Source organism: Cyanothece sp. BG0011 (assembly GCF_003013815.1).
In the GTDB taxonomy this organism is placed as follows: Bacteria; Cyanobacteriota; Cyanobacteriia; order Cyanobacteriales; family Microcystaceae; genus Crocosphaera.
The window spans coordinates 1-57,671 of sequence record NZ_PRLH01000143.1 but is presented as its reverse complement, the minus strand read 5'-3'; the positions used below and the strand labels follow the sequence as shown (position 1 = coordinate 57,671).

Annotated in this window: 51 protein-coding genes and 4 pseudogenes (1 of these 55 running past the window's edge); 30 read left to right on the top strand and 25 right to left on the bottom strand. The window is 39.4% G+C overall.

The window, feature by feature from the left end; translation table 11 throughout:
• On the top strand, positions 1–945 hold the 3' portion of the coding sequence (locus C4E06_RS18555; protein WP_107669552.1) for a glucose-1-phosphate adenylyltransferase. The gene continues 345 nt to the left of window position 1, outside the view; 945 of the gene's 1,290 nt are visible here — the last part of the coding sequence; its start codon lies beyond the left edge, outside the window; the stop codon is at positions 943–945.
• A 46-nt stretch (positions 946–991) separates the two neighbouring features.
• Positions 992–2,908, top strand: a complete 1,917-nt coding sequence (locus C4E06_RS18550; protein WP_107669545.1) for a transketolase C-terminal domain-containing protein — start codon at positions 992–994, stop codon at positions 2,906–2,908.
• Positions 2,909–2,978: 70 nt separating this feature from the next.
• Here C4E06_RS18550 and C4E06_RS18545 read toward each other — a convergent pair.
• Positions 2,979–3,218, bottom strand: a pseudogene (locus C4E06_RS18545) (DUF29 family protein); the annotation flags it as partial.
• Between the two features lie 375 nt (positions 3,219–3,593).
• Here C4E06_RS18545 and C4E06_RS18540 point away from each other — a divergent pair.
• The gene (locus tag C4E06_RS18540) at positions 3,594–4,133 is read left to right on the top strand and encodes a DUF2267 domain-containing protein (RefSeq protein ID WP_107669542.1); all 540 of its coding nucleotides are present in this window, start codon (positions 3,594–3,596) and stop codon (positions 4,131–4,133) included.
• 198 nt (positions 4,134–4,331) lie between these two features.
• Here the strand turns inward: C4E06_RS18540 and C4E06_RS18535 are convergent, their stop codons facing one another.
• Genes C4E06_RS18535 through C4E06_RS18525 form a run of 3 tightly spaced genes read right to left on the bottom strand, consistent with a single transcriptional unit; the run spans position 4,332 to position 6,334 of the window.
• Entirely contained in the window at positions 4,332–4,778 is a 447-nt protein-coding gene (locus C4E06_RS18535) for a DUF29 domain-containing protein (RefSeq protein ID WP_107669540.1), read from the bottom strand.
• A 16-nt stretch (positions 4,779–4,794) separates the two neighbouring features.
• Positions 4,795–5,388 (bottom strand): hormogonium polysaccharide biosynthesis acetyltransferase HpsU, encoded by a 594-nt coding sequence (gene hpsU, locus C4E06_RS18530; protein ID WP_107669538.1) that lies wholly within the window; start codon positions 5,386–5,388, stop codon positions 4,795–4,797.
• Positions 5,389–5,392: 4 nt separating this feature from the next.
• Positions 5,393–6,334 carry a glycosyltransferase family 2 protein gene (locus tag C4E06_RS18525; protein ID WP_107669566.1) on the bottom strand — a complete coding sequence of 314 codons (942 nt, stop codon included), beginning with the start codon at positions 6,332–6,334 and terminating at the stop codon, positions 5,393–5,395.
• A gap of 225 nt (positions 6,335–6,559) precedes the next feature.
• On the opposite strand from C4E06_RS18525, the gene C4E06_RS18520 reads away from it, so the two are divergent.
• The gene (locus C4E06_RS18520) at positions 6,560–8,032 is read left to right on the top strand and encodes an efflux RND transporter periplasmic adaptor subunit (protein WP_198648802.1); all 1,473 of its coding nucleotides are present in this window, start codon (positions 6,560–6,562) and stop codon (positions 8,030–8,032) included.
• 55 nt (positions 8,033–8,087) lie between these two features.
• Positions 8,088–11,212 (top strand): annotated as a pseudogene (locus C4E06_RS29630) (efflux RND transporter permease subunit).
• A 149-nt stretch (positions 11,213–11,361) separates the two neighbouring features.
• On the opposite strand, the gene C4E06_RS18510 reads toward C4E06_RS29630, so the two are convergent.
• From C4E06_RS18510 to C4E06_RS18480, 7 genes and pseudogenes are all read right to left on the bottom strand, one after another.
• Complete coding sequence (locus C4E06_RS18510) at positions 11,362–11,652, bottom strand: nucleotidyltransferase family protein (protein ID WP_107669534.1); 291 nt, start codon at positions 11,650–11,652, stop codon at positions 11,362–11,364.
• A 173-nt stretch (positions 11,653–11,825) separates the two neighbouring features.
• The gene (gene menD / locus C4E06_RS18505) at positions 11,826–13,586 is read right to left on the bottom strand and encodes a 2-succinyl-5-enolpyruvyl-6-hydroxy-3-cyclohexene-1-carboxylic-acid synthase (protein ID WP_107669532.1); all 1,761 of its coding nucleotides are present in this window, start codon (positions 13,584–13,586) and stop codon (positions 11,826–11,828) included.
• Between the two features lie 41 nt (positions 13,587–13,627).
• Positions 13,628–14,404, bottom strand: a complete 777-nt coding sequence (locus C4E06_RS18500) for a polyprenol monophosphomannose synthase (protein WP_107669530.1) — start codon at positions 14,402–14,404, stop codon at positions 13,628–13,630.
• A gap of 81 nt (positions 14,405–14,485) precedes the next feature.
• Entirely contained in the window at positions 14,486–16,030 is a 1,545-nt protein-coding gene (locus C4E06_RS18495; protein WP_232826296.1) for a GAF domain-containing sensor histidine kinase, read from the bottom strand.
• Positions 16,031–16,503: 473 nt separating this feature from the next.
• A complete protein-coding gene (locus C4E06_RS18490; protein ID WP_107669526.1) occupies positions 16,504–17,535 on the bottom strand; it encodes a DUF1611 domain-containing protein in 1,032 nt (343 codons plus the stop codon).
• Between the two features lie 247 nt (positions 17,536–17,782).
• Positions 17,783–17,917: pseudogene (locus C4E06_RS18485) on the bottom strand (HU family DNA-binding protein); the annotation flags it as partial.
• A gap of 56 nt (positions 17,918–17,973) precedes the next feature.
• Positions 17,974–19,494 (bottom strand): reverse transcriptase N-terminal domain-containing protein, encoded by a 1,521-nt coding sequence (locus C4E06_RS18480; protein ID WP_198648800.1) that lies wholly within the window; start codon positions 19,492–19,494, stop codon positions 17,974–17,976.
• Positions 19,495–19,532: 38 nt separating this feature from the next.
• Here C4E06_RS18480 and C4E06_RS27385 point away from each other — a divergent pair, with 38 nt between their 5' ends.
• Complete coding sequence (locus C4E06_RS27385) at positions 19,533–19,679, top strand: hypothetical protein (RefSeq protein ID WP_157951182.1); 147 nt, start codon at positions 19,533–19,535, stop codon at positions 19,677–19,679.
• 560 nt (positions 19,680–20,239) lie between these two features.
• Here the strand turns inward: C4E06_RS27385 and C4E06_RS18475 are convergent.
• A pseudogene (locus C4E06_RS18475) lies at positions 20,240–20,407 on the bottom strand (HU family DNA-binding protein); the annotation flags it as partial.
• Positions 20,408–20,513: 106 nt separating this feature from the next.
• A complete protein-coding gene (locus C4E06_RS18470; RefSeq protein WP_107669524.1) occupies positions 20,514–21,779 on the bottom strand; it encodes a DUF481 domain-containing protein in 1,266 nt (421 codons plus the stop codon).
• A 21-nt stretch (positions 21,780–21,800) separates the two neighbouring features.
• Between C4E06_RS18470 and C4E06_RS28160 the strand changes: the two genes are divergently transcribed.
• From C4E06_RS28160 to C4E06_RS28155, 7 genes are all read left to right on the top strand, one after another.
• Positions 21,801–22,391 (top strand): transporter substrate-binding domain-containing protein, encoded by a 591-nt coding sequence (locus C4E06_RS28160; protein WP_198648798.1) that lies wholly within the window; start codon positions 21,801–21,803, stop codon positions 22,389–22,391.
• 259 nt (positions 22,392–22,650) lie between these two features.
• Positions 22,651–23,856, top strand: coding sequence for a bifunctional 2-polyprenyl-6-hydroxyphenol methylase/3-demethylubiquinol 3-O-methyltransferase UbiG (locus tag C4E06_RS18460; protein WP_107669522.1), 1,206 nt, complete (start codon positions 22,651–22,653; stop codon positions 23,854–23,856).
• A 147-nt stretch (positions 23,857–24,003) separates the two neighbouring features.
• A complete protein-coding gene (locus C4E06_RS18455; RefSeq protein WP_107669520.1) occupies positions 24,004–25,293 on the top strand; it encodes a glucose-1-phosphate adenylyltransferase in 1,290 nt (429 codons plus the stop codon).
• A 173-nt stretch (positions 25,294–25,466) separates the two neighbouring features.
• Positions 25,467–26,282: a Cof-type HAD-IIB family hydrolase gene (locus C4E06_RS18450; RefSeq protein WP_107669518.1), complete on the top strand. Its 816-nt coding sequence runs from the start codon at positions 25,467–25,469 to the stop codon at positions 26,280–26,282.
• A 746-nt stretch (positions 26,283–27,028) separates the two neighbouring features.
• Positions 27,029–29,275 carry a photosystem I core protein PsaA gene (psaA, locus tag C4E06_RS18445; RefSeq protein ID WP_107669517.1) on the top strand — a complete coding sequence of 749 codons (2,247 nt, stop codon included), beginning with the start codon at positions 27,029–27,031 and terminating at the stop codon, positions 29,273–29,275.
• Between the two features lie 181 nt (positions 29,276–29,456).
• Positions 29,457–31,670: a photosystem I core protein PsaB gene (psaB, locus tag C4E06_RS18440; RefSeq protein ID WP_107669515.1), complete on the top strand. Its 2,214-nt coding sequence runs from the start codon at positions 29,457–29,459 to the stop codon at positions 31,668–31,670.
• 94 nt (positions 31,671–31,764) lie between these two features.
• The gene (locus tag C4E06_RS28155; RefSeq protein ID WP_198648797.1) at positions 31,765–31,911 is read left to right on the top strand and encodes a hypothetical protein; all 147 of its coding nucleotides are present in this window, start codon (positions 31,765–31,767) and stop codon (positions 31,909–31,911) included.
• Between the two features lie 228 nt (positions 31,912–32,139).
• Here the strand turns inward: C4E06_RS28155 and C4E06_RS18430 are convergent, their stop codons facing one another.
• Positions 32,140–33,138, bottom strand: a complete 999-nt coding sequence (locus C4E06_RS18430; RefSeq protein ID WP_107669512.1) for a phosphoribulokinase — start codon at positions 33,136–33,138, stop codon at positions 32,140–32,142.
• A gap of 459 nt (positions 33,139–33,597) precedes the next feature.
• Here C4E06_RS18430 and petH point away from each other — a divergent pair, with 459 nt between their 5' ends.
• Positions 33,598–34,818: a ferredoxin--NADP reductase gene (petH, locus tag C4E06_RS18420; RefSeq protein WP_107669508.1), complete on the top strand. Its 1,221-nt coding sequence runs from the start codon at positions 33,598–33,600 to the stop codon at positions 34,816–34,818.
• Between the two features lie 236 nt (positions 34,819–35,054).
• Here the strand turns inward: petH and C4E06_RS18415 are convergent, their stop codons facing one another.
• The 7 genes from C4E06_RS18415 to coaD all read right to left on the bottom strand — a co-directional run bounded on the left by C4E06_RS18415 (position 35,055) and on the right by coaD (position 40,820).
• Positions 35,055–36,314, bottom strand: a complete 1,260-nt coding sequence (locus C4E06_RS18415) for a hypothetical protein (protein WP_107669506.1) — start codon at positions 36,312–36,314, stop codon at positions 35,055–35,057.
• A 146-nt stretch (positions 36,315–36,460) separates the two neighbouring features.
• Complete coding sequence (locus C4E06_RS18410; protein ID WP_107669504.1) at positions 36,461–36,970, bottom strand: hypothetical protein; 510 nt, start codon at positions 36,968–36,970, stop codon at positions 36,461–36,463.
• Positions 36,971–37,099: 129 nt separating this feature from the next.
• Positions 37,100–38,056 (bottom strand): ABC transporter permease, encoded by a 957-nt coding sequence (locus C4E06_RS18405; protein ID WP_107669502.1) that lies wholly within the window; start codon positions 38,054–38,056, stop codon positions 37,100–37,102.
• A gap of 184 nt (positions 38,057–38,240) precedes the next feature.
• Positions 38,241–38,585, bottom strand: coding sequence for a hypothetical protein (locus C4E06_RS18400; protein ID WP_107669500.1), 345 nt, complete (start codon positions 38,583–38,585; stop codon positions 38,241–38,243).
• 672 nt (positions 38,586–39,257) lie between these two features.
• Entirely contained in the window at positions 39,258–39,401 is a 144-nt protein-coding gene (locus C4E06_RS18390; RefSeq protein ID WP_107669496.1) for a high light inducible protein, read from the bottom strand.
• 121 nt (positions 39,402–39,522) lie between these two features.
• Positions 39,523–40,152 carry a tetratricopeptide repeat protein gene (locus C4E06_RS18385; protein ID WP_107669490.1) on the bottom strand — a complete coding sequence of 210 codons (630 nt, stop codon included), beginning with the start codon at positions 40,150–40,152 and terminating at the stop codon, positions 39,523–39,525.
• A 170-nt stretch (positions 40,153–40,322) separates the two neighbouring features.
• Positions 40,323–40,820, bottom strand: a complete 498-nt coding sequence (gene coaD / locus C4E06_RS18380; protein WP_107669488.1) for a pantetheine-phosphate adenylyltransferase — start codon at positions 40,818–40,820, stop codon at positions 40,323–40,325.
• 86 nt (positions 40,821–40,906) lie between these two features.
• On the opposite strand from coaD, the gene crtE reads away from it, so the two are divergent.
• The 3 genes from crtE (at position 40,907) to rpoD (ending at position 44,200) form a co-directional block, all read left to right on the top strand.
• A complete protein-coding gene (gene crtE, locus C4E06_RS18375; protein ID WP_107669486.1) occupies positions 40,907–41,836 on the top strand; it encodes a geranylgeranyl diphosphate synthase CrtE in 930 nt (309 codons plus the stop codon).
• A gap of 18 nt (positions 41,837–41,854) precedes the next feature.
• The gene (locus C4E06_RS18370) at positions 41,855–42,313 is read left to right on the top strand and encodes a divergent PAP2 family protein (RefSeq protein ID WP_107669484.1); all 459 of its coding nucleotides are present in this window, start codon (positions 41,855–41,857) and stop codon (positions 42,311–42,313) included.
• A gap of 597 nt (positions 42,314–42,910) precedes the next feature.
• Positions 42,911–44,200 carry an RNA polymerase sigma factor RpoD gene (gene rpoD / locus C4E06_RS18365; RefSeq protein ID WP_255412165.1) on the top strand — a complete coding sequence of 430 codons (1,290 nt, stop codon included), beginning with the start codon at positions 42,911–42,913 and terminating at the stop codon, positions 44,198–44,200.
• A 111-nt stretch (positions 44,201–44,311) separates the two neighbouring features.
• Here the strand turns inward: rpoD and C4E06_RS18360 are convergent, their stop codons facing one another.
• Complete coding sequence (locus C4E06_RS18360; protein ID WP_107669477.1) at positions 44,312–44,968, bottom strand: DUF4079 domain-containing protein; 657 nt, start codon at positions 44,966–44,968, stop codon at positions 44,312–44,314.
• Between the two features lie 242 nt (positions 44,969–45,210).
• Entirely contained in the window at positions 45,211–45,543 is a 333-nt protein-coding gene (locus C4E06_RS18355) for a hypothetical protein (RefSeq protein WP_107669476.1), read from the bottom strand.
• Positions 45,544–45,807: 264 nt separating this feature from the next.
• Here C4E06_RS18355 and C4E06_RS18350 point away from each other — a divergent pair, with 264 nt between their 5' ends.
• Both C4E06_RS18350 and C4E06_RS18345 read left to right on the top strand, forming a co-directional pair.
• A complete protein-coding gene (locus tag C4E06_RS18350) occupies positions 45,808–46,587 on the top strand; it encodes a D-alanyl-D-alanine carboxypeptidase family protein (RefSeq protein ID WP_107669474.1) in 780 nt (259 codons plus the stop codon).
• A gap of 16 nt (positions 46,588–46,603) precedes the next feature.
• On the top strand, positions 46,604–47,464 hold the full coding sequence (locus C4E06_RS18345) for an SWIM zinc finger family protein (protein WP_107669472.1): 861 nt from the start codon (positions 46,604–46,606) through the stop codon (positions 47,462–47,464).
• On the opposite strand, the gene C4E06_RS18340 is transcribed toward C4E06_RS18345, so the two are convergent.
• Together C4E06_RS18340 and C4E06_RS18335 are read right to left on the bottom strand one after the other, a co-directional pair.
• The gene (locus C4E06_RS18340) at positions 47,465–48,031 is read right to left on the bottom strand and encodes a hypothetical protein (RefSeq protein ID WP_107669471.1); all 567 of its coding nucleotides are present in this window, start codon (positions 48,029–48,031) and stop codon (positions 47,465–47,467) included.
• Positions 48,032–48,454: 423 nt separating this feature from the next.
• Positions 48,455–49,219: an RNA methyltransferase gene (locus tag C4E06_RS18335; protein WP_107669469.1), complete on the bottom strand. Its 765-nt coding sequence runs from the start codon at positions 49,217–49,219 to the stop codon at positions 48,455–48,457.
• A 167-nt stretch (positions 49,220–49,386) separates the two neighbouring features.
• On the opposite strand from C4E06_RS18335, the gene C4E06_RS18330 reads away from it, so the two are divergent.
• From C4E06_RS18330 to C4E06_RS18285, 11 genes are all read left to right on the top strand, one after another.
• Positions 49,387–50,568: a sensor histidine kinase gene (locus tag C4E06_RS18330; protein WP_107669467.1), complete on the top strand. Its 1,182-nt coding sequence runs from the start codon at positions 49,387–49,389 to the stop codon at positions 50,566–50,568.
• A 77-nt stretch (positions 50,569–50,645) separates the two neighbouring features.
• The gene (locus tag C4E06_RS18325; RefSeq protein ID WP_107669465.1) at positions 50,646–53,342 is read left to right on the top strand and encodes a cation-transporting P-type ATPase; all 2,697 of its coding nucleotides are present in this window, start codon (positions 50,646–50,648) and stop codon (positions 53,340–53,342) included.
• Between the two features lie 17 nt (positions 53,343–53,359).
• Positions 53,360–53,959, top strand: a complete 600-nt coding sequence (locus C4E06_RS18320) for a DedA family protein (protein WP_107669463.1) — start codon at positions 53,360–53,362, stop codon at positions 53,957–53,959.
• Between the two features lie 41 nt (positions 53,960–54,000).
• Entirely contained in the window at positions 54,001–54,174 is a 174-nt protein-coding gene (locus tag C4E06_RS27380) for a hypothetical protein (RefSeq protein WP_157951181.1), read from the top strand.
• A 125-nt stretch (positions 54,175–54,299) separates the two neighbouring features.
• On the top strand, positions 54,300–54,482 hold the full coding sequence (locus tag C4E06_RS18315) for a hypothetical protein (RefSeq protein ID WP_107669461.1): 183 nt from the start codon (positions 54,300–54,302) through the stop codon (positions 54,480–54,482).
• Positions 54,466–54,810: a helicase-related protein gene (locus C4E06_RS18310; protein ID WP_107669459.1), complete on the top strand. Its 345-nt coding sequence runs from the start codon at positions 54,466–54,468 to the stop codon at positions 54,808–54,810. Before C4E06_RS18315 ends, C4E06_RS18310 begins: the two co-directional genes overlap by 17 nt.
• Positions 54,791–55,018 (top strand): hypothetical protein, encoded by a 228-nt coding sequence (locus tag C4E06_RS18305; protein ID WP_107669457.1) that lies wholly within the window; start codon positions 54,791–54,793, stop codon positions 55,016–55,018. The genes C4E06_RS18310 and C4E06_RS18305 overlap by 20 nt, the downstream gene beginning before the upstream one ends.
• A 70-nt stretch (positions 55,019–55,088) precedes the next feature.
• Positions 55,089–55,583, top strand: a complete 495-nt coding sequence (locus C4E06_RS18300) for a Zn-binding domain-containing protein (RefSeq protein WP_232826293.1) — start codon at positions 55,089–55,091, stop codon at positions 55,581–55,583.
• Positions 55,584–56,107: 524 nt separating this feature from the next.
• Positions 56,108–57,085, top strand: coding sequence for a hypothetical protein (locus tag C4E06_RS18295; RefSeq protein WP_107669562.1), 978 nt, complete (start codon positions 56,108–56,110; stop codon positions 57,083–57,085).
• A gap of 61 nt (positions 57,086–57,146) precedes the next feature.
• A complete protein-coding gene (locus C4E06_RS18290) occupies positions 57,147–57,416 on the top strand; it encodes a hypothetical protein (RefSeq protein ID WP_107669454.1) in 270 nt (89 codons plus the stop codon).
• A gap of 12 nt (positions 57,417–57,428) precedes the next feature.
• Entirely contained in the window at positions 57,429–57,653 is a 225-nt protein-coding gene (locus C4E06_RS18285; protein WP_107669452.1) for a hypothetical protein, read from the top strand.
• The last annotated feature ends 18 nt before the right edge of the window (positions 57,654–57,671 follow it).

Below are 57,671 nucleotides of genomic sequence, written 5' to 3'. Positions count from 1 at the left end.
GCGGACGAATATTTGATTCTCTCAGGAGATCATTTATATCGTATGGACTATCGTGATTTTATCCAACATCATCGCAAAACCAATGCAGATATAACCTTGTCGGTGCTACCTGTGGATGAAAAACAAGCCTCTAGTTTTGGGTTAATGAAGATTGATGATACTGGCCGTATTATTGACTTCCAGGAAAAACCCAAAGGGGATGATCTCAAACGGATGGAAGTAGATACCACAACCCTCGGACTTTCAGCAGAAGAGTCTCAAATTAAGCCCTATATTGCCTCAATGGGGATTTATTTATTTAAGCGAGAAGTCTTAATTGATTTACTCAAACAACAGCCAGACTGTACTGATTTTGGGAAAGAAATCATTCCCAATGCCATCAAAGACTTAAATATACAAGCTTATTTGTTTAATGATTACTGGGAAGATATCGGAACCATCGAAGCCTTTTTTAAGGCTAACTTGGCTCTAGCCAAACAGCCAAATCCTTCTTTTAGTTTTTATGATAAAGCGGCTCCGATTTACACCAGAGCGCGTTATTTACCTCCCACCAAACAACTAAAATGTGAAGTGATTCAGTCAATGGTGAGTGAGGGTTGTGTCTTAAAAGACTGTTATATTGAAAATTCTGTCATCGGTATTCGTTCGAGGATTGATTCAGGTTGCACCATCAAAAATGTCTTACTCATGGGAGCAGATTATTATCAATCTGATTTTGAAAAAGAAGGAGACTGTTCCTTAGAAAACATTCCCATCGGTATCGGCTCAAATACCACCATTGACACAGCTATTATTGATAAAAATGCTCGTATTGGTTGCAATGTCAAGATTATTAACAAAGATAATGTCAGTGAAGCCGAAAAAGAAGATCAAGGCTTTTATATTCGCAGCAACATTATCACCGTTATCAAGGATGCAGTCATTCCCCACGATACGGTCATTTAATTAGCCTGAAAACCCAACCAATTAAACATACATAGAGAACAATAAAATGGCAACTCAAACCTTTCCTATCGATATCAGTGCTTATCAACCCTTAAATTTAGATCCCACTCAACCCAAGTTAAGCCAACAACAAAAAGAAACTTTGCAACATAATATTCAACTGTGTCGAGATGTGATTATTTTCTTCACGGCAACAGGAGCAGCCAAAGGGGTAGGCGGTCACACGGGGGGTCCTTATGACACCGTTCCTGAAGTGATGATTCTTGATGGTTTATTCAGAGGTGCGCCAGATAAATTTGTACCGATTTTCTTCGATGAAGCAGGCCACCGAGTCGCTACTCAATACCTGATTTCAACCCTCCGGGGTCAACTACCGGCCGAGAAACTCCTCCACTACCGAGAAGCTTATTCAAAACTCCCCGGACACCCAGAGTTAGGGTTAACCCCAGGGGTTCAATTTAGTTCCGGACGCTTGGGCCATATGTGGCCCTATGTGAATGGAATAGCAATGGCTAACCCTGATAAAATTGTTTTCTGTTTAGGGTCCGATGGTTCCCAACAAGAAGGAAACGACGCAGAAGCGGCCCGGTTAGCTGTGTCTCAAAATCTCAACGTTAAATTAATCATCGATGATAATGATGTGACCATCGCGGGCCACCCTTCTGAATATCAAAAAGGCTTTGATGTGGCCCGCACCTTAGAAGGCCATGGACTAACTACCTTTACCGGAGAAGGAGAAGACATCGAGAGTCTTTATCACCGCATTTATCAAGCCATTAGTAATGATGGACCGATGGCGGTGATTAATAAGCGTAAAATGTCTGTCGGGGTTGAGGGGATTGAAGGAACCCCCGAAGGCCATGACGTGATTCCCGTCGATGCTGCGATCGCTTATTTAGAAAACCGAGGTCATAAAGAAGCGGTTGACTATCTCAAGAGCATTTCTAAAGCGAAAAATCCCTACACTTATATGGGATCAACGGAAGAAGTGGGATCAAACCGTAATATTTTCGGGGATACGGTGGTTTCTATTTTAGATTCCATGAGCGAGCAAGATCGCAAAGATAAAATTATGTGTATTGATAATGATTTAGAGGGATCTTGCGGTTTAAAACAGATTCGTAAAGCCTATCCTGATATCTTCGTCAGTGGCGGTATTATGGAACGGGGCAACTTCTTGGCGGCCGCTGGTTTTGGCATGGAGGAAGGAAAACAAGGGATTTATGCTACCTTCAGCGCGTTTCTAGAGATGTGTGTTTCTGAGATTACCATGGCCCGACTGAACGGGTCTAATGTACTGTGTCATTTTTCCCACGCAGGGATCGATGATATGGCCGATAATACCTGTCACTTCGGCATTAATAATATGTTCGCTGACAACGGCCTCGAAGAAGGAGACGAAACCCGTCTTTATTTCCCCGGTGATCCCGGACAAATGATCGCTTGTGTTAAAGCGGTGTTTAATGACCCAGGGTTACGGTTTATCTTTTCCACTCGTTCTAAGGTTCCTTATCTTTTAGATAGCAATGGTAATAAACTCTATGGAGATAATTATCAATTTACCCCTGGCAAAGATGAGGTGATACGAGAAGGAAGCGCCGGTTATGTGGTCAGTTTTGGAGAATGTCTCTATCGTGCTTTAGATGCGGTTGAACAGTTGAAACAAGAGGGTTTAGATGTGGGTTTAATTAATAAATCGACTCTAAACGTAGTGGATGAAGAGATGATGGAAAAAATCGGCAACTCTCCTTTAGTAATGGTGGTTGAAGCCTTTAACCGTCGTACCGGACTGGGTAGCCGTTTCGGGACTTGGTTATTAGAACGGGGTTATACCCCTAAATATGCCCATCTCGGAACCTATCAAGAAGGTTGTGGCGGTTTATGGGAACAATACCCCTATCAAGGACTTGATCCCCAGGGTATTATCAGTCATGTTAAGGCTTTATCCAAAGGCATCAATTAATTAATGTTATGGGGGTCAACGCTTTGACGACCCCCAGCGTTGACTCCTAAGAAAATGTGTAGCATAAATATTATTGGTTCCAAAACTTATCATTTAACAATTTTTCTACATGACTGGGAAAAGGATAAATTTCAGGAAAATAAGTATCGGGATAATCTTCTTTCATGGCTTCTAAGGCTTCTTGATAAGACTCTGGGAATATTTCTAACATAAACCTTTTTAAACTAGGAGAATTTTTAAACTCTCTTTTTAATCCTTTGCGAAAATTTCTAATTTCTATTTCCCATCCTCGATAACAGTGATTCAAAATTCTTGAGTAGTTTTACTAAGTTTCAGTAGATCGAAAACTTACTTGTTTGGGCTGCAAGGGAGCAGGGAGTGGGGAGAAGGGGAGATTATTTTAAAGTATTTTAGAGTAAATAAAAGTTCAAAAGGTTATAAATCTCTAAGAATCTCAATCATATTCCCTAATTTTTTATTTTTATTCTATTTTCTTTCTCCTCCGCTCCGGTCTCCCTGCTCCCCCGCAATCCTAACTAGGATCTTTGTGATCTACTTAGTTTAACACTTTGCAGACACGCCCTAGACAAGATATCTCAAACTTCCGAGAGATGCTAAATGTTTCAACCTGTGTAAATTTATCTATATAAACAAAATTGTTCTACATTAGAAAGTACGAAAAAAAATGCCGGATGAAACATTAAAGAAAAATCTGCCCGAAATCGATTCGACGGAGTTAGAAGATTCCAGAACCGTCATCGCTGACGAGAATCGCTCATTTTTGAAAAAAGTCATGGTCAAAGGGGGATTTGCTGAGCCCTATGATGCAAGAGACTTTACTGACGTAGTATTTCGGATCATGCGCGATTTAATGGAGACAGAAACAGCCGATCGCGTCGAAGCAGAACTACACCAAGAGGTTATGTCGACGGATGAGAAAGCACTACAGATGGAAGTAGCTGATCTTTGGAAAGATCGCAATCCACTGGTCGGATTTTTGAGTCGAGTACGTCCGCCTTGGCAAGGTCCAGGGATCTTTAAAATCGACTCTGATCGCTTCCTCTTCCGCGCTGCCAATGAAGGAGGACTACCACCACAGATTGATCGAGAGCAAGCTGTTAAAGCCGTGTTTTCTGCTACTAAAGACGAACTTTCCGCAGAACGGATTGAGGAGATTGCCGGTTGGTTGCCGGACTACGTACAGAAACTTTGGCGAGAGGCTTAAGCTAACAGCAAATTATTTCTACTGCTCTGATTGATAAAAAATCACCTAATTAATCGTAGGGGTTGAGTAAATCAATCCCTATTCAGTCTTGTTTATCTTCATTCCGTTTCTTTCTATCTTTAGTACGAAGTGCTATTTTCTACCCATAAAGTAAAATCTTGCTCATACAGAGTTTTTGTGTTAGTTAAAGTCATAATATTAATCAGTCCAAAATTTACTATTTAATAACGGATCAATCTTTTCAGTAAAAGGATAAATATTAGGAAACTCATTATCATATTCAATTTCCATATTTTCTAACGCTTTTTGATAACAATCAAGTAATATATCTTGTAAAAAATTTCGTAAACTAGGAGAATCATTCAGAATTTGATTTAATTTTTGCTGTGTACGATTAAGGGTAACCTCCCAACCTCGATAACAGTCTGGTAAATTAACATAACGACGTTTTAAAGCGTGTTCAAATAAAGTAATTAAACGACTTTCTAAACTTCTTCTATCTCGTTTACCCAAAGAGTCTACTTCCTCAATTAAGTTCTCTAGATCAACTTGTGAGAAATCCCCTAATTTTAGCTTGTTAACTGTGTCTTTTATCCATAAAGCAAAATCTTGCTCATACAGAGTTTTTGTGTTAGTTAGAGTCATAACTTTTTCTCCGATTTCATGAGTTCATATTTCTAGGATAATGACCTTTACAAGGACTTCCCCAAGCCACCATAGCTACAGTAATATCCTTAAAAACACTGCTTCTAGCTCCGATAACAGCATTAGAACCAATTTTAACCCCAGGGGCAATAAAACAGTCTGTTGCTACCCAAACTCCGTTACCAATAATGATCGGTTTAACCATTAAATTAAAGGTTTGATCTTGAAAATCGTGACTTCCTGTACATAAATAACATTTCTGAGAAATGACACTATGAGAGCCAATTTTGATGGCTTCTAAACTATAGAAAACCACATCATCCCCAACCCAACTATAGTCCCCGATGCTAACCTTCCAAGGATAAGTAAAACGGGCTGTCGGACGAATAATAACCTTTTTGCCAATGGTTGCCCCAAAACGACGCAATAACCAACAACGAAAGCCATTAGCATTGTGTAAACTCAAGGGAAAGGCAACGGATTGTATTAACCACCATAGTAAGACATACCAGCCAGGACGACCGCGATCATACCAAGATTGGTCATATTGACTTAAATTAACCCAGGGTTGATCATCAACAATAGGAGCAGAATTTGACTCTAATTCCATTATTTTATAACTTCACTTTTATCGGTTCCGAGTTTGTTTTTGAATCATTTATTTGAGGATTCGTATTAACATTTAATTGTCCCCCAAATTTTCGTAATTCGTAAAGTTTTACCCCAATTTGATACTCATATTGACTGAGTAAACGCCCATAAATATAGCCGGCACGACCATCTAAAAACCCTAAGCGAATAAAATAAAATAACACAAATCTTAGGAGGGGTTTAAAGGGAAGTCTGACCCATATTTTCTTAAGAAATCGTTTTCTTTGAACGGCATCTCCAAATAAATTGGCTCCAATGGTGCCACTGTCATCTTGACCGGTTAATAAATTATAATAAACCCGTGCTTCCCAATTAGAATAACGGTTGTGTCGTTGTAACCAATGATAAATATCACGGAAGTCGATATGTAGCATATCTTCTTTGAGATAGCCTACATTTCCTTGTAAGATAACGTGTTCATGAACTTCGTTATCTCCTGTGTTGGGAATATCTTCTGTGTTTAAGTTTTCATAACGTCCTGATTTATGGCGAAATAACCGCAAATTCCAGTCGGGATATTTGCCACCGTAACGAATCCATTTTCCTAAGAAAAAGACTTTACGATTGAGATAATAACCATTGAAATCATTGTCTTTAATGGCTTCTTCGATTTCGTCCCATAATTCAGGGGTAATTCGTTCATCACAATCCACAATTAAAACCCATTCATTACGAAAAGGTAAATTTTCTAAAGACCAATTTTTCTTTTTCGGCCAGCGTCCATTAAAATGGAATTGAACCACATTGGCTCCATATTGCTCACTGATCTCGATAGAGCGATCGCTACTTTGAGAGTCAACTACAAAGACTTCATCTGCTCTGGCAACACTTTCTAGGCAAGCCGGTAAATTAAGTTCTTCATTCAAAGCGGGAATGAGAACAGAAACTGGAACTTTAGCCGTCATTTTAGACATTTTTGTTAAGGGTTAATCTTACTTAATATTATAGGTAATAGGAAATCATGGGGAGTCTTTAGCAGTCAACCGCCTATAAGCCTTTTGATCCTTGCTATATTAAGAAATATAAAGACAACAAAGTAAAAAAAAAGACAAAATTGCAATTAAGTATCAATGTTCGACACAGATCAAGTTCCGTCGTCTAGGGAAAAGTCTAACAGGAAAGTGAACAAAATGTCCGAAGAAAAAGAAAATAAGACCCAGATAGGGCGTTTGCCACTGATTTTGGGTATTTTAGTTTTAATAACCGCTACCGGCTCTGGGTTAACTTGGTGGTTTACTCAACAGAGTAACAATCAATCATCATCGGCCTTAGCCCAACAAACCCCCCCCACCTCCGTGAAATTAAACACCCTGAAGCCTGGGGTTGTCAAAACGGTTTCAGATGTCGTGGGAACCCTAGAAGCCCAAGACGCAGTAATCTTAAGACCAGAAATTCAAGGCCGTATTAATGAAATTTTAGTCAGAGATGGCGATCGCGTTAGCAAGGGTCAATTGCTGGTGCAACTGGATAACAATGACTGGCAGGCGGAATTATTAGAAGCTCAGGCACAACTGGCCAGCAGAAAAGCCCGTTTAGCCGAATTAGAAGCCGGAAACCGTGTCGAGGATATACAAGAGGCTAAAGCCCGTTTAAGAGAGGCTAAAGCCCGTTTAAACAATGCTCAGACCGGCGGTAGTCTAGAGGAAATTGCCCAGGCAGAAGCTCAAGTTAACGCGGCCCAAGCGAGTGCGGAGTTGGCCCGGCAACGGGTTGGCCGTTATGAAAACCTCGAACAAGAAGGGGCTATTTCTACTGATGAATATCAAGAATATGTCACAGAGGCTCGCAGTGCTTCGGCGGAGTTAGAACAAGCTCAACGCCGTTTATCCCAACTCAAAAAGAGTCGTCTCACTAACATCGATGAGTTACAAGCGGCCGTCGAAAGGCAAGAACAAAACCTGCGAAGAATACAAACGGGTCCCCGTCAAGAAGTGATCGCCCAAGCAAGGGCCGATGTGGCAGAAGCCATTGCCCAAGTGCGTACCGCCGAAGTTAATGTCAGTAAAACCCGTATTGTTGCCCCCATTTCCGGCATTGTAGGCGACATTCCCGTCGAAGCCGGAGACTATGTGAGTCAAGGGGATACTTTAACCACCCTAACCCAAAATAATCTTTTAGAACTCAATTTATCCATTCCTCTAGAAGATGCGTCCCGTTTACGGTTGGGCTTACCGGTACAAATTCTGGATAATCAAGAAAAAGCGATCGCCACCGGAAACATTAGTTTTATTTCTCCCAATGTTACGGCTGACTCTCAATTAGTGTTAGCAAAAGCCACCTTTGATGGTAATAATCGCTCTCTATTAAACCGTCAATTTATTCAAGCCAGAGTCATCTGGCAACAAGGTCAAGGCTTATTAATTCCCACTACGGCAGTGTCTCGTTTAGGAGGACAAACTTTTGTGTTTGTTGCTCAACCTAATGACTCAAATAAAGAAGATTCTGCCCCCTTTGTTGCAGAGCAAAGACAGGTAGAATTAGGGGAAGTTCAAGGCAATAACTATCAGGTAATTAGTGGGTTACAACCGGGAGAAAAAATTGTCACGGCTGGTATTTTACAGTTACAAGACGGTGCGCCTATTGCAGAATTAAAAAGTCCGTAGGGACTGAATTGTATTCAGCCTTAGAAAAGTGATTGATTGTAATCAGGTTTAGACAATGAATTTTGTTGATTTTTTTATTAAACGCCCAGTTTTTTCTTCTGTTTGCGCCCTCCTTATTTTATTAGTGGGATTAATTAGTTTATTTACGTTGCCTCTAGCTCAATTTCCTGAAATTGCCCCAACTCAGGTTCAAGTTCAATCTACTTATAATGGGGCGAGTGCCGAAGTGGTAGAAAATGCCGTTACTAATATTTTAGAACGACAAATTAATGGAGTTGAAGGACTCAAATATATTAGTTCCAGTAGCAGTAATAGCGGAACCAGTAGTATTACTGTTACCTTTGATTCTTCGGTCAACCCCGATTTAGCTGCTGTTGATGTACAAAATCAAGTGTCTGTGGTGCGATCGCAGTTACCTGATGCAGTACAAAGAACAGGGGTTCAAGTTACCCGAGAATCTAATAGTTTACTGTTAGGAATTGGTTTATATAGTGATAATAATCGTTATGATAATGTCTTTTTAAGTAACTACGCCGATCAATATTTAGTTGATGCTCTCAAACGTCTTGATGGTGTCGGAAATGTCCGCATTTTTGGAGAACGTCGTTATGCCATGCGTCTCTGGTTAGACCCCAATAAATTAGCCAGTCGCGGGTTAACCACTCAAGATGTGGTTACTGCGTTATCCGAACAAAATTTACAAGTGGGAGCCGGAAAAATAGGGGCAGAACCGGCACCAGAAGGTCAACAATTTCAGTTCGATTTACGGGCAATTAGTCAATTAAAAGATCCTCAAGAGTTTGAAAATTTACTCCTAAAAACCGATGAAAATGGCGGTTTAGTTTACTTTAAAGATGTGGGAAGAGCAGAATTAGGAGCGCAAGATTATAGTTCTTTTTTGCGGTTCCGAGGACAAGAAGCGGTCGGGATGGGAATTTACCAAAGAACCGGCTCGAATGCGTTAGAAGTGGCCAAAAAAGTTGAAGCAGAAATGGATCGTCTCTCGGAATTTTTTCCCCCTGATTTAAAATATGTGGTTGCTTTTGATACGACTCAATTTGTAGAGGAATCTTTATCGGAAGTTGTTAAAACTTTAATCATGGCCGTCGGCTTAGTTATTGTTGTTATTTTAATCTTTTTACAAAATTGGAGAACCACTTTAATTCCGGCTTTAACTATTCCTTTGGCTTTGGTTGGAACCTTTGCTTTTATTAAATTATTTGACTTTTCAATTAATAGTTTAACTCTGTTTGGTTTAACCTTAGCAACTGGTATGGTGGTGGACGATGCCATCATTGTCGTTGAACAAATTAACCGCTATATCGAAGATGAAAATATGTCCCCTCAAGCAGCAGCCAGTAAGGCCATGGGGGAATTATCATCAGCCGTTATTGCCACCTCTTTAGTGTTAATGGCGGTGTTTATTCCAGTGGCATTTTTTCCAGGAACCACAGGGGCTTTATATCGACAATTTGCTTTAACTATTGCGTTTTCTATTGTTATTTCTACCTTTTTGGCCTTAACCCTAACTCCTTCTTTATGTGCTTTATTATTAGAAAAGGGACAAAAGTTACCGGGCTTTTTAGGAACCATTTTTAATCAATTTAATCACTTTTTAGACTGGGTCAAGGGACAATACAGGCGATCGCTTCATACCCTCTCTCATCTGCGTCTGGTGGTGGTGGGGGTCTTCGTAGCCTTATTATTGGTCACAGCATGGCTATATAACCAGGTTCCCACCGCTTTCACCCCAGAAGAAGACCAAGGCTATTTCATCACCATTATTCAAGCCCCTCAAGGGGTTTCCTTGCAATATACCAGCGACGTGATGCGACAGGTAGAAAACATCATTTTAGAAGAACCTGACGTTAAAGCAACCTTTGCCGTGGGTGGGTTCGCCTTTGGGGTAGTAGTGCCAACCAAGGGGTGATTTTTAGCCCCCTCAAACCCTTTAAAGAACGTCCGGGGCCTCAACATTCGGCACAAGCGGTTATTGGTAAACTCTGGGGTAAATTTAGTCAAATACCTGAAGCGAATATTTTCCCCGTTAACCCTCCGGCTATCCGAGGTTTAGGAAATTTTGGCGGTTTTGTCTATCAACTACAAGACCAACAGGGAAGCGAAGATATTAACAAGTTAGTGCAGGTGATGGGGCAATTATTGGGGGCTGCCAACCAAAATCCTGCCATTGGTCAAGCATTTAGTCGCTTTTCTGCTAATACCCCTCAATTTATCATTGAAGTCAACCGCAATAAAGCCCAAGCGTTACAAGTTTCTATCGATGATATTTTTAGCACCCTCCAAACCGCGTTAGGCTCTCGCTATGTGAACGATTTTACCCTACAACAGCGTACCTATCGGGTTTATGTGCAAGCGGATAAGGAATTTCGCGCCAACCCTCAAGATATCAATCAATTGTATGTGCGATCGCAAAACGGTCAAATGGTTCCCTTATCTAACTTAGTCACCTTAACACCCACCACTGGGGCCCAAACCATTAGTCATTACAACCTCTATCGTTCCATAGAAATTAATGGCAGTCCAGCACCGGGTGTGGGTTCAGGAACCGCCCTACAAGCCATGGAAACCGTTTCTAAACAGGTTCTTCCGCCGGGGTTTGGTTACGAATGGTCTGGCACTTCCTTAGAAGAACTTGACTCCGCCGGTCTTGCACCCATTATTTTTGGGTTAGGATTGTTATTTGTGTTCTTAGTCTTAGCAGCACAATATGAAAATTATATCGACCCTTTTATTATTATTTTGGCGGTTCCTTTGGCTATTTTAGGGGCATTAACGGCACAATTATTAAGGGGGTTTGCTAATGATGTTTATTGTCAAATTGGGTTAGTGATGTTAATTGGTTTAGCGAGTAAAAATGCTATTCTTATTGTGGAGTTTGCTAACCAATTAAGAGATGAGGGTTTACCTTTAGTGAAAGCAGCCATAGAAGCGGCACAAGAAAGACTTAGACCTATTTTAATGACGGCAGTTTCTACTTTATTAGGTATTTTTCCCTTAGTCGTGGCAACGGGTGCCGGTTCAGGGAGTCGTCAGTCTTTGGGAACGGCGGTTTTTGGCGGAATGTTAGTGGCTTCTTTTTTGAGTTTATTTGTAGTCCCTATTCTCTATATTGTCGTTAAAATGACCACCGAAAAATTCTTACCGAAAAAGTCATCATAATTGTAATGTAGGGGTTTAATAATATTAAACCCTTCTCCTTTATAAATATTGTAGGGGTCAACAGCCGTTGACCCCTACGAAAATGTTGAGCTATTTAATTGAAACCCTCGACGTAAAATCTCCATTCTCTTTTTGGTTTATTTTTATTGCTAGACATAGATTTTTTCTGCGTTGATATAAGGCTTTAATTCGGGACGTAGCGCATTTTCTGTAATTAGGTCAATCTGACACTGAAAAAGGTCTTCAAGATAAAACAATACGCCAAAATATTTTTTTGAGTCGGCTTTTTCGGCAAAAGTAATTAATATATCAATGTCGCTTGTTTGAGTAGCAGTATCTCTTGCAGTAGAACCAAATAGAGCAAATTTTTTAACTCCATATTTTTCCTGAAGTAGAGCTTTATTTTGGGTAAGAAGTTCAAGGGCTTTTTGTTTTTTCATCTCTAATATAATCCATCAGATTCATAGATTTTAGAGCGATCGCCTTTATTATTTCCCCTATTTAGAAGGTTACAAGCGCACACCTTTTCCATTGTGTATATAATATCATGTCAAGTCAAGAAAAAGCAAGCATTTTTAACATTATTTACTTTTTATAATTTTTCTTATTAACCCTATTCAATTTCATGAATAAGAGATAGTTTTTCTAAATTATCTTTTAACCAAAGTGCATCTTTTTTTCTATTTGTTTGTAACTCTAAAACACGGATTCCTATGGAGGGTAGAGGATTTAATAATTGTTTTAATTCTGTCCAATTTTTTATTAAAATATGCTCAATATTATAAGTAGAACATAATTGAGCAAAATCAATATGTTGAGGAGTGGCAAAATAAGATTCAAAGAATGATTCTTCTTTGGCAATGGGTAACATTTCAAAAATTCCTCCCCCATTATTATTAACTAAAATGATGGTTAAATGACCTTGAAAATGTTGACGAATTAACCAGCCATTTGTATCATGTAAAAGAGCTAAATCTCCCGTTATTAACACACTACTTTTTGCTTTATGAGCAACTCCTAAAGCCGTTGATAAAGTTCCCTCAATACCGTTTGCACCTCGATTAAAATAAGGCATCAATTGACGCTTATTCGGCATCCAAAAAAATTCGGCATAGCGAACTGGCATACTATTGGCAATAAAAATAGGTGTTTCTTCTGGTAAAGTTTGAGACAGTAAAAAAGGAAGTTTTGCTTCTATTAAATCCTTAGTTTTATCAAGGTTAGCTTTGATATTGCGGTTGATAATTTTATTGACTTTTTTCCATTGCTTGAGATAGAATAAATCAGGTTTTTGAGGTCTATATTTTTCCTCATATTCCATGTCTAAATGGTGAATATCGGCTCGAATATAATGAGTATTATTATGAAGCGGTTCAAGACTATCCGGTCGACTATCAATTACCCAATGTTGGACTTGATGATTAGTTAACCATTGTCGTAATTCTTTACTGGTAGGGAATTCTCCAATTTGAATAACAACATCAGGAACAAGTTTATCCGCTAGTTCATTATTACGAAGAAGAATATCATAAGTGTTAATGAGATTAGGAAACTTTTCGATATTATTTCTAAAAGGACATAATGCTTCTGCTAAAACTGGATAGTTTAATAAAGTAGATAGGCGAATAATTTGCTTACAGTATAAATAAGTATTCTTAGGATTAGAAACCCCTACAATAATGATGCCTTTGCTATGAGAAAACCAATGGTTTAAATAATTATATAAAAAATCTGTTCTTAAAAGTTCTTTATCCCCTTTATAAATATTGAGAAAAAAATCATCAAAGTTTATATCTGTGAATAAATTAGCCATGTCTGGGTCAACAATAGGGGCTAAAGGTTCACGAAAAGGACAGTTTAAATGAACAATTCCCTGATAAGGAACTAAAGCATGATCCCAAGCAGCGATAATCGTTTGTCTAAGATAAGATAACAGTTGAATCTCTAAGGATGGTAAGGCTAACTCTGTGTACCAATTACAATAATTACCATATAATTTAACTTGATCAATCGTTTGTCCAGCATGACAATTTCTTAATTCTGGGGGACGATCCGCCGTAAAAATTAATAAAGGAACTTGACTTTCTTTCCCTTCAATTACTGCTGGATAAAAATTAGCCCCGGCTGTCCCTGATGTACAAATTAAAGCCACAGGAAGATGAGTGCGTTTAGCGATTCCTAAAGCAAAAAAAGCAGCCGATCGCTCATCTAAAATAGGGATAGTTTCAATATGAGGATGACGAGCAAAAGCAAGGGTTAAAGGAGTCGAACGAGATCCAGGACAAATAACAGCAGTCGTTAACCCCAAACGGGATAATGTTTCTACAATAATAGAAGACCATAGAGTATTAATATTACGAAAATCAAGGTGCATTCTGTATTAATTGGCTAATATTTCCTATGATCAAATCGAGTTTAATTGCTACGATTCAACCAGAGCATAACAATAGTAGAAACATATTTGCGTCCTTTACTCAGATAATCCCAGAGGTTGATCCCTGTTTTACTTTCTCCGGAGGTCCGAGGCACACAAACATAGGGAACTTCTTTCATCTTATAATTTAATCTAGCTGCCCGACATAATAAGTCAATACAATACTCCCCATAGTCTCCTTTTAAGGGGATTTTTTGTAAGACTTCTGCTCGCCCGGCAATAAAGCCACTGGTGTAGTCATGAACCTTACGCCCCAGCAATAACATAGCAAAGTTATTAATAATCCAACTTAAGACCCGTGCCATCAAACCATGAGCCACATCCGTTCCCCCTTCAATCCAACGCGACCCCACGGCTACATCAGCCTCCCCCTGTCGAATGGCTTCAACTAATTTTGGCACATCTTCAGGGGGCATCGACAAATCACAATCCATCCAGGTAATAATCTCGGCATTATAGGTTTGGATGGCTTCATTAATCCCTCGTTGAATAGCAGAGGTTAAGCCCTTTTCTTGAAGGCGACGCACTAACGCAATACCCGACTTGATTTCCTTTTCTTCAGGAGAATAAGGAGCGTGAGCGGCCATGTCTGCTACAATTTTCCAGGTACCATCAGGGGAGTCATCATCAATTACCAAAACTAAGTAAGGAGGAGAGACACTCGCCATCAGACGTTCAATTAAGTCAGTGATATTACCACTTTCGTTAAAGGTAGGTAAAATGGTACAAACCAGAGCATTGTCGTCAACCTTAGACATGGGCGTAATTTTAGAAAAAGATATCTCAACGTCATTAAAGACACAAAGTATTCTAACTTAGAATGGCGACCCGACTATGGGTTAAGAATGTCGATAAGTATGGGGTTCGGTATCCGTACCAATTTTAGGCAACATCAGGACATAACGATAGCCAGAGTCTGAAGAACCTTGAACCATAATTTTGCCCCCATGATTTTCAATGAGATGACAACTTAAGAGTAGACCTAATAACTCGGGAGACGGTTGAGACTGGGGTTTATTGTCTTCTGTTGCATAAATTATTTTTTCTAGGGAAGAAGCCCGCAAGATATAATCATTGGGTCTTGAAACAATCCCTTGTTTGTGTTCAAGAGAATTCAAAGAATGATGGAGTTGAGTTAACTTTTTTTGACTTGAGGAGGGATGGAAATTAACTTGAGGTAAACCGTCTCCTAACCAAGGATGAGAAACCCAAACAGCAATATTAAGGGTTTTAGTGCGACGAGAGATATGAATACGAATTTCTCCTCCCACTTCTCCCGATTCTAGGACACTGACAATCAAGTAATATAGCCCTTGGCGTACAATGTCTTTATCTAAAAGCCAAATTCGTTTGCCAGGTTCAACCGATAGGCGTAAAGTTTGTCGTTTTTGGTTAACCATTTCAGCTAAACTGTTAATGGTATTTTGAGCCAACATTTCGATGTTGACCGGGTTGAGTTGTAGTTCGTTATGAGCATCGTGAGAAATGCCCAAAGTCAAGATTTCCTTGACTAAAGCATTCATTTGTTGGCCACTACTGTGGATGATGTTTAAATATTCCTTTTGTTTCGTTGTTAAGGAACCAAAAACTCCACCCTGTAACACACTCGACATTCCAATCACTGAAGTTAGTGGGGTGCGAAATTCTTCCATTAACTGGCGTAGTAATTCGAGTTTAATGGTATTGATGGATGCCGATACGGAGGAAGTCCTAGGCTCATCACTCTGAGAAGGTATCACGTTTGCTCTCATCAGGTTTAACCATTCATCCTCTTTAGGGGATTGAGTTTTGAGCAAATGATTCCGTTCAAATTCCCGTAAACACCAACGGGCAGTTATGGTTAAAAATTCTACATCTCTAGGGGTAAATTGACGGGGAACTAAATCCATCACGGCTAGGGTTCCTAGACATTGCCCTTCTGCTGTGATTAAAGGAGTCCCTAAAAAGGCTCGAATCCCATAATGTTGCACCAACGAACTCTTAGCAAACGTCGGGTCTTGTAAGGTATCATGAATGGCTAGAGGTTGTTGGCTGTCAATCACATAGGTACTAAAGGCTTCTTGACGAGGAATTTTGCGCTTTGAGGCTAAATCATTCATTAAGCCCAATCTTGACAGTCCTACGGCTGATTTTAACCAAAACTGATCTTGAACCATTATCCCCAATAGACAAATGGGAACGTCTATGAAGCGGGCAGCAGTTTGGGTCGCCTCATCAAATATAGGAATTGTCTCAGTATCTAAAAGGCATAACTGTTTTAAAGTTTTGACTCGTTTTTGTTCTCGGACGGCTGGACTCAACCCATCTAAACGACAAAAAAGACGATTAGTTGAGTTGAACATAGGATTAATATTGACCCCTAAATTGACTGCTTGCACTTGCATCACAAAATCCCACTGACTTGAGGTTTAGAGAAACTACGCAAATATAACCAAAACTTTAGGTAAAGAAATGTCTACCCTTACTGATATCTATGCTGATATCGCTTTTTTTGCTGGTTTATTTGCTAATTTTAAAGTTCCCAAAAATTTCTCTTTCTAAACATAATCATCAAAATTTTCTATAATCTTCTCTTTAACTGGTGATTTCACCCTGCATTCTCTGTGATCAGAGGTATTTTAATAGTTAAATTTACTTAAGAATAGTAAGACCCTCACAGGGTTTTTACCCAGTCTTACGGTTACTGGTGTAATGCTCTGCATACTATAACTATTAACTAAGATTGCAGTTCAAGTAAGTGATACGGGATTTAGTGCTATTCAAACCATGGGCAAGTTTTTTATGATCAGTATTCTTCTATTTTTCATTATTTATGGAATCGTTATTTTTGTTTTATGTTATCAATCAAAAATGCTCATTATAAAAGGTAATCTAATAAAGAATCTCCTCCAAATCTGACCACATCAGTACAGGGAAGTCCCGTCGTTTCTTTAACGGTTTCTATTGCTTTTTGAGCTTCTTTTATGTCTAAATGAAAGGTATTGAGGGCGATCGCTTTTACCTTGACTTGATTGGTCCCACCGCCAACCTGAGCCACCTGTTCATAGAGTTCTATCACTTCTGGTAAGGGAGGGATCGAAACTTGCAGCGCGTTGTGGATCTGAGTTTGTCCCACACGATGGACTAAAATTAAGGCGGTGGGTTGAGAGCCTCTAATCAAGGGCAAGGTAGCGGTTGAACCTGGATGAAGTAACGATCCTTGACCTTCGATCCATAAAATATCGTGATCCTTTCCTGCCTCCATTACCATTTTTTCCACCGCTCCGGCAGCAAAGTCAACCCGAATGGCATCTAGGGCAATACCCTCTCCTGCGATCATGATACCCCCTTGTCCTGTCCCGAGAAATTTTGATTTGATTCCCCGTTTTTGAGCGGACTGATGACATTCTAAACTGGTCGACATTTTCCCCACAGACATATCAGTACCAACGGTTAAAATGCGCTGACAACTCAGAGACTGGGCTTTAGCCAACCCAATACTTAACCCTTTGGGTTCTTGGCGAATATCCCAGATCCATTGTTGGGGTTGTAGGTTATTAAAATAGGGTGACAAAGGAATATGTAAACCATTGACCACTGACAAACCTGCCTTGACTCCCTGTTTCACTTCTTCTAACAATTGATCGGATAAAATACCCCCAGAAGGGGCAATGCCGATTAATAATACATCAGGATTGTAAGCTAAAGCTTCTTGAACATTGGAGACAATGGGAATGTTTTTGGCAATACCAGTAACTTTTTCTAAGGATTGTCCAGCACAGTCTGCATCGATAACAGCAGCGATCGCACTTTTTCCATACCGTAAATAAGCGAGTCCTGTTTTTCCATGAATCCCTTTGATGCCTTCATGGAGTAAAATAGCGACGCGATGATTGGCTGTCAGATGCACGGTCTGTGACTCCTCGTTATTTTAGATAACAATTTTTTCTTTTTAATTCTTTTTTACTGAATTATTTTTATGATTATATTTTTCTTATTTTAAAAATACTCAAAATATTAAGGCTTTTTTTAGCAATTTTTTGGCTTCTCGTTGATTATGCTGATCTAAAAAAAGAATTCCCCAATTTTTTTAACTTGGGGAATTCTCATAACATTAAGTTAAAAACAGCTTTCACAGCCTAGGTCATCAAAGTTGGTCATAAAGACTCGACAACTTTTTCTTTAAAGACTTTTCCGGCTGAGAAGGCAGGAACGGTGGTTGCGGGAATCGTAATCGGTTGTCCGGTTTGGGGATTCATCCCTTTACGTTCTTTTCTGTCTCTGGGTTGTTTGGGTCGAAATGATAGTCACCTATCATCACTCCCTTTCCGAACCGTGCGTGCAACTTTCATTGCACACGGCTCTCGGTAATCAGTCCTTTATTATCGGTGCAGTGATTGGACTTAGGCTTTAGAAAATCTATTTTGGGTCTCACTTTGCCATGAGGGACTAGATAAAGTCCCTCTTTAGTTTGGAAAGTTGTTTGTCCGTTGATACCCTCTCGAAAGTAAAGTGACATTTGTTTTTTTCCCGTAGCCCCGGTTCTGGTTTTTATCCATGCTCTTAATTTGTTTCCTATCATGTGATCGAGTTTTGAGAAAACATCACGAGGAGATACTTTGCCATAGTAACGGCTCCATTGATGAATCATTGGGTTTAATTGACGAATTAATTCCCGTTGAGGAGCGTATTTATATTGATTAATGACTGCACTTAGGGCTTGATAGTGAGCTTTGATTGATTGCTGAGTGGGCTTAATGGAGGTTCGATATTGTAAACCACTGTCTAAGCTATCTTGTCTTCCGTGGTGTTTTCCAGTGGAATACTGTCTGATATTGAAACCCAGGAAGTCAAAACCCGGTCTTTGGAGTTCCCCGTCGATTTCAAGGTCATATAAAGTATGACAGATTCTTGTTGTCTCTGGTTGTAATTGAAGACCGATTTTATCGAGCCATTGTGTCATCAATTTTTGGCATTGTACAACGACTGCTTGATGTTGATGAAACACAAGAAAATCATTGGCATATCTGATGATCATGGGTCTAGCTATCTCTTCTGTTGTTTTCTCTAGACTCACATCATTCGGAAATGAATCCCTTATATCTGTGATCATTCCGTCTAAGGTAATATTGACCAACAAAGGGGATAATATCTCAGTGTGAGCGGTTATTGTTCCCGTGGGATGAAACACGCTATTGTCCATTATTCCTACTTTTAACCATCTTTTGATAGTCGTTTTGAGGGTTTTGGGACAATCTAGTTGAGATAAGAGGTAAGCATGATGACGCTTGTCACAACCCTTAACAATTTTGCCATTTAAAGCATATTTGGGAATTCTTATTATTCCTTGAAATATCTTGTCAATGGCATCATGGATTGACTTGTCAGGTCTAAAACCATAGGATTCCTTTTCAAATTGAGCGTCCCAATGGGGTTCAAGGGCGAATTTCACTAAAATTTGCATGGCTCTATCTCTCACCCCGAAGACTCCCCAAGGTGGTTGTTTAGACCGGGTTGACTTCACAGGTTTGAGTGCCTTAGGTTTGTATCCTTGGACATTAAGGGAACGGGCCAGTCTTATCAGTTGAGCGTTAAAGATAACTTTTTTTTGATGGACTGGGCTGTTTTTAACCTTACTATCTTGGATAACTTTACGTACAGCTAAGAGCTTTGCATAGTGGGACTTTAACAGTAATTTTTGTAGTTTTCTTGCTTTTGCCTTTTGTCCAGCTTGAACTGCTTGAAATATTCTCTTTTGTAACTTCAACACTTTTCTCTGAACTTTTGCCCAGTTGATGCTGAGGGAAGTCGAAGCATCAATCGTGTTCCATGCCTTCTCAGTGTTTAAACTAGCTTTGGCTGTATTCATTACGACTTAAGACCATTTCTTCTGATTGACCATCTGGTATGTCAGCCTATCTACAACGATTACAGTTGAGCATTTGCTTCTTACCGATTCCTACCGCCATGATTCATGCGCTTACGTTTGTCACTGCTCACCGTTTCGACCGATGGGTGAGAGACATCATGGGGTTAATTTGTTCCGTTGCTTAGGGTTTTCTGGTGTTAGGTTCATTAAGGGTTTAATTGCTCTTACCCTGTCTATCCTCCGAACTACTTTCGGGAATCTGCATAGGTAGTCTTTCGATACTCCTATCTTTCGTTGTGTTCATTTTGAACGCAGCATATCAACCAACTTTTGCTACTGTTTGGTGACGAAGGTTAAGACAGTTCGCTGTTCGCTAACCATGACCAGTTGACTAGAGGTGTCTCTCTGTTTGGTTCAGAAATTATCCCCGTTTCTCCCCGCTTCAATCGATGAGTGACTAATTCATAAACTGGGGGAGATGTCGTCACTCTTGGATTAGTTGTTGACTAATCCCTTGATTCCGAGTGCCACAACCTGAAAGTGGACTAAACAACAGTTATTAGGTTTTCTAGGTATCTATACTGTGAAGTATAGGAAATCATTCCTCTGAGTTTTCTATAATTTTTTGTCAGGAATTTTCTCCTAGTTTGAGTCTTTAACTCTTTACCTAACGATGTACACGCTATCCTCAAATCCTCTTTCTCATAGGATTATTAGATTACTTTCTACATCAACAAATCGCACCAAAAGTACCAAAACCAACTAAAACCACTTTATCCCCAGAGGAAACGGTTTCCATAATGGTATCCGTGAGTGCATCTAGGATGTGACTCGTTTCTTTTTTGGTAAGACGAGTCTTAGCAGCGACCATATTGACGAGTTCTTCTTTATTCATTGTTAATTGATAGAGAATTCTGACTGAGGGTGATTATAGCTGAAGAGGAACCATTTAGTCACTAGAAAAGAGACAAAAGTTAGCGTTTTTTTGTTATCCAATGCCTTGATCCCCTATGTATTTCTTAAAATTGATAGTTAACTCCAGTGGTAAATAAAAATTCTAGGTTAGGATTCTCCTCAAAGGAAACTTCATTCCGATAGCGAAGAAATAAACGATTATTCAATGACCATCGGTCACTTATGGGCAGAGAAAGATTAGTATCTAATGTAATCGTATAATTATTAAAGTTATCCAGTGAAGGAATAATAGCAAAGTTCTGATTGAGTCTAGCCTCCTTAAAAGAAAATCCTCTACCAAAAAGAAGAATTCCTAGGGTGGGATCAATTTCATCACGACGCTTTTCAAAGTTAATATAATCATATTCATAACGAGTTCCTAGACCCAATTGTAGATCCAAAAACTGACGAATGGAATTACCTCGCCATAAATTGAATCCTGCCCCTACTAATATATTACTAATAATTGTTAAATCTTCATTATTGTTTCTAGTGGCAAATAAATCTTGGTTGGTACTATTAAAAAAAGCCGTGAAAACGTTCCATTGAGGGTTAAAATGACGACGATAAACTGATTTAATTAAACTATTTGGACGATAATTATTAACGGTACGATTACTATCATAGTTAATTAATAAATTTCCATCAATATAAATATCTTCTTCTGGCCATTGTTGGTAAAAATTTACTCTAAACCCTAGAGCCGCCCTGGTATTTCGGAAAGAAGCAACATTTCCATTTAATCCTAAATTAAGACGACTTCCCGTCTGTTTGAAGGGAAATTCTGCTATAGCTTGGGAAGCTTCTATGATTGCTTTTTCGCTTTGTCCGAGGAGCATTTGTGACTTTTCTTCTTGTCCCATTTCTCCATATTTTAAAGAAATATTTAGTAACAATTGTCCTTGCAAGAATTTATCTTCAATCCTATTCACTAAATTTAGCGTATTTTCTAAAATAGCTAATCCTTGATCTTTTTCGCCAATTTTATAATAAGTATGAGCAATCTCAGTTATCTTGGTGATTCTTAACGTAATATCTTCAAAATCTTTAGTAATTAATAAAGACTGCTCTAAAATATTGTTCGCTGTTTCAAGCTTACCGAATTTTGCATAGGATACAGCTAAATCATTTAAAAGCATGACTTTAACTTCTGAGTCATCCATTTTATTAATCATTTCTAAAGTTTGAGAGAGTCTATCAATTTCCCCCATATCATTAGTTTCATGGGAGGGGTTTAATTCAATTATTTTAGGCTGATTAATGTTTTGATTTGTCGTGATGAAGCTTTCTAGATTCGCTAATAAGAGACCATAACAAAAAAGTTTTAACATTAGTCCATAAGGAGATAAACATTGAATAAAAAAAACAATCAGATTGTTTTAAAGAACCTTTATCTTTTATTAATAAGTTTATTGTTAGTTAACGTTACGTTAACCCCCATTCCCAGTAAAGGGCAATCAACAACCGAACCACCAAATACAGAAGAAACAACCGAAAACATAGGGAAAATATGGCAGGTTGGTATCACAGGAGAACCTCCGGCAGTAATTTTACCAGAAACCCCCTCAAATCTCGGACAAACCTTAACAGGAATCTCTGTTGAAATGACGATTTCTGGTTCTAAAGCGGTTCAATGGGGTCAATATTATCAAGGGAGAATGGTTGAGGTTGATAATTTATCCGATGGGATTAAGCAATTAGAGTCAAATCAAGTGGATGGCGTGCTATATTCTCGCTTAGTTTTAGAATATTATTTATACGAAAATCCCCAAGCACCTGATCAAGTCCTAGATTTCGATATTGGTATTCAAAATTATAGTATTGCCCTAACTCGAGATCATCCGTTAACTGAAAAATTAAATGAGCAACTATTATCCATTGAAATGAAACTTCGATTTCAAGAAGTAACAGAAAATTGGTTTCAATCACAGGGTAATCAGTAAGTTAAATTTCATAAAAACCACCCTAAGGGATCTTTCATTGCTGTTGTATGGCTTCTCGCTCAATCCCTTACTATGACAGTTTATCTCTTAAAATCTCTTGTTAATGCTAATCAGTGAGAAGAAGCGAGTGCTTATCCCTTGCACCCGTAGAAAAAATAATTATCTTAATCTTTTAATTAGATTCTCAGTAGGGTTTAATGAGATAATAGTTAAGTCTGAATTAAGTTTGATAGTTTAATTCGCTTTTTTGCCTAAGTTTATGACTAAGTTTTCTCCTGAAAGTTCGGCCGTTCAACAACTATATAATACCTATCCTTTTCCTCCCGAACCCTTATTAAATGAACCCCCACCCGGATATAATTGGCGATGGAATTGGATCGCTGCTTATAACTTTTGTACAGGCAGAAAACCACAAACAGAAAACATCCGCATTTTAGACGCAGGATGTGGTACAGGAGTGGGAACAGAATACTTAATCTTATTAAATCCTCATGCCGAAATTGTGGGGGTTGATATTAGTGAAAAAGCCCTAGAAATTGCTGAAAAACGCTGTCAACAGTCAGGGGTTGCAGCTAATCATAATTATCCGATTTCTTTTCATCATTTACCCTTAGAAGAAGCTGATAAAATAGAAGGAGAATTTGACTTAATTAACTGTGTGGGAGTATTGCACCATTTACCCGATCCCATCGCGGGAATTAAAGCATTATCTAAAAAATTAGCCCCCGGTGGCATCTTTCATATTTTTGTTTATGCAGAGTTAGGCAGATGGGAAATACAACTGATGCAAAAAGCCATTTCTCTCTTGCAAACTGAAACCAAAGGGGACTACAAAGACGGGGTTTTTGTCGGGCGAAAACTGTTTGAATTACTACCAGAAAATAACCGAATTGTCAAGCGAGAAAAAGAAAGATGGTCATTAGAAAATCATCGAGATGAATCTTTCGCTGATATGTATGTTCATCCCCAAGAAACAGATTATAATATTGACACTTTATTTGAATTAATTGAAGCATCAGAACTCGAATTTATTGGCTTTTCTAACCCTCAATATTGGCAATTAGATCGGTTGATTGGAGAGTCAGAAGAACTGATGAAACGGGGAGAGACATTAAGCGATCGCCAACGATATCGATTGATAGAATTACTTGATCCAGAAAATATAACTCACTATGAATTTTTCTTAGGAAAACCCCCTTTAACTAAGATAGATTGGTCAGAAGATCAAACCTTATTATCTGCTATTCCTGAGACTCATCCTTGTTTACATGGGTGGCCGAGTCAAAGTTTACTAGATTATGATTATCGACCCATAACTTTAAGTGAAGTTGAATATCAATTTATGCAAACTTGTGATGGAAAGTTAACCGTTAAAGACATTTTAGAACAAGTTTCTGTTGATTTAGAAATTGTGCGATCGCTACAACAAAAACAGTTAATTATTTTAACGCCAAATCTTAATTAACTAGATATTTTTTCAAGCAATAATGAATTGTTAATTGTTAATTCTTAATTATTCATTCTTCCGAGAACCCCTTAACTACTTCCCATTTGTCCCCCTCAGTCCTAAACTTTAGTTGAGAGGTGTAACAGGCAATCGCGAGGTTATGTTGTGAAAAAAGTTCTAGCAATCATACTCGGCGGAGGCGCAGGTACGCGCTTATATCCCCTAACCAAGTTACGGGCCAAACCCGCCGTTCCCCTTGCAGGGAAATACCGTTTAATTGACATTCCCGTTAGTAATTGTATTAACGCAGAAATACTCAAAATCTACGTTTTAACTCAATTTAACTCTGCTTCTTTGAATCGACATCTGACCCGCACTTATAACTTTACAGGCTTTCACGATGGCTTTGTAGAGGTTTTAGCAGCGCAACAGACAACGGAAAACCCCAGTTGGTTTCAAGGAACGGCCGATGCTGTCCGTCAGTATGGTTGGTTATTTAATGAATGGGATGTAGATGAATATTTAATCTTGTCTGGTGATCATCTCTATCGTATGGACTATAGTGATTTTGTCAGACGACATCGAGAAACCGGTGCCGATATTACCCTATCAGTAGTTCCCATCGATGAAAAACGAGCATCTAGCTTCGGTTTGATGAAAATTGATGACAATGGCCGTATTGTTGACTTTTCTGAGAAACCCAAAGGGGAAGAATTAAAGCAAATGCAGGTGGATACCTCCATTTTAGGTTTAAACCCAGAACAAGCAAAAGAACAACCTTATATTGCGTCTATGGGGATTTACGTCTTTAATAAGAAGGCGTTGAATGACCTGCTTAAAAATAATCCCGAACAAACGGATTTTGGGAAAGAGATTATCCCTGGTGCAGCTAAAGACTATAATCTTCAAGCTTATTTATTTAAGGGGTACTGGGAGGATATCGGGACGATTGAAGCGTTCTATGAGGCTAATTTGGCTCTTAACCGCCAGCCAAGACCTAGTTTTAGCTTCTATAACGAAAAGGCTCCCATTTACACCCGTGCGCGTAATTTACCCCCCACCAAAGTCCTTAACTGTAATATTACTGAATCCATGATCAGTGAAGGGTGTATGATTAAAGATTGTCGTATTCATAACTCGGTTTTAGGGATTCGTAGTCGCATTGAAACCGATTGTGTGGTGGAAGATTCTCTGCTAATGGGAGCAGATTTTTATGAGTCTTTGGAGACTCGTCAATCTCTGCTCGATCAAGGTAAAATTCCTGTGGGTATTGGCAAAGGTAGCACCATCAGACGAGCAATTGTGGATAAAAATGCCCGTATTGGTCAGAATGTCACCATTGTCAATAAAGAAAATATAGAAGAATCGAATCGTGAAGATGAAGGGTTCTATATTCGCAATGGTATTGTTGTGGTTATCAAAAATGCTGTTATTCCAGACGGAACAGTGATCTAAAAGATATTAAAGAGGCGAAAATTCGCCTCTTTAATCAATGTAAAAGTTAGTTTTATTCAAGCTGATTTAACTCTGGTTAAACTTCTAATAAGCTACCTAATTTCGATCTAATAAAATTTATCAATCACTGGTCAAAATTACGAGTCTCAAACCCTAATTATTTCTTATTAATTATGGATATTCGTCTTTTAGTTCTCGATATTGATGATACTATTGCTGGCAAATCAAATACCATTAGTGATGGAGTTAGGCAAGCCCTTCAATTAGCACAAAGCAAAGGGATTAGGGTAGCTTTAGCAACGGGAAGAATGTATTATTCGGCTAAGCGTTTTCATGATTTGATTGCCTCTGATTTACCGATTGTTGCTTATAATGGTGCTTGGATTCAATGCCCTTTAACAGGGGTTCGTCACCATCATTTTCCTGTTGCGTCGGAGATTGCTTCTCAATTATTTGACTATTTTCAACAACCTGACTGGTTAAATAAACTGGAAATTCATTGTTATATTGATGATCGTTTGTATGTACAAGAAATTACAGCAAAAACTGAGATTTATCGTCAAAGATCAGGGATTGAGCCAGTATTAGTTGAAGATTTACGCTCTATTTTAAAACAAGAAACAACTAAAATTTTGGCCATCGGTGAACCTGAATATATTGGAAAATTATTATCAAATTTGCAGGTAATTTATCCCCGTGAAAAACTTTATTTAACTCAGTCTACCCCTATTTATTTTGAAGCCACTCACCCTCAAGCGAGTAAAGGATTCGGTGTGCGTTTTTTGGCAGAAGAATTATTACAAATCAAGCCTGATCAAGTGATGGCGATTGGGGATAATTTTAATGATTTAGAAATGCTAGAATATGCAGGGCTAGGGATTGCCATGGGAAATGCACCGAACGCTGTCAAACAAGTCAGCCAGTGGGTTGCCCCCGATGTGGAAAAGGACGGAGTAGCGATGGCAATTAATAAGTTTTTGCTCAATTAATGAAAAAGGGAAGTAACCTCTACCAATGAATATCTCTTCCCTATTGGGTAATCATAGCAGATATACCTAAAAAAACACAAGTATGATCCCAGTAAATTTCCTGACATTAATTGGTGAGTCGAGAATTGATTTAAAAGTTATTTTGATTGAGTATCATAAATTTTTAAATCTATAAAATAAAGAATTCCGCTTCACTAAACTTTAATTTAACTCAAACTACTCTCCCTGCTCCCCTGCCCCCTGCTCCTCCGCAACCTTTTACCAATAAGTTTTCGATCTACTTGATATTGCCTGTTGCCTTTTTCGTCTTACCTGAAATTATTGATTAATTTCAATGATAATTAAAGATCAAATAGTAAGTATTTATTTACTATTTGATTAGGCTTGGCAGTGAAAGCTGTTATCTAAAATAGGACAAATGTCAACGTTTTGTTAAAAAAATAATTTTTTATATTACTTTTTGTGAATAAGTCGCAAAAAAACTTGACTTTATGGCTATTTCTATTGTTGCCATAACCAAGTATCCATCAAGAATGAGCCTAATTTTAATTATTGTTAAGCTGGCTCAACAGAAAAGAGGTCTAAGACTTATCATCTATTACTGATGCTTCGCCTGAAACCTAATCAAAGCGAGCATATTAAATGCAATCACAAGAGAAGCAAAATATCCTATTTTTGCTAATCTTCTATTACACTGTCCTCAATAGGAAAACCCTAAAGTTTATTGTCGAGAGAGGAGAACCCTCATGGCAGACGTTACTGAGGCAAAGGCTAAGGTAACAGTCGATAAAGATCCAGTCCCTACCTCGTTCGAGAAGTGGGGAAAACCAGGACACTTCGACCGTACCTTGGCTAGAGGACCCAAAACCACCACTTGGATTTGGAATCTTCACGCCGACGCACACGATTTTGATAGTCAAACCAGTGACTTAGAAGATGTATCGCGAAAAATCTTTAGCGCGCACTTCGGTCATTTAGCCGTTATCTTTGTCTGGCTGAGCGGCATGTATTTTCATGGCGCCAAATTTTCTAATTATGAAGCTTGGTTAAGCGATCCAACCGCAATTAAGCCCAGCGCTCAAGTTGTTTGGCCCATTGTGGGTCAAGGGATTTTAAATGGCGATGTGGGTGGCGGTTTCCACGGCATTCAGATCACCTCTGGTCTGTTTTACCTGTGGAGAGCGTCAGGCTTTACCAATAGCTATCAACTATACTGCACCGCCATCGGTGGGTTAGTGATGGCTGGTCTGATGCTGTTTGCTGGCTGGTTTCATTACCACAAAAGAGCACCTAAGCTAGAGTGGTTCCAAAATGTGGAATCCATGATGAACCACCACCTAGCAGGATTATTGGGATTAGGCTCATTAGGTTGGGCAGGTCACCAAATCCACGTTTCTTTGCCAGTGAACAAGTTATTGGATGCCGGGGTGGCACCACAGGACATTCCTTTGCCCCACGAATTTATACTCGATGTCAGCAAAATGGCCGAGTTGTATCCAAGTTTTGCCAAAGGACTAACCCCCTTCTTCACCTTAAACTGGGGAGTTTATTCAGACTTCTTAACCTTTAAAGGTGGATTAAACCCCGTCACAGGTGGTTTATGGCTCTCTGATACAGCGCACCATCACCTGGCGATCGCAGTTCTCTTCATCATTGCTGGTCATATGTACCGTACCAACTGGGGCATTGGCCACAGCATGAAAGAAATTTTAGAGGCGCACAAAGGTCCGTTCACAGGAGAAGGTCATAAAGGACTCTATGAAATCCTGACCACCTCGTGGCACGCCCAATTAGCCATTAACCTGGCATTATTAGGGTCATTAAGCATCATTGTGGCTCACCATATGTACGCGATGCCTCCCTATCCCTACCAGGCTATCGACTACGGAACCCAGTTATCCTTATTTACTCATCATGTTTGGATCGGTGGTTTCTTAATCGTCGGTGCCGGTGCCCATGGAGCTATCTTCATGGTTCGGGATTACGATCCGGCTAAGAACGTCAATAACCTCTTAGATCGGATGCTGCGTCATCGGGATGCGATTATTTCTCATCTCAACTGGGTCTGTATTTTCCTTGGCTTCCATAGCTTCGGACTTTACGTTCACAATGACACCATGCGGGCTTTTGGTCGTCCTCAAGATATGTTTTCAGATACGGGCATCCAACTCCAGCCCATCTTTGCTCAGTGGGTTCAAAACATTCATACCTTAGCTCCTGGGGCTACTGCGCCCAACGCCCTTTCAACCGCTAGTTATGCTTTTGGGGGTGACACCGTAGCAGTGGCTGGCAAAGTAGCAATGATGCCCATTACCCTAGGAACGGCTGATTTCATGGTTCACCATATCCATGCTTTCACCATCCATGTAACTGTCCTTATTCTTCTCAAAGGCGTTCTTTATGCTCGTAGCTCACGTCTTATCCCTGATAAGAGTGAACTCGGCTTCCGTTTCCCTTGTGATGGTCCTGGACGAGGTGGTACTTGTCAAGTGTCCGGTTGGGATCATGTATTCCTCGGATTATTCTGGATGTACAACTCCTTATCTATTGTAATTTTCCACTTCAGTTGGAAAATGCAGTCTGATGTCTGGGGTAGTGTATCCCCCGATGGAGCAGTGTCTCACGTCACAGGCGGAAACTTTGCTCAAAGTGCCATTACCATTAATGGTTGGCTCCGAGACTTCCTCTGGGCTCAATCTGCTAATGTAATTAACTCCTACGGCTCTGCTTTATCAGCCTATGGCATCATGTTCTTAGCAGGTCACTTTGTCTTTGCCTTTAGTTTAATGTTCCTCTTCAGTGGACGCGGCTACTGGCAAGAACTGATTGAGTCGATCGTTTGGGCTCACAACAAATTAAAAGTTGCACCTGCAATTCAACCCCGTGCATTGAGTATTATTCAAGGTCGGGCAGTGGGTGTGGCTCACTACCTGTTAGGAGGAATTGTCACCACTTGGGCATTCTTCCTGGCAAGAAGTCTATCGATTGGCTAATCTAGGATAAAAGGACACTGAAGCAATACTTGTCTTCTGTCCTTTATCCTCAATGTTTAAGATAGAAACGGACTTTAAAAACCGTTTTCCCCCTCTGTAGTCCCCTGGCTACAAGGATTAATGACATCAGGAAATGAGCATCAGCCTCATTGTTTTAGAGAGGAGAATTTCCTAAAAAGCTATGGCAACTAAATTTCCAAAATTTAGCCAGGATCTCGCTCAAGATCCCACCACTCGTCGGATCTGGTACGGGATTGCCACGGCCCACGATTTTGAAACCCATGATGGGATGACCGAGGAAAATCTATATCAAAAGATTTTTGCCTCCCACTTTGGTCATATCGCCATCATCTTCTTGTGGACCTCCGGCACCCTCTTCCACGTGGCCTGGCAAGGTAACTTCGAGCAGTGGATTACTGATCCCCTCAACATTCGTCCTATCGCCCACGCGATCTGGGACCCTCAATTCGGTCAAGGCGCAGTTGATGCCTTTACCCAAGCAGGTGCTTCTTATCCTGTGGACATCGCTTATTCCGGGGTGTATCACTGGTTCTACACCATCGGCATGAGAACAAATGGTGATCTCTATCAAGGGTCTATTTTCCTCTTGATTTTGTCCTCCCTGTTCTTATTCGCTGGTTGGTTGCACCTACAACCTAAGTTCCGTCCTAATTTAGCTTGGTTCAAAAACGCTGAATCCCGCTTAAACCACCACTTAGCTGGTTTATTTGGAGTTAGCTCCTTAGCTTGGACTGGACACTTAATTCACGTTGCGATTCCCGAATCTCGTGGACAGCACGTCGGTTGGGACAACTTCTTATCCACTCCCCCTCATCCGGCTGGGTTATTACCCTTCTTCACCGGTAACTGGGGTGTGTACGCTGAGAACCCCGACACCGCTAGTCATATTTTCGGAACCGCAGAAGGTGCAGGAACTGCAATTTTGACCTTCTTAGGTGGTTTCCATCCCCAAACCGAGTCCTTATGGCTGACGGATATGGCCCATCACCACTTGGCCATCGCCGTAATCTTCATCATCGCTGGCCATATGTACCGTACCAACTGGGGTATTGGTCACAGCATGAGAGAAATTCTCAACACCCACAAACCCCCCAGTGGTAAGTTGGGTGAAGGTCATCGCAATATGTATGACACTGTGAATAACTCCCTCCACTTCCAACTCGGTTTAGCGTTGGCTTGTTTAGGGGTTATTACCTCCTTGGTAGCACAGCATATGTATTCCTTACCCCCTTACGCTTTCATTGCTAAGGACTACACCACCCAAGCAGCACTCTATACCCATCACCAGTATATTGCTGGCTTCTTGATGGTTGGTGCGTTTGCTCACGGTGCTATCTTCTTCGTTCGTGACTACGATCCCGAAGCGAATAAAGATAACGTTTTAGCGCGGATGCTAGAACACAAAGAGGCCATTATTTCCCACTTAAGTTGGGTATCTCTGTTCCTCGGTTTCCACACCTTAGGGTTATACGTCCATAACGACGTTGTGGTTGCTTTTGGAACCCCTGAAAAGCAAATCTTAATTGAGCCTGTGTTTGCTCAATGGATTCAAGCCGCCCACGGTAAAGCATTATACGGATTTGATGTACTTCTATCTAATCCTGATAGTCTTGCTTCTACCGCTTATCCTAACTACGGCAATGTTTGGTTACCTGGCTGGTTAGATGCGATCAACAGTGGCACGAACTCCTTGTTCTTAACCATTGGACCTGGAGACTTCTTAGTTCACCATGCGATCGCTCTTGGTTTACACACCACCACCTTAATCTTAGTTAAGGGTGCATTAGATGCACGGGGTTCTAAATTAATGCCCGATAAAAAAGACTTCGGTTACTCCTTCCCTTGTGATGGTCCTGGCCGCGGTGGTACTTGTGACATCTCTGCCTGGGATGCTTTCTACCTCGCTATGTTCTGGATGTTGAACACCTTGGGTTGGTTAACTTTCTACTGGCATTGGAAGCATTTAGGGGTTTGGACGGGCAACGTGGCTCAGTTCAACGAAAACTCCACCTACCTCATGGGCTGGTTCCGTGACTATCTCTGGGCGAACTCTGCTCAGTTGATTAATGGTTACAACCCCTACGGTGTTAATAACCTCTCTGTCTGGGCTTGGATGTTCTTATTTGGACACTTAGTTTGGGCAACTGGGTTTATGTTCCTCATCTCTTGGCGTGGATATTGGCAAGAGTTGATCGAAACCATCGTTTGGGCGCACGAACGCACACCATTAGCGAACTTAGTTCGTTGGAAAGATAAGCCTGTGGCTCTTTCTATCGTTCAAGCTCGTTTAGTTGGTTTAGCTCACTTTACCGTGGGTTATGTGCTGACGTACGCAGCGTTCCTCATTGCTTCTACGGCCGGTAAGTTTGGTTAACCAACTTCCGAATTAGCATGAGATAATAAATTAATCCCCTGCCTTTTGGTGGGGGATTTTATAGTCATAATATATGTAATAGGAGTATTTTATAATGTCAACAGTAACAGAAAATGCTCTTAGAGACTTTAAGGAATTAATTAATAGTCGTTTTGACGATTTGAGTAATGAATTAAAAACAGTAGATAAAAAGATAGATGTTTATATGGCTAAAACTGACGAAAAACTTAATTTTATTTAACAAAATCTTAGTGATTTTAAAAAACAGTCAGAAAAGCAAGATAATTGAATTGGTTTGTTCAGATCAGGTTTATTTTTAACTTTATTAGATGCAGTAGCTAAAATTGCTTTTTTCCCAATCTTTAACTTTCTGCTTCTTAGGATTAAAAAAAACAGATTATTTTTAACAAAAAAATCGTGAGAAAAAACAAAGTTTCCTCACGGTTTTGAGATGAATTAAATAGGATAATTAAACTTGAGCAGCAACTGGCTGATCTGCGGTTAATTTTTCGTAAGTTTCTCTCATTTTTAGACCTACTAACACCTGGAATAAACCCGTTCCGTTGGTAGAACCAGGATAATCTTTATGTTGTAGTAACAGTTCGGTCATCTCGCCATAATATTTGGTTCCAGTTTTACTAAGATGACTTTCGATGTAGATCATTTCTTCAAGGTTATCGAATTGACCATCGACTTCTAAGAGAGACACTTCATTACCCATGAAGTTATCAGGACCATAGTACATCTTGATACCAGGATAAGCACAAGTTAACTTACGTCCACAAGGCCGCCAGTCAATGGTGGAACCTTCATCGAATAAGTAAGCCGGTTCAAAGTTAGCAACACCTTCTTTTTGAACCAAACGAACTCTTAATAACTTACTTTCATGATCTTCGATTAACTGAGTGGGTAACACTTGAATAACCACATCAGCGTGTTGTTTTTGGGGTTCGATATAAGCCGTAAAATCAGGTTTTCTAGCATTAATAGAAGCTAACACATCCTCGTAGGAGTGTCCTCTTTCTGCCATATCCCGTTGAATTTTCCAGTTGATTTTAACTTCATCACTAATATCGAGATAAACCCCAAAATCAACCAATTCACGAACTCTCTCGTCAAATAAAGGGTGTAATCCTTCAATAACAACTACCTTATTCGGTTCTATCCGTTCTGGGGGATCAAGTTCTCCCGTTTCGTGATTATAAATCGGTTTATCAATGGCCTGACCTGATTTTAGAGCTTTAACCTGCTCATACATCAAATCGAAGTTATTCGCTTTAGGATTTAAAGCCGTCACACCGGCGGCTTTTCTTCCTTTGCGATCTAAACTGTGATAGTCATCCAAACAGATGACCGTCATAAACTCTTCACCAAATAAATCGGTTAAACGACGTAAAAAAGTAGATTTACCGCAACCGGAGTCTCCGGCAACTGCAATAAGAACCACGCGGTCTAAATTTGTGGTCATAGCTTCCCTCTAAATGCAAAACAGAATTGTTAACCCGGTTTCATTACCTTGTCATTAAAGTCTCCCATAAAGGGAGCATTATTGGTCAATTATTGGGTAAAATTTTTTACAGAGTCATCACTCTGTTTTTTAACCCCAAAGTTGACGAGATCCTAACAAGATCCAGATACGTATTAAATACTGACAATGGATTTTACCAGACCGACATCACTCTTCACAAGAGACAAGGTATTTCTCATCAATTAAATATTCCCCAAACCGTGATTGGAAAAAAATCTAAAACTGATGCAAGTTTAACAGATTTTTACAGATATTTTCGTTATGCTCTATGAACGCGCTGATCTTATTTAAGGTTTCCCTTCTTGATTAAGCAATTCATAACTCTGTATTTAAGATTACCACCCGATGGTAGGCTAAATAGAGCAGTTATGATATGTAACATAATTTCAGGAGAGATAGATGTACAGTTCAGCCTTAGCAGCAACTTCCGGCAAGACAACAGCCTATGGAAGCCGTCTGTTTGTCTATGAAGTGGCAGGGTTAAGTCAGAATACAGACAATGACAGTCTTGACTATCCCATTCGTCGTAGTGGTAGCGTCTTTATTACCGTTCCCTATGAACGAATGAATCAAGAAATGCGTCGTATTACTCGTATGGGTGGTCGTATTGTCAGTATTAAACCTCTGGATGCTGAAACCCCTCTCAAGCCCACTTCTAACCGTTCTAGTGAAGCTGAAGTTGCTCAACCCCAACAAAGCAACCCAACGGAAAAGAAACGTAAACCAATGACTCAAGCGAAAACAAAAGTTCCTGTTAATATTTATAAGCCCAAAGACCCCTACATTGGCAAATGTATCGAAAATTATCCTTTGGTGGCTGAAGGTGGTAGTGGTACGGTTCAACACTTAACCTTTGATCTGTCTGGTGGTGATCTTCACTATTTAGAAGGACAAAGTATCGGTATTATTCCCCCTGGAACCGATGAAAATGGCAAACCCCATAAGTTAAGACTCTACTCCATCGCTTCTACCCGTCATGGGGACAAAGGAGATGATAAGACTGTTTCTCTTTGTGTTCGTCAGTTAGAATACCAACACCCCGAAACCAATGAAACCGTTTATGGGGTTTGTTCTACCCATCTATGTAACCTCGAAGTAGGTGCAGATGTGGCTATTACTGGTCCTGTTGGGAAAGAAATGTTACTTCCTGATGATGAAGACGCTAACATCGTTATGTTAGCCACAGGAACCGGTATTGCTCCTTTCCGTGCCTTCTTATGGCGGATGTTCTTTGAGAAGCACGAAGATTACAAATTCAAAGGTAAGTCTTGGTTAATCTTTGGGGTTCCTTACACCGCAAATATTCTTTATAAAGACAAGTTAGAAGAGATTCAATCTAACTATCCTGATAACTTTGAGTTAACCTACGCTATTAGTCGGGAACAGAAGAATAGCGAAGGCGGCCGGATGTATATTCAACACCGTGTTGCTGAACAAGCTGAGAAGTTATGGACTATGTTACAAGATCCTAAGACACACCTCTATATGTGTGGACTTAAAGGGATGGAAGCCGGCATCGAAGAAGGATTAAAGCCTTTTGCTGAGAAACAAGGGGTAGAATGGTCTGACTTTGTGAAAGGGCTCAAAAAACAACATCGTTGGCACGTTGAAGTTTACTAAATTTCAACGCTATTTTGAATGTACAAGCAAGGGGTGGGCAAGTCTCACCCTTTTATTTTGAAGGTTTAAAATATAAAAGGTAGGGTGGGCAAATCAAAAATTTATTTTAACCAGTCATAATGTAGAAAATTTTGCCCACCTGACAAAACTGATTGTTAAATTTTCTTGAATAAACAGTTTTTTATTTTAGGTTTAACACAATGGAAAAATTACTCAATTATATTCCGATTATTTCATCAATGATGATCCCACATCTTCTTTAAAACATCATCAAAAATATCATCAAAATTATCTGGGTTTTGAAAGATAGATTCTTGTATATCTTTTTTATCTGAAGTCCTAATTTGACATACTCTTAACCAACAAAAAACACAAAAAATTAATTCCACTGCAACACAAATACAGATAAAAATAATAATACAAAAATCTTCCCAAAAACTAAAATCATTAGTAAGTAACAAAAATAAGACAACACACCAAGACAACACAATAATTATAGTAAACAGGAATAAGATTGAAAAAATATCAAAAGGATGTATAAAAGATGGACTAATCCGCACATAATGCTCCCAACTCAGATGAGTTAAATAGTTTTTGATTTGGGAGTTTTTTATATTGTCTAGTGTCATTTCGTTATCCTTATCTAAATCATAATTTCTATTATTGATTGAATCCTTATGTATCTTGATTTTTAATTTAGTTAAGTTAACCAACTTCTTTTCTATTCTAAAATATATATATTGACCAATCATCGTTACTTTTTCTATAACAAATAGAGAACGATAAACCAAATACAAACTTAGGAATGGTATCAAAACAACAAACATAAATATACTAGGGATAATAGAAGATTTATTAGCTTGGGAATTTTTCTTTTTGATTTCATCGAATAAGTTGACTTTATTTTGTATATTTAAGTTACCTTTGATAGAAACTGTACCGAAAGCTGAATCTATATCTGAAATTATTACTTTGGTATCTTGTAAATTATCGTTGTTTAAGTTTAAATCGTTAACTGTAATAGATTCCTGATTACCTAAAAAATCAGATAATGGGGCTAAAGCCAATGAGGCTATAGTGAATATAACAGCTAATCCTAAAAAAATACGCTGAGTAATCTCTGATAAATTTTGTAATATTTCAGCCCGTAATGTCTCATACTCTTTCAAAGTAATTTCGATTGCTTGATCTATATCTAGTAATTCAAAAAATTTTCGATTGTTCAATTCTGTAGATAATGCTTCATACACATTTTTTAGTTTATTTGGGACATAGCTTATCCTATAATTTTCTTTTTTAACAGTATAAACTACATAAGATAGTTTTGATTCTCCAATAGAGTCTAACCATTGTTCAAGATTTCCATTGTCTATATTATTGTAAGCTTCATTAACTTCACTCCACTTACAATTATCACACAACTCTTTATATAAAATAATTAGTCTATCTACAGAATAAACATAGATATTATCCTTAAACTGAAACGGTTCTTTCATTTGTATATTATTCCTATTTCATAATGTCTAATTTTATGATTCAAGGTCTAAAAAAATCGAATAACTATCTAAAACAACTATCGTTAATATTATTTAAAAATCCCCCCAGAATGGGAGGAACTCATTACTTAATTGCATTCGTCAATTTACTTTAATTCACAAGAATCACGATAACACCAGCGTAATAAAGTAAACCCAATCGCAAACTTAATGACTTCTAATAGCCAATAACTCCAATGTAGAGAAATCATAGCAGAAGGCATAGTATTGCTTGCTGTAAAGGGATTAATTTCTAACCCAAAAGCACTTAATTCTGGGGTTAAGAAATAAGTGTAAATTAAAGCGATACCCAGTAAAACACTAGCTAAAATGACTGACCAACGTTCTTGAAGATGAATAAGAAGATGATGGCGACGGAAAATCAAAAATCCCGTTAAAATAATAGCTGCACAGACTAATTCAATGCGGTTAAATAATCCAAAAATAATAAAACCCGCACTGGCAAAACCGCCCTGACTCATCATCCCTGATAAAGATAAACCAGGAATAACAACAAAATCGAGAATAATACTACTACTTAGCCAAAAACCAAGGGTAAACATAACAACGGTTGTCCAGCTAAGAAACTTCCAACGATTATTAGATAAGGCATTCATTCGGAATTTGCTCCTCTACTGTCCTATCTCTATTATTGAAGTAAATAAGTGAGAATTCACAGGGTTTGATAAATATCTTTACGATTGCTGTAAAGCCATAATCTACTATGCCCCTATCCGTAATATTTCTTAATATCTTACCCTAGGATCAAGAAAACCATAAGTGAGATCAGCAATGAGATTAAAAATAACAATTAAAATTCCATAAATAAAGGTAATCGCCATCACTACAGGGGTATCACTTCGTTGAATTGAATCAATTAATAATGCGCCAATTCCTGGAACTCTAAAAATTTGTTCTGTGACTAATGCACCAGTAAAAATAGTGGGAATATCTAAGGCAATCAATGTTACCACAGGGATTAACGCATTGCGAATAATATGGTCTTTTAGTATGCTAAAATTGCCCAATCCTTTGGCTTGTGCCGTACGAACATAATCATGGGTTAATTCATCTAAAATAGCAGAACGAATGAAGCGCATTAATACAGCCGACTGATATAAAGCTAAGACAGTAATAGGCATTATAGACTGTTTAATTTGTTCAATAAAAGTAGAAAAATTGGTAATTTTCAAGGTACTATTATAAATAAAAGGAAACCAATTGAGTTGAACACTAAAAATAACAATCAGCAATAATCCAGTTAAAAAAGTGGGTAGCGAATAACCTAAAAAAGCAAAACTTGTAATAACTTGGTCTAATAAAGAATAGCGTTTGATTGCAGAAACAACCCCTAAAGGAAAGGCGATTAAAACACTGAATAGATAAGCTGTTCCCACCACCCATAAAGTTGTTGGGAGGCGTTGTAAAATCAGTTCTAAAACAGGACTTCGACTGGTAAAAGAATAACCCAAGTCTCCTCTTATAAAAGCAAAAAACCATTTAATATAACGGATATGAATGGGTTGATCCAGTCCTAAACTTTTGCGAATATTTTCCCTAACTTCTTCGGTGATAGACGGGTTAGAAGCAAATTCTCCGAGGGGATCACCTGGAGCTAATGCTAAGATAGTAAAGAGAACTAAACTAATAGCAATTAGGGTAGGGATAGCGATTAATATCCGTTTAATTAGGTATTGAGTCATTGGGTCGTTTCGCAATTTCTGTTGTTCAACATCTGACTTATAATTTTATCAATAGTTTCTTTTCTCAACATTATTTTTTTATTGATCAAGAATTCCTACTATTTTCAAATGGCGAGAAAATAGTAGGAATAAAAAGTAGAACCCTACAAGTCTATGACAGTAGTGGGGAAATGAGGTTAAGCAATCAATCATTATCTAACTGGGACAATTCAAATTGAACTTGAGATAAATAACTCAAGTGATTAAGACTGTCAGAAGATAAACGCCCTGCTTGAATAGCAGCGTTCACTAAAGATTCAGCGTCAACTTGACCCGATTTAATCGCTAAACTGAAGCTAATATGGCTCGGAATTCCTTGCTCACGAAATGTTCCTCTCCTTCCATGACTAACTAAATTGACAGGAGATAAATAAGCGATTTGATTTTGTTCGAGAGTCGAGTTAACCGCCATGATTTCATTAGCATTAACAGGGGTGAAAAAACTACCTAAAACCAGAGAAGATAAACCAGTAATAATTAAGCCTTTCATGATTAGTAACTCCATTAGTTTGTTTCGTTATTATTACTATGAAGCACTGATCTTAAAAAGACATGACTCAATTCTGAATTAAAGATAAGAGTTGGTTAAGTTATCTGAGAAATTGATGAAAGACAATAACACAATCTAAGTAGATCACAAAGTTCCTAGTTAGGATTGCGGGGGAGCAGGGAGACCGGAGCAAGGGAGAAAGAAAATAGTGTAAAACACAGGAGATAATGAGAATACAGAAGAAAACTATGTTCTCATGGTCTAAATTTTCGTCATTTGCTTTAAAAAGATTTAAAAACATCTCCCCTGCTCTCCACTCCTCGCGCGTTCACGCTTGTCGGGGAACCCGACCGGGGTCGCTCGTCTCCCTTGCAGCCCAAACAAGTAAGTTTTCGATTTACTTAATCGCCTATTTTGTTACCCTAGAGGAGAAAAGACTGTTGAGACAATATGGCCATCGCTCACTGAATAATGCTGCGTGTGAACCCATAAACAGTCCCTATGGCCTTGGGTTACAGTCGTTGAAACAGAGTGATGACAAAAAAATAGAGTGAAGCAATATCACCCTAAACTCAAAAAATATATATAATTTGACTGAGAACGGCTATAATCCAATTTGATTGACCGTACTGTATCTAGAAAGGGGGTGAGGGCATAACTCACCCTTTTTGATTACATTATGCCCAATTGAGAAAGGATACCTTGTCCGGTGAGGTATTCGGTAGCAATACCGATGACGAAGCCAAGCATGGCTAAGCGTCCGTTCCAGTTTTCAGCGAATGTGGTGAAACCAAATTTAGATTCTTGATTATCCATAGTAATGAACCTCTGTATTGGGTAACTGCATTTAAGTCAAGTGCTTGATAACAATATTAACAAAACTTTTGAGGTATTGCAATATTTATTTACATTCTAAAAGATAATTTTTTTCAATTGTCTAGTTTTGGACTTGATCAATGTTGTGACGGATGTCTTGCTCTAAGATGGGATCACTAGCTTTCTGGGCTATATATAACGCCTCTTGGTAGTATTGTAAAGCCATTGTTCTTTTTCCCGTCAGACTGTGGATTTCTCCGATATTATTGAGAGTTTTGGCGATATCTTTAGGTTTGTCCACCTGTTGAGTAATGGGTAACGCCCGTTCATAGTAAGTCAAGGCTTCTTGATATTGTCCGAGACTTTGGTAGGCGGCCCCCATATTATTGAGAGCGGCCCCAACCACTCGGCGATCGCCACTTTGTTGAGCAATAGGTAACGCTTGTTGATAATAGTCTAACGCAGTGGAGGGTTGTTGGAGATCATGATAATTTAACCCCAGTCCCACTAAGGCAAAGGCTTGTAAGTGTTTTTTGTTATGTTGTTGAGCCATATCGAGAACTTGTTGCCAGGTGCTGATGGCTTGCTGAGACTGTTTTTGTTCGGTTTGTATTTTGGCTTCCTCGGTCAGTTGTTGTATGGTCGTTTCGATACTGTCAGTTTCTCCCCAAGTTGGTCTTGAGGTCACTGTTAAAGTAACAGGGGTGAGGCAAAGGGTAAGAATAAGTAGACGAGAAATAAAAGCATTCATGGTTCAATTAGGAAAATAATTATTAATAAGTAGAATTACATTTTTTTGAATTTATTTAACTGTGACTCAGTATATTTTCCCAAGGTTAATTAAATGTTGATACAATAATTTCAGTAATTTCTAGGAAAAACTAAATCATCGATTATTGCCAGATAGCATTGATATTTTTATTATAATTTATGGCGTTCATTTTTTTTTTGATAATATTCCTGAAGGTCTCGAAGGACATTTTCCGGAACCATGTGAGCAATAGAGCCACCAAACTGAGCAATTTCCTTGACGGTACTACTACTTAAAAAGCTATACTCATTATTAGTAGCAAGAAAAACAGTTTGGACCTCTTTAGACAAAGTTTTATTCGTGTGAGCCATTTGTAATTCCTTTTCAAAATCCGACAAAACCCGTAAACCCCGTAATAAGACTTGAGCCTTGCGTAATTTTGCGTAATCTACCGTTAATCCCCGATAACTATCCACCTCAACCCTAGGTAAATGTTGGGTACATTCAATAATTTGCTCCACCCTTTTTTCCACCGAAAATAAAGGTTGTTTATTGGGGTTATACATCACAGTGACAATGACTTTCTCAAATAACAGAACCCCTCGCTCAATGATATCGAGATGACCAAGGGTAATGGGATCAAAACTTCCTGGATACAGGGCTATCATTTTAGGAACTCCATTGAGTGAAGACTTGCGGTAAAGTAAACTGATAGAAATGATACAAAATAATAGTTGACTATAGGCACTCAGACATGGTTATGACAGGTGAAGACCGTGTGACGCACACAGAAGCATCGGATTTTGATCTTGCGTCCTATCTCAAAGATAAAAAACAGTTGGTTGAAGCGGCCCTCGATCAGTCCCTTCCCATTATCCGTCCTGAAAAAATCTACGAAGCCATGCGCTATTCGCTGTTGGCAGGAGGGAAACGATTACGCCCCATTCTTTGTTTAACCAGTTGTGAGTTAATCGGAGGCACGGTAGAGATGTCACTACCCACGGCTTGCGCCTTAGAAATGATTCATACCATGTCTTTAATTCACGACGATCTCCCTGCTATGGATAACGATGACTATCGCAGGGGCAAATTGACCAATCATAAGGTTTATGGCGAAGACATTGCTATTTTAGCCGGAGATGCTTTGTTATCCTACGCCTTTGAATACGTAGCCACTGAAACCCGTAACGTCGAATTAGCCAATCTCGTCGATGTCATTGCGCGTTTGGGACGTACCGTAGGGGCGGCCGGATTAGTCGGCGGTCAAGTATTAGACCTAGAATCAGAAGGAAGATCCGATGTCACGGTAGACACCTTAAAATTCATTCATATCCACAAAACAGGGGCGTTATTAGAGACTTCTGTGGTATCGGGGGCCATTTTAGCTGGAGCCAAGGCAGAAGACGTAGAACGGCTTTCTCGTTACGCTCAGAATATTGGTTTAGCCTTTCAAATTATCGACGATATTTTAGACATAACTTCTAGTACCGAAGAACTAGGGAAAACCGCAGGGAAAGATCAACGAGACCAAAAAGCCACCTATCCCAGTTTGTGGGGCTTAGAAGAATCTCAAAAACAAGCTCAAGCTCTGATTGATGACGCGATCGCCCAACTGAGTCCTTACGGCCAAGCCGCGCAACCCCTACAAGCGATCGCCCAATTTATTGTTGCTCGCAAAAACTAAACTTTCTCACCATTAATCATGCAGGATTTTGAAGCAATTTTTCACAACAAAATACTGTTGGTGTCCCTGATGGCCTGTTTTTCTGCCCAAGGGTTGAAGTTAATTATTGAGTTAATTCGTTATCGAAAAATTAACTTTCGTTACCTCGTGACCACAGGAGGAATGCCAAGCGCACACTCTGCCCTCGTTGGAGCTTTGGCCACAGGAGTGGGACTCACAAGAGGGTGGGAAAGTCCAGAATTTGCTATTGCTTGTTTATTTGCCGTGATCGTCATGTACGATGCCGCCGGGGTTCGTCAAGCAGCCGGAAAACAAGCACGAATACTCAATCAATTACTCGATGAGTTGATCCACGATACCCATCACCTTAATACAGAAGAGCGGTTAAAAGAGTTACTCGGACATACCCCTTTTCAAGTGTTGATTGGCCTAACTTGGGGCATTGGAGTCTGTCTATTAACGATATCCGTTCTTTGAAAAACCTTGTCTCATTTCAGACTTGGTTGTTAGTTGGGTGATGGGAATCACTGCAATCTTCAGTTATTCTTTATTACAACGGAAAGAACTGACCCTAAAAGGATCACGGGTCATCAAACTTTGATATTTCATCGGTGTTAACCCAACTGAAATAGATCGATCCCCCAAAAACTTTGCTAACGTATGAGTAAAAGAACTAAATTTTTTCGTCTGTTAGAAACAAAAATACCACTTTTTGTTCACCTATTCTATCGGAATCAATCTGATCTCAGACGAAAATCTCCCTAAAATGGTTGAGCATTCAACTCAGAGTCTCCGCTTTTTTACCCTAAACTTGGGCTACCCTAAGTCAAGGTTCACTGAATCTTGATGTCATTAAAACAAAAACTATCCCCGATTTTTGGTAATCGAGGCTACAATCGGATAAGTCTTTAATTTTTCGAGAGTTAGACCTGTGAGGTTTTGAAGATAATGGGCATCAACAATCCCCTATCCCTAAACATCTCAGTGATCTGATATCGTCTAAGAAAATTAAGTCTATCCTAGAAAGTAGTCCAGCGAGACTCATCTAACTAACTCAACTAATCATTCACCTTTATTTCTAGTTTTGCACCGAAGGAGCAAGAGGAAAACGGCATGACGCAGGCTAACGACCTATTAACCCTTACTGAATCTCAGATGGAAGTAGCATTCTTTGCTGACGAAGACCTAGACACATCTGCTAATGATATCGCTGAAGCAGATTCTAAAAAAACACGCAAAATAACTGCTTCTCGTCGTCGAGATCCTGGGAAGAAAAAACCTTACACGGAGGATTCGATTCGGGTTTATTTGCAAGAAATAGGTCGCATTCGACTTTTACGGGCCGAAGAAGAAATTGAACTAGCCCGTAAAATTGCTGATCTACTCCAACTTGAGCGTATTAGAGAGGCATTATGGGAAGAACTCGAGCAAGAACCCACGGACGAACAATGGGGCAAACGCATCTTTCAATGGGAAAATATTGAGCAAATGCTTCGCGCTCAATCAGGAAAAGATAAAGATCCTAAATGGTCTGAAGTAACAGCTATGTTGCAAAAAGCTGACATTATTTCAGATTTAGAAAAGACCTGGAAGCTTGAATCTAAAGTCTATCTGTCCAAGTTTAAGCGGCGCTTATATTTAGGACGCAAAGCTAAGGATAAAATGGTTCACTCTAACCTCCGTTTAGTGGTTTCCATTGCTAAAAAATACATGAATCGCGGTTTATCTTTCCAAGATTTGATTCAAGAGGGATCGTTAGGTTTGATTCGCGCGGCCGAAAAATTTGACCACGAGAAAGGCTATAAGTTCTCTACCTACGCCACCTGGTGGATTCGTCAAGCAATCACCAGAGCGATCGCTGATCAATCTCGCACCATTCGTCTTCCAGTCCATCTCTACGAAACTATCTCTCGTATCAAGAAAACGACAAAACTTCTCTCTCAAGAAATGCGTCGCAAACCTACCGAGGAAGAAATTGCCACTCGCATGGAAATGACCATTGAGAAGTTACGGTTCATCGCCAAATCAGCACAACTTCCTATCTCTCTAGAAACCCCCATCGGAAAAGAAGAAGATTCCCGTTTGGGGGATTTTATTGAAGCCGATGGGGAAACCCCAGAAGATGAAGTCTCTAAAAATCTCCTCCGAGAAGATTTAGAGAATGTTCTCGATACCTTAAGCCCCAGGGAAAGAGATGTCCTGCGCTTACGCTATGGCTTGGATGATGGACGGATGAAAACCCTAGAAGAAATTGGCCAGATTTTCAATGTTACCCGTGAACGGATTCGCCAAATTGAAGCGAAAGCGTTACGAAAGTTACGTCATCCTAACCGTAACAGTATTCTTAAAGAGTATATTCGCTAAATTCACTCATAAAAGTCCTCTATCTTGAGGAGGAAATTAGATCAAGAAAGTTAATTGGGATAGGGTTAACCCTTCATCCCAATTCATTTTTTATCAGTGAACAGCGATCGCTTACCCCCCTAATTTATATTTTCCAATTTCTAATAAATCTCTAGTGCCTGTTATTCCTTGTCCCATAAATAATAACAGAGCAAAACAATTCAGAATAATATGAACATTCCGCCAACGATGGGATTTATCTTGATAAATATCTTCGATAATAGCTAAGGAAAAAATCATTAATAATGCAGCAGTAATTCCATAATAATAATGGGAGATATACCACTCATTCGTACGACGAAAGACTCCATCTTGACACCCTAAAACGACAATTCCCATCCCTGTTAAAGTTGCAAAAATTCCTCGCCAATGTTTTTGTCTAGCAACATGAAGAAGATATAATGAAACAGCCGTTAAAACAAACATTAAAATTAGGAAAATAAATTGTAAAAAGTTACTTGACCACATTTGATTTTTAATAATATTTTCTCCAATGGGATAAGCTAATCCAAATAAAGTGACTGTCACCACGATACTGGATAACCAACGTCCTATTTTGACGTGTTCTGACCCCACAATGGGAGGAATTTTACTCTTATTATTTCCAAGTATCGTTAAGCGTCTTTGACGGGTTTGCCAAGAATAATAAGAAACAATCCCAATCAAGGGAAAAACAAAAATAATCGCTAATGCAGGATGAATAATGAGCAGAAAATCTACCGGTTTCATAATCGATAACGCTATGTGTTAAAGGAAAGAGAATAGTTCAATTTACCTGAAACTATATCTCAAACTATAACCAACATTACTTAAAATTTGATGAGAAAATAATGAATCATTAATGTTCTTAATTGACAATCTCTTATCATACCGTAGAAACCATAAAGACTGTTAAACTCTATACAATTTAATATCAATTAATATAATAATAATTAGGGTGAGCATCCCCCACCCTAAAATTTTTTCTTGACTCAAATAATCACTTCCATAGGACTCCCACTTTGTGGTGGCGGATAAATGCGAATTCTCGCTTGTTTTCCGAGTTGATGTAAATGGTCACTGACCGTTTCTAAAGATTTCAAAATTTGCCAGGTTAAGCCGTTTTTAGGGCAAATTAACACTAAGGTTAAGCCATCACGGCCCGTGGTTAAATTCCAACCACATTTTGATAATAAGTTTTGAGTTTGTTCGTCGCAAGAATTATAAAACAAACGGCTAACAATATCATTGAATTCCCAACATAATTCAAGATCGCCGGGAACCCAACAGGGTAAATCATCAGGAGGTAAAAAGGATGGATTCATAAGAAATATCAGGGATTTTTTATCTAACTCAATTTTTGTATAAAATGTTACAGAAGTCAAGACAAGAGTATATTAAGAAGCATTACAGAAAACCATGACAATTGCCCGACTGTTCTATCGGTTAAGCTTTTACGCTCATTCAGTAATATATTGATCAACAGAGACCCTAATAACAATCTATAATCGTTATGACTTTATCTTAAAAAATTGATTGAAGATTGACTTTAAAATAGGAATAGGGGTTGACTTATTTAATAACTATCAATGAACCATAAACAACAAACATCCAAAGAAGATATTCCCGAAGCATTGCGGGATATTCCTACCACTCCCACATCTTCATCCCTCAATCCTAAATTGGTTATCTTAGGGTTGAGTGGGTTGGCTATTATTATTCTTGGAAGTCTAGGGATCATGCGTCTGATGTCTTCCCCATCGGAAACGAATACGGTATCGGTAGAACCCACCCCATCACCCAGTCCAACCCCTGAAACGGTGGAAAATATTTTAGGTCATTTACCTTATGAAGAAGCTGATCCTAATCAATTAAAATCTATTACTAACGACGGAAGAATTAAACTGAGAGAAAAAGCAGCCGATAGCTTCTTAAAAATGCAGCGAGATGCGCGGGAAAGTGGCATTATTTTAAATCCAATTTCTGGATTTAGAACCGTTGAACAACAAGAATATTTATTCTTTGAAATCAAACGTCAAAGGAACCAAGACACTCGTAAAAGAGCAGAAGTTAGCGCACCTCCCAATTATAGTGAACATCATACAGGTTATGCGGTTGATATCGGTGACGGTCAAGTTCCTGCTACTAATTTAAGTGAAAATTTTGAACAAACCCCTGCCTTTCGTTGGTTAGAAAATAATGCAGCAAAATATAGTTTTGAATTATCATTTCCTCGGAATAATCCCCAAGGCATTAGTTATGAACCTTGGCATTGGAGATATGTAGGGGATGGGGAAAGTTTAAAAACCTTTTATGAAGCGCAACAATTACAGAATAATGCTTCTTCTGAAGACAATCTAGTTAATTAAGGTGAGTTTAGTGATTATGACACAAGCTAATTTAGTCAATGATGGTAATAATTTACCTCAACAAGAATGGTGGGTAATTCGTTGGTTAGAATTATTAGATTCCTATCGCTTCAAAAAACGATTAGAACGGGCAAGAAATTATGCTAGAGAAGGACATATATTAAGTATTGAATTTTCGGGATCTGAGGTATTCGCTAAAGTTCAAGGAACGGAACCCGAACCTTATCAAGTTTCCCTTTCCCTTGATCCTTTTACTGATGAAGATTGGAATTTTATTATTAAAAGTTTATCAAAAAAAGCTATTTTTTCCGCTCAATTACTAGCAGGAAAAATGCCAGATAATATAGAAAAAGTGTTCACAGAAAATGGGTTAAGCGTTTTTCCTTTTACTTTATCTGATGTGCATTCCCGTTGTAGTTGTCCCGATAAAGCCAACCCTTGTAAACATATCGGAGCCATTTATTATCAATTAGCCGAAAGATTTAGCGAAGATCCTTTTATTATCTTTCAGTTAAGAGGAAGGACAAAAACACAAATTTTAGAAGGGTTGAGAGCGTTACGTAAAAAACAAGTAGAGCCTCAAGCAAGTTCCTTAGAAAACAGTGCAGAAACTGTTAATAATAGTCAGGAAATAGAGTTAAGAGAAAGGCAAGAAAATCAAGACTTAGATATTAACCAATTTTGGCAATATCAAGAATCTTTAGATCCATCCTTAGTGGTTATTGTTCCTCCTACTGATAATAAAACAGTGTTAGATGTTTTAGGAAGAATACCCTTAGCTTACGAAGAAGCCAAAATAGTCAAAGATTATTTACAACAGGTTTATCAAATGGTGTCACAACAAGGGATGATGACAGCCTTAAATCGGGATGAATAATCAAGATGATATATTAGTTATTATCGTCATCAAAAAGTCAATTAAAGACATCTTAGATAACATTGTTTGGTTGGAGGATGTGGTTTCTGTCATCCAACCTTGAACGAGATGAGGCGATCGCCATAAGTCCAAATGTTCAACAGCAGGATCAGCATAAAAATTCATTGATCCTGTACCTAATATAATAGAACTTTCATGAGTAAATTGGTCATGACTCACGCGATAAATGGGAAAATTACCCCCTAGAGGAACCCCCCACCCATCGAAGGCAATTAACCCCTTAATGGTAGTTCCTTGTAACTGCCATTGCCAAGCAGCAGTAACCGCCGCAACGACTCCGGCACTAAAGGCAATTATGATTAATTTTTGTGTTTTTTTATGGCATTTTTCTCTTAAATACTGTACTAAATGAAAGCCAGAATAGGGGGGATATTGATCCGTTGGAAAGATTAATAAGTTATCTAGATTGATAGAGTGATGACTAATATTTCTAATAAAAGAATCGGTCAAACCCTGATCATGAAATCCAGGACATATTAAATATAAATTAGATTCTTTTGTATTCATAAAACTCACATCTTGTACTTTCTATAATCCCCCTACCCCCCCTGCCCCCTACCCCCCCTATAAAGGGGGGTGTGGGGGGTGTGGGGGGTGTGGGGGATCGAAATAGACAAAAGGCAAACGTAAGTGTGTGTGTGAAGTGTGGGAAGAAAATTAATATAAGTAGATCGAAAACTTACTTGTAAAAGGCTGCGGGGGAGCAGGGAGCAAGGGAGCTTCGGAGAGTATTTTGAACTAAATTCAAGCTCTCGTCTAGCATAATTATTTTTTTCTAGATTTTTTACTCTGATGCTAAATAATAACATTTTTTTAGTAAATTTAGTCCTATTTCTTATCTCCCCTGCTCTAGTCTCCCCACTCCCCTGCAATCTCAACTAGGATCTTTGTGATCTACTGAATATTGTTCTCCCTATACTCCCTACTCCCCTACTCCCCATTGCCTTCTCCTTGATTATGTGAGGGGAAATGATGACAAGCCCAGTCAACTTGTCGTAAAATACCCCGTAGTAGGGCAACTTCTTCGGTAGTTAAGTTCGCTTTATTGTACAGTCTGCGAAATTTTTCGAGACGTGCTTTGGCCGTATGGGGATAAAGATAACCGATTTTCAGTAAAACCGCTTCTAAATGTTGATAATACCCTTCTAACGCTTCAAAAGCAGCAGGGTTAAAAGATGAGTCCGAGTTATTTTCTGTAGGTTTTTGGGCGGCTTGATACAGTTCGTAACTACAGACAGCCACAGCCTGAGCCAAATTTAAAGAAGAATAGTCAGAATTAGCTGGAATATAGACAAAACGTTGAGCATAATTGAGTTCTTGATTGTTTAAGCCCCGATCTTCTGGCCCAAACAACAAAGCAGTGTTTAAGTCTTCGGTTAATAACCAGGGTAAAGCATCCCGTGGGGTTTCGAGATGGGTGGGTAGAGATAGAGATCGCCCTGTGGTGGCGATGATGCGATGACACCCTTGTAACGCTTCAGGAATACTATCAACAACTTGGGACTTCTCTAAAACATCAATACCATGAACCGCCATGAGTCTAGCGTCATCACTGAAGCGATCGCAATTCGGCTTAACTAAAATTAACTGATTTAAGCTCATATTTTTCATCACACGGGCTACCGATCCCACATTTAAAGCCCCCGCCGGTTCTACCAAAACAATACGAACTCTCGTCAGCGCAGTTTCATTCATAGTTCCTAATCGGTAAACTTTTTTAAAGAAAATTAATACAGATTCTGAGCTTTAATATTACCAAAGAAGGATTCAATTTCTTAGGTAACATTAATTAATGTAATTGTCCAGAGCATAGTAAAATTACTATGATAACCAACACACATATTTAGTCATTTTCTAGAGAAATGAACGACATTGGTCATGCCTTGCTTACTAAAATAGAAATAATTACCGATGATTGGATCGGAGCTATTCGGACAGATATAGAGATAGAAAGTGCCAAAGGTCTTGCTTATAAATCAGTTCGTAATAGCATTCCTTACGTTGTAGAAGCCTTGGCTAGTTTACTCTCGGACTCTTTAAAAGATAAACCCAAAAAGCTAGAAAGAAAAGGATTGGATCATGGCATTATTAGAGCAGAGCAAGGTTACGATGTTGCTGAAATAGTACGAGAATATAGTTTATTAAGAACAATTATTGTCAGTGTTTTAAAATCAGATTTACTCTCTGGTTCAGCAGAGGAAGTATTATCGATGATTGAAGTGATTGATTCAGTCATTGATCAGGTTATTTGTTGGTCTTTAGATAGTTATCTGCAACAGCGACTAGAAGAACTTGAAGAAGTACGGACTCAACTATTGCTTACCAATGAGGAATTAGAGCGTTTGATAGCAACGCAAAAAGAAGATTTATCTGAGTTAGCCCATGAATTAAAGACTCCTCTGAATTCGATTATCGGTTTTTCTAGATTGCTACAACAACAGCAACAAAAAGTCAATGAAAATCCCGACACTTCTTTAAATTTAGAGCTTACCGAAAAAGTAATTAAAAACGGTAGACAATTACTTCATTTAATCAATAATGCTCTCGAAATGTCTCGCTACGAAGCTGGAAAAATATCCCTCAATTTAGAACCGACTAACTTGCGTTTTTTAGTTCGATCTATCATTGAAACTTTAGAACCCAGTGCGACCCACAAGAACTTAGAAATTAAACTTGACTTTGACAACGCTCCCGAAAAAATGGTAACAGATCCTTTAAGATTGAGGCAAATCATTACTAATTTAGTCAGCAATGCTATCAAATACACTGACTCAGGAACGATTACAATAAGATGTCAGACAGAAAACGATGATCAATGGTCACTTATTGTCAGCGATACAGGTATTGGTATCTCTAAAGAAGACCAATCCCAAATTTTTAATCCTTACTATCGAGTTAATTTAAAAAATAGAGTCATACCTGATCGCACGGGTTTAGGATTAGCAATTGTTGATAAAATAGTCAAACTACTTCAAGGGGAAATTAACCTAGTTTCCACGCCAGGAGAAGGATCGATTTTTACAATAACGTTTCCAGTATCCTAACTTAATACTAAAGAAGGATTAATTAAAGATAAATTTGCGACAAGATTTAAGCAGGCCTTAAAAAATGAATTGAAGATATGAGTCAAGTCGCACCAAAAGTAGACCTAGAAGAAGCCAGTTCCCTAGAAACCGATGATATTCTTCAACGTTTATCCGTCGATATTAAACAAGGATTAGATTCATCCACCGTTAAAAAACGACGGAAAAAATACGGCGAAAATCGTCTCCAAGACTTTCAACGTCGCAGTGCTTGGCAAATTCTCATTGCTCAATTCAAAAGCCCCATTATTGCCTTATTAGCTGCAGCTGCAGTTCTTTCCTTTGCCTTTCAAGAATGGATCGAAGGGGTTGCTATTATCATCGCCATTCTTCTCAACGCAGTTATTGGCTTTGTGACGGAAATGAAAGCCGTTCGTTCGATGGAGTCCCTACAAAAACTGAGTGAAACGACAACGAAAGTGCGACGCAATCATCAAGTACAAGAAATAGACGCTAAGGAATTAGTTCCAGGAGATATTGTTATCTTAGAAGGTGGAGACTTAGTGGCGGCCGATTTACGCTTATTAGAAGCCTCAAAATTACAAGCCGATGAATCAGCCCTGACAGGGGAATCCGTTCCCGTCAGTAAAACCATAGAACCCCTGGAAAAAGAGCTAGAAATTGCCGATCGCCGTAATATGGTTTTTAAAGGAACCGCCATTACTCGCGGCAGTGGGGAAGGGGTGGTGGTGAGTACCGGAATGAATACGGAACTGGGTCATATTTCCTCTTTAACCGCCGAAGCCGAAGAAGAAGTTACCCCCTTAGAAAAAAGATTAGATAGTCTCGGTAAAAGGCTGATTTGGATTACCCTGTTAATTGCCGTTGTTATTGCCGGTGTGGGGATTGTTAGCGGTCGGGATCTGTATACGATGGTAGAAACGGCGATCGCTTTATCGGTGGCCGCTGTCCCTGAAGGCTTACCCATTGTGGCCACTGTTGCCCTGGCCCGAGGAATGTGGCGCATGGCCAAACGCAACGCCATTATTAACCGTCTCTCGGCAGTAGAAACCCTCGGGGCAACCAGTATTATTTGTACCGATAAGACGGGAACCTTAACGGAAAACCGCATGACGGCCAGGGAAGTTAGGTTATGGTCCGATTCCATTGAAATCACAGGGGAACAACAAACTCAAGGTCAATTTCGTCGTAATGACCAAACCATTGATCCCTTAGATCATCCGATTCTCAGGAATCTCTTAAATGTTTGTGTGTTGTGTAATAATGCCACCTTAGCCGTGGAAGAAGGGGGGAAAGAACACCAAGACGTGGGCGATCCCACCGAGATCGCCCTGGTTGCTTTAGCGGCTAAAGCTGACTTAAACCGTAATAAACAGCGAGAACAAAAGCCAGAAGTCCGAGAAGAGGCGTTTGATACTCAAACCAAAATGATGGCCACCTTTCACGAAGTAGAAGGTAAATATTGGGTAGCGGTTAAAGGGGCCCCAGAATCGGTGTTACCGGTGTGTTCCCATTACGCAACCTCTGAACAAACCCAGGAGATGGATAAAGAAACCTATGAAACGTGGGAAGATAAATGTCATTCTTTGGCACAGGATGGACTGAGAATTTTAGCGATCGCCCAAAAAACCGTTGATAACCCAGATAGTGAACCGTATCAAGGTTTAACCCTGTTAGGGGTGGTGGGATTACTCGATCCCCCCAGAGAAGCGGTGAAACAAGCTCTCAAAGCTTGTCATGAGGCTGGTATTCGTCCCATTATGGTCACCGGAGATCAACCGGTGACCGCCCGTAATATTGGCTTAGCGGTGGGCTTAACCACAGAAAAAGAACGGGAAGCCCAACTGGGAAAAGTCCTGAAAAATCCTGATGATATCCCCTCAGACCAACAAGAAGCCCTGCGACAAGTGCCAATTTTTGCACGGGTCAGTCCGGAACAAAAACTTAATTTAATTGCCCTCCATCAACAGGCAGGGGCTGTTGTGGGCATGACTGGGGATGGGGTGAATGATGCCCCGGCCCTCAAAAAAGCGGATATCGGCATCGCGATGGGCCAACGAGGCACTCAGGTAGCCAAAGAAGCAGCAGACATGATCTTGCAAGATGACGCATTTTCGACCATTGTGGCAGCCGTGGAACAGGGAAGGGCGATTTTCAATAATATTCGTAAATTTACCATTTATTTACTCTCCGGTAATGTGGGGGAAATTATGGCGGTGGCCTTTGCTTCTTTGACGGATGCACCCTTACCGTTATTACCGTTACAAATTCTCTTTTTAAATGCGGTGAATGATGTCTTTCCAGCTTTAGCGTTAGGAGTAGGAGAAGGAAACCCTCATTTAATGGAACATCCTCCCCGTGATTCAAAAGAGGCTATTTTGACTAAAGGACATTGGTTGGCCATCGTTCTTTACGGTTTATTAATTTCGGCTCCAGTGTTAGGAATATTTTTCTATGTTTTTTATGTTTTGGGTTGGGAAGAAAAACAAGCGGTGACTATTTCTTTCTTGGCGTTAGCGTTTGGTCGCTTATGGCACGTCTTTAATATGCGTGATGCCGATGGGGGGTTAATTCGTAATGAAATTAGTCAAAATCCCTATATTTGGGGGGCTTTGTTGATTTGTACGGGACTGTTGTTATCGGCAGTTTATTTACCCGGACTCTCAGGAGCCTTACAAACCGTTGACCCGGGTGTGAAGGGTTGGGCAATGGCGATCGCAGCAAGTTTTATTCCTGTGATTGTGGGACAAATTGTCAAATTGATTCGTAAATAGTTTATTTTTAAAATATTATGCTTGATTGGATTGTTAATATCGTCAATGGATTAGGATATGTTGGAATTGCTTTATTAATGTTATTGGAAAATTTGTTTCCTCCCATTCCCTCAGAGTTAATTATGCCGTTAGCGGGGTTTGTGGTGACTCAAGGTAAATTACATTTTGTTTCTGTGGTGATAGCCGGGGTAATTGGTTCAGTGTTGGGGGCGTTACCTTGGTATTATTTGGGAAAATCCCTAAGTTTGAAGCGTATTAAAGGTTTAGCGGATCGTTACGGGCAATGGTTAACGGTTTCGAGTGAAGACATTGACAGAGCTAAAGATTGGTTTGAGCGTCGCGGCGAAATTGCAGCTTGTGTCAGTCGTTTGGTTCCGGGGGTACGCACCTATATTTCTGTGCCTGCCGGGTTAAGTAAGATGCCCTTATTGCCGTTTCTTTTCTATTCAACCCTAGGCACTGCTATCTGGGTGAGTTTATTGACTTTCGCCGGGTATATTCTAGGAGCTAACTATGACCGAGTTAAAGATTTTCTCGGGCCGTTTAGTATTGTTGTTGCTGTCGTGGTAGTGGTGGTTTCTGTGGGTTGGGTGATTCGACGTAAACGCAAGCCGTAAATAGGGAATACTAAAAAAGGATTTTGATATAAAAGGTAACAATGAGCCTCACACTAACAACAGGACAAATTGTTCGGGTACGCTCTCGACAATACTTAATAGAGGAAGTGAAACCCTCTAACTATGATACGTTGGTACGTCTTGCTTGTTTAGAAGATGATGCCTTGGGAGACACTCTAAGTACCTGGACAAAAATAAACGTTACTGTCAAGTGAGCGGGGGAGCGCCGGAGTAGGGAGCAGGGAGAGGTGCGACCCAAGGCGAGGTTCCCTCGCCATTGGAAAGCGCACCTTAAGGGGTTACAGCTTGTTTACATTTCTTAAGACAGTTAATTATATTTATGTCCGACTACTTAGAAGTTCTCTGGGAACGAGAAATTGATGCTGAAAGTTTAGGGGTTAACAGTTGGGAAACCATCGCTAACAGAGGGTTTGATAATCCTCGTCAGTTTTCAGCTTATTTACATACCCTAAATTACGCAAGAAGAATTAAATTTATTAGCAGAAATGGCAGAAATTGCTGAGGCTAATCGTTATCAGAAAGATGCCAGAATGCAACGTTTAATTGAGTGGTTAAAAGAGAATCTTTGTCCCCATTTAGGACAAGAAAACGCCCAATGGTTAAACCGACGGGTGTTAATTTTTACTGAATATACGGATACGAAACGTTATTTACAACAACAACTACAACAAGCGATCGCCGGTTCCCATCAGGCAGAAAAACGAATTGATGTCTTTCATGGTGGAATTGGAGAAGAAAGACGAGAAGCAATTAAAACCGCTTTTAATCAAGATCCGAACCGTCATCCCCTCAGAATTTTAATGGCTACGGATGCAGCGAGGGGCCGATAGAACCTGTAATGGTCAACTGTGGTTAGATGAAGGGGGTTCCGGTAATGATTTTGCTAATATTTTTGTCCGTTGCCAAGGATGCAAAGCCCGTCGTCCCCTCTCCGATGCAACCATCCCCGATCGCCCCGTGTTAGGCTATTGTCAAGGCGATCGCCCAATGGCAACAACGAACAGAGGTTCAAAAAAGAGGTCAACACCTTTTTTCTAGTTTTGAAAAATGGCGTAAACAGCGAGGGCTAAAAGAAGATGAGGTAAAATTTCCTGGTTTACCCTATATTATGCTTCATTCTTTCTCTCATTTATTGATTACGGCTATTGCCCTTGATTGTGGTTATGCAGCGAGTTCCATTCGAGAACGGATTTATGCAGGAGAGTCTGGTTATGGCATTCTCTTGTTTACGGGAACCACAGGGAGTGAAGGTACACTGGGGGGTTTAGTGAAAATCGGCGATCGCTTTGAAGACTATTTAAAAATGGCGTTGGAATTAGGCCGACTCTGTTCAAATGATCCTGTTTGCGCCCAACATAATCCTAATAATGAACATTTGGCACAAAAAATGGAACAAAAAAGCGTACACATTTTAGAAACTTGTGCTACAATGCTTGTGGTTGCGACCCACCCGAACGTTGGAATTACAGACAGCCTAACATCAAAGCAAAGTAGTAATACTTTCGGCGCAGAAACATTGTCAGATCGGGAAAAGAAGTCAGTGAAGAATAAAAAAGTAGGCAGCAAGAGCGTAAGACCAAACAGTGACTTGCCGAATAAGTAATAACTCCTTGGGAAGCAGGGAGTCTGCCTGTGGAGGCAACGGCCAATGAGACGGGAAATCTCGAAGACGAATAAAACCGTCCTTGAATTGAGTTGTTGTTGGGAAGCCCCAATTTCAGCGAAGCAAGTTGGGGTACTTCACAAAGACTGGATACATTTTGAACAGGGTGTAGGGGGCAGGGGGTAGGGGTTAAAGTTTACCATACCCCACACCCAGGAGCGAAGCGACGGTAAACAATTTTTACACTAATCTTAAAAAAATAGCAAGAAATAGAAACAATTTAGAAGGTTATTGATTAAATAGAGATGAGTATCCTTATCTGATCAGCCTAGAAATAGCTTGATGATTTTGGCGAAATGCCAAGAAATAATAATAATTTTCTTGGGTATCTTATTATCTTTCAACAGGTTTAATCTCAACAACAGTCCAATCGTGGTAACAACCTCAATCGTCTCTTATGAATGAACCCATAGACAAGGGTTGGTTACCTATTTTTGTGAACACTTATTTATCTATTGAATGCCGTGACACCCACCATCAGTGATGCCAATGTAAAGGCCGCTTTAACTGCCATTGAATCGGAAACCGCCACTTTAGCCGAAAAAGTGGAAATGTTGATCGAAATGGCCGCAGGATTACAACATAAACCTAAAACCAGCCAACAACTTGAAGATGCTGTTTTACTTTACCACAGAGGGTTAGAACTGTGTACCCCTGAGATGCCTGTGTTGCAGGCCAGATGTTTATCGGGGATGGGAACCGCATTACGAACCATTCCCAGTGAAGGACCAGGGTTACTCTTAGAAGCGAAAACCGCCTATGACAAGGCGTTACCTATTTTAGAAGAACACGCTTCCCCCGAAGAAGTAGCCGAAACCTACATGAATTTAGGGGTGGTGTTGCAGGGGTTGGTTAACTTCCACAAAGCGACTATGCAAGAGGCTATCCAAGCTTATCAAAAAGCAGCTAAAGTGTTCACTGGGGAAAGTTATCCCCAAGAATTTGCTATTTTACAGAATAATATTGCGATCGCTTATTTGTCTTTACCCTTGAGTTCGGATAAGGAAAAAATGCGTCAAGGGATGGCAGTACAATCGTTTGAAGCAGCATTGAAATGGGTGACATTGATCGATCATCCCAGTGAATATGCCATGCTCCAAAACAATCTAGCCAACGCTCTCCAATATCTTAATACATCCCATCCCATTGAGAACAATTTGAAGGCATTAGCCGCCTATGATGAGGCGTTGAAGGTAAGAACTCGACAGGATACCCCCATCGAATACGCCAATACCATTGCCAATAAAGCGAACGTTTTGTTTAATTTACCGGATGATATTGAAAACCCTGAAGCCGGCAACCCTAATAATCTCAAACAATCTCAAGCTTACTATCAAGAAGCCAAACAAATATTTATGGACTATGGACAATGGGAACAAGCTAACTTAGTCACAGAAATGATAGAAAACATTGAGAAAGAATTGTCAGCATTATCTCAATAACCCTACAAATAATTGAGACAAAAAAGTTTGTACTTTCGTTAATTTTAGGAGATTCTTCTCTATGACTGATTTAATTGGATATGTGAGTAGTAACCCAGGGATTCAAGACTTTTTTACTAATTTAATGGCTGGAGAAATCACCTTAATTACAGGGATTTTCTGGTTATTATTTGCGGCTTTTGTTTCGATGATTGCTGGTGCTATTGGTGGCATCATTTTAGCAGGTAAAGATTTAGGCTATGAATTAGCAGGTATTTTGGGGAGTTTATTGGGTCCAGCTGGAGTAATTCCTGTCGCAGCTATTGGTTTAGTTGTTCTCAAATTAGTTTAGGAGTTTTTGATTATGTTAGATTTAGCTTGGTACTCAGCAAAGTTATTTTTTAAAGGTAAATTATTCCGCAACCCTGGTTATTTTTATCGTCAATTAACTTTAGGGGTTTTAATTGGTTCTTTACTATTAATAGGCTTGGGCGAAACGGGATTAAATCTCGCTTTTGTCATTACTATTTCTAGTCTAGTAACAGGGCTGATGATGCCATTTTTACTGAAAGATGTGAAAATGAAGTAAATAACGACTAACTGTTAG

Bases quoted from the DNA above. Each gene is read 5' to 3' on its own strand.
- C4E06_RS18335 (WP_107669469.1), bottom strand. From the start codon at position 49,219: ATGAATGAAACTGCGCTGACGAGAGTTCGTATTGTTTTGGTAGAACCG.
- C4E06_RS18405 (WP_107669502.1), bottom strand. From the start codon at position 38,056: ATGACTCAATACCTAATTAAACGGATATTAATCGCTATCCCTACCCTA.
- C4E06_RS18285 (WP_107669452.1), top strand. From the start codon at position 57,429: ATGTTAGATTTAGCTTGGTACTCAGCAAAGTTATTTTTTAAAGGTAAA.
- C4E06_RS18300 (WP_232826293.1), top strand. From the start codon at position 55,089: ATGCTTCATTCTTTCTCTCATTTATTGATTACGGCTATTGCCCTTGAT.
- C4E06_RS18320 (WP_107669463.1), top strand. From the start codon at position 53,360: ATGCTTGATTGGATTGTTAATATCGTCAATGGATTAGGATATGTTGGA.
- hpsU (WP_107669538.1), bottom strand. From the start codon at position 5,388: ATGGAATTAGAGTCAAATTCTGCTCCTATTGTTGATGATCAACCCTGG.
- C4E06_RS18480 (WP_198648800.1), bottom strand. From the start codon at position 19,494: ATGAATACAGCCAAAGCTAGTTTAAACACTGAGAAGGCATGGAACACG.
- C4E06_RS18310 (WP_107669459.1), top strand. From the start codon at position 54,466: ATGGCAGAAATTGCTGAGGCTAATCGTTATCAGAAAGATGCCAGAATG.
- C4E06_RS18510 (WP_107669534.1), bottom strand. From the start codon at position 11,652: ATGAAAAAACAAAAAGCCCTTGAACTTCTTACCCAAAATAAAGCTCTA.
- C4E06_RS18390 (WP_107669496.1), bottom strand. From the start codon at position 39,401: ATGGATAATCAAGAATCTAAATTTGGTTTCACCACATTCGCTGAAAAC.
- C4E06_RS18525 (WP_107669566.1), bottom strand. From the start codon at position 6,334: ATGACGGCTAAAGTTCCAGTTTCTGTTCTCATTCCCGCTTTGAATGAA.
- C4E06_RS18345 (WP_107669472.1), top strand. From the start codon at position 46,604: ATGACACAAGCTAATTTAGTCAATGATGGTAATAATTTACCTCAACAA.
- C4E06_RS18430 (WP_107669512.1), bottom strand. From the start codon at position 33,138: ATGACCACAAATTTAGACCGCGTGGTTCTTATTGCAGTTGCCGGAGAC.
- C4E06_RS18350 (WP_107669474.1), top strand. From the start codon at position 45,808: ATGAACCATAAACAACAAACATCCAAAGAAGATATTCCCGAAGCATTG.
- menD (WP_107669532.1), bottom strand. From the start codon at position 13,586: ATGCACCTTGATTTTCGTAATATTAATACTCTATGGTCTTCTATTATT.
- C4E06_RS18340 (WP_107669471.1), bottom strand. From the start codon at position 48,031: ATGAATACAAAAGAATCTAATTTATATTTAATATGTCCTGGATTTCAT.
- C4E06_RS27380 (WP_157951181.1), top strand. From the start codon at position 54,001: ATGAGCCTCACACTAACAACAGGACAAATTGTTCGGGTACGCTCTCGA.
- C4E06_RS28155 (WP_198648797.1), top strand. From the start codon at position 31,765: ATGTCAACAGTAACAGAAAATGCTCTTAGAGACTTTAAGGAATTAATT.
- C4E06_RS18495 (WP_232826296.1), bottom strand. From the start codon at position 16,030: ATGCAAGTGCAAGCAGTCAATTTAGGGGTCAATATTAATCCTATGTTC.
- C4E06_RS18535 (WP_107669540.1), bottom strand. From the start codon at position 4,778: ATGACTCTAACTAACACAAAAACTCTGTATGAGCAAGATTTTGCTTTA.
- C4E06_RS18330 (WP_107669467.1), top strand. From the start codon at position 49,387: ATGAACGACATTGGTCATGCCTTGCTTACTAAAATAGAAATAATTACC.
- C4E06_RS18315 (WP_107669461.1), top strand. From the start codon at position 54,300: ATGTCCGACTACTTAGAAGTTCTCTGGGAACGAGAAATTGATGCTGAA.
- C4E06_RS18290 (WP_107669454.1), top strand. From the start codon at position 57,147: ATGACTGATTTAATTGGATATGTGAGTAGTAACCCAGGGATTCAAGAC.
- psaA (WP_107669517.1), top strand. From the start codon at position 27,029: ATGGCAGACGTTACTGAGGCAAAGGCTAAGGTAACAGTCGATAAAGAT.
- C4E06_RS18450 (WP_107669518.1), top strand. From the start codon at position 25,467: ATGGATATTCGTCTTTTAGTTCTCGATATTGATGATACTATTGCTGGC.
- C4E06_RS18500 (WP_107669530.1), bottom strand. From the start codon at position 14,404: ATGTCTAAGGTTGACGACAATGCTCTGGTTTGTACCATTTTACCTACC.
- C4E06_RS18305 (WP_107669457.1), top strand. From the start codon at position 54,791: ATGCAGCGAGGGGCCGATAGAACCTGTAATGGTCAACTGTGGTTAGAT.
- C4E06_RS18550 (WP_107669545.1), top strand. From the start codon at position 992: ATGGCAACTCAAACCTTTCCTATCGATATCAGTGCTTATCAACCCTTA.
- C4E06_RS18460 (WP_107669522.1), top strand. From the start codon at position 22,651: ATGACTAAGTTTTCTCCTGAAAGTTCGGCCGTTCAACAACTATATAAT.
- C4E06_RS18360 (WP_107669477.1), bottom strand. From the start codon at position 44,968: ATGAAACCGGTAGATTTTCTGCTCATTATTCATCCTGCATTAGCGATT.
- C4E06_RS18325 (WP_107669465.1), top strand. From the start codon at position 50,646: ATGAGTCAAGTCGCACCAAAAGTAGACCTAGAAGAAGCCAGTTCCCTA.
- C4E06_RS18385 (WP_107669490.1), bottom strand. From the start codon at position 40,152: ATGAATGCTTTTATTTCTCGTCTACTTATTCTTACCCTTTGCCTCACC.
- petH (WP_107669508.1), top strand. From the start codon at position 33,598: ATGTACAGTTCAGCCTTAGCAGCAACTTCCGGCAAGACAACAGCCTAT.
- C4E06_RS18370 (WP_107669484.1), top strand. From the start codon at position 41,855: ATGCAGGATTTTGAAGCAATTTTTCACAACAAAATACTGTTGGTGTCC.
- C4E06_RS18400 (WP_107669500.1), bottom strand. From the start codon at position 38,585: ATGAAAGGCTTAATTATTACTGGTTTATCTTCTCTGGTTTTAGGTAGT.
- C4E06_RS18410 (WP_107669504.1), bottom strand. From the start codon at position 36,970: ATGAATGCCTTATCTAATAATCGTTGGAAGTTTCTTAGCTGGACAACC.
- C4E06_RS18355 (WP_107669476.1), bottom strand. From the start codon at position 45,543: ATGAATCCATCCTTTTTACCTCCTGATGATTTACCCTGTTGGGTTCCC.
- psaB (WP_107669515.1), top strand. From the start codon at position 29,457: ATGGCAACTAAATTTCCAAAATTTAGCCAGGATCTCGCTCAAGATCCC.
- crtE (WP_107669486.1), top strand. From the start codon at position 40,907: ATGGTTATGACAGGTGAAGACCGTGTGACGCACACAGAAGCATCGGAT.
- C4E06_RS18415 (WP_107669506.1), bottom strand. From the start codon at position 36,314: ATGAAAGAACCGTTTCAGTTTAAGGATAATATCTATGTTTATTCTGTA.
- C4E06_RS18470 (WP_107669524.1), bottom strand. From the start codon at position 21,779: ATGTTAAAACTTTTTTGTTATGGTCTCTTATTAGCGAATCTAGAAAGC.
- coaD (WP_107669488.1), bottom strand. From the start codon at position 40,820: ATGATAGCCCTGTATCCAGGAAGTTTTGATCCCATTACCCTTGGTCAT.
- C4E06_RS27385 (WP_157951182.1), top strand. From the start codon at position 19,533: ATGTCAGCCTATCTACAACGATTACAGTTGAGCATTTGCTTCTTACCG.
- C4E06_RS18520 (WP_198648802.1), top strand. From the start codon at position 6,560: ATGTCCGAAGAAAAAGAAAATAAGACCCAGATAGGGCGTTTGCCACTG.
- C4E06_RS18540 (WP_107669542.1), top strand. From the start codon at position 3,594: ATGCCGGATGAAACATTAAAGAAAAATCTGCCCGAAATCGATTCGACG.